We start from the raw sequence: 56,914 nt of genomic DNA, 5'->3' as shown, positions 1-56,914 counted from the left end.
GGGATGGAGCAGCCTGGTAGCTCGTCGGGCTCATAACCCGAAGGTCGTCGGTTCAAATCCGGCTCCCGCAACCAAATAAGCCGACTAATAAAGTCGGTTTTTTTTTATCTGAATTTCGGGCAAACCCGAAGATAGTCGGTTCGTTCTTCACAAAGATCGAGGCTCCCACAACCAACTAAGCCTACTTTAAGTAAGTTTTTTTGTATCTACATTTCGAGCAAACCCGAAGGTCGTCGGTTCGTTCTTCATAAAGATCAGGGCTCCCACAACCAACTACGCCTACTTTAAGTAGGTTTTTTTGTATCTGGAATTCGGGCAAACCCGAAGGTCGTCGGTTCTTTCTTCACAAAGATCAGAGTGCTTAAATTGGCGTAAGGCTTATATTTTCGGGTTAGGTTCGAGTAATTTTAGTTGGTGTTCATCTACCTGGTACTTATCGAGTATGCGCTGAATACTCCCGTCTTCAAATCGCAATTGCCAGGCAGCGGCTAGCTTTGCAAACTGCTCTTCGCTAATGGTTTTTTTGTTAAAACCGAAATACACCGGGTTCTCATAAACTTTTAAAATAGGTTTCAGTTTCTTATCCCGAACCCCCGTATCGTCTCGCCAGGCGGTAAAAGCCATAATATCGTCAAGTACGCCCTCTACCCGGTTGTTTAACAGTAAAGATATCTTGTCTTGATTGCTAACAATGGCGACAAAGATTCTATTGCTATGTTTGGAATTGATGATTTCATCAATTTCCTCGCCGTAATAGCTGCCATTTAAAAAGGCAATCATGCCCGAGCCATTGCTTTTTAACTGTTCCACCCGGGTGATTCCTGCAAAGGCGTAATCAACACCCACTAAGTAAATTTCTTCTAGGTGATGTGGCCCTATAAAATAAAAATGATTGCTACGGTCAGCGCTGTAGGTCATATGAACGAGCACATCCAGTTCACCCCGCTCGACTAACCTTAACGCCCGTAGCCATGGGCTTGGTATAATATCCAATTGGCAGCCGATATCTTCAACCAACATTTGCAAGAGCTCTATGGTAACCCCATGCCAACTATCGTTTTTATAATCAATAAAAGGACGAAAACTTAATTCACTCCCCAAACGAAAGGAACACGCAGCTGCAGGTGTTGCAGCGATTAAAAATGCCATTGCAAAGATTACCAACCTCATGATCTCTCCATTGTCATCAGCAACGCTACGTCGACCGTTTTAAGTTTAGTCTCTCAACGGTAATTTATCCGCTGTTATCAGACTTATTGTATGGCTACAGCGTTTACGTGCTTATTAAATTGGCAGCAATTCTATACCTAACTGCTTCGTGTAATTAAAAATGACCATGTATAATAGCCACTTTTTATTTGAGTACTTCGCAACTATGTGGCTGAACAAAGAACAGATCACCGATATCGCACTGCGCGCTTATCGCCAGCAGCTGTTGCAACACAGGCCGCGCCATGTGGTTATTGATCATTTGTTTAATAGCAGCCAACTGGAACAGGTGCTTAGCCAGTTACAACAAGAAGATTGCTGGCAAACCCAAAAACATACTTACGATAAGCTATATGTTGATGATAAAAAATGGCAAACAACGCCTGAGCCTGAGCGCTTTGTAAAACGTGATCTTTGGCTACGCAGCAACCTAGCATCAGGTAGCAATTTAGCGCAGGCATTTTTAGACTATTTACGCAGTGAAGAATTTCTTAAGCTACTGTCACGGCTTTTTAAAGTCCAGCTTACCGATAAAAACGTGGCCAACCCCGCCGTTAATACCAATTACTTTCGGCTAGGCAGCAGCGATTTTGTACACCAACACGCCGATGACTCACCCGGGCGCGAAGTGTGTATGCTGTTGTATTTAAATAAAGACTGGCAAGCGCATCAAGGTGGCGACTTAGTTTTTCAGGGGCAAGATAACAACACCATTGCCATAGCGCCGCTATTTAACCGCTGTGTACTGTTTGACCCCGCCTCACCCGGCGCTGAGCACTGGGTAAAGGCGGTGAATGCGGTGAATTCAGGGAGTGCTGCAAGCTATCGCTATAATGTAACCAGTTGGTATTGGTCTGAGTAATCAGCAGGTCCAGTAGAGGTGGCTGCTGTTATAAATGACACCTTATTTTAAATACCCGACCAACTTAATCAATGTTCGGAATAACGCCTTTTAACCGTTCGATATCCCCCTCACCCACACCGTTTTGGGCAAAATAGACAGGCCACTCTTTTACCAATTCCTGCACCTGCGAAATTAATTTTTTGGCCTTTATCGTTTTTAAACTAAAACGGATGGCTTGACTAAGTAAATTCTCAATACTGCCAACACGGCCCAGTGCGCCAATACCAAGCCCATGCTGGCGAGAATTATTTATTGGGAGCACATCATAAGCAGGTGCCAAACGCCAATGTTTTTGGTCAAAACTGTAAAGTAAAGCATGATTGCGGCTGTGATCATCGGTATTTCCGAGTAAAACATTAAATACCATGCGTTGATACAACTCTTGCGCATCAGTAGCAATAGCTGAGTGTTTGGCTAAAAACTCTGCCAGAAAGCCATAACTATAATTTGGGTTTAACTGTTCGGGATTCACCGCAGCAATATTAATCAGTGAATTTGCACTGATAAAGTGATGCGTCGGTCGTTGCGCTTCACAATCAAAACGTGCTGCCAGTAATACATCCTCGCCTTCTGCTGACACAACACGGGTATTAGCCACCTGTATCGGCAGCTCAGCCAACATGCGCATACTGGCATGCTCAACTTTCACCTGATTAAAAAGATCATCTGGACGATTAAACTTCGCCAGATAAGTTACCGTGCCTTCAGTAATTAGCGTTTTTGGTCTGGCTCCACCCATACTGGAACCATGCTCAAACGCTTTTTTAGCTTCTGCGGGAATCGCCTCATCCGATAAAATGGCGGCCTTACCCCGCAGCAGCATGGGTAAATCACCTAAGGTATTTTTGTTGTGTTTGGGTTTAGATGACATCCGCGACTTGCTAAATACCAAAGCGCCAACACCCATACCTGAGCCGGCTAATAAAAATTGCAAGGCATTCGCTGGCTTGGTTTTATGTAAAGAAAGAATAACCCGTTGCCCCCAGGCATCGGCTCCAGCATCGCTTAAAACACCGAATAAGCCTTTACCACCGGATGTGGTAAATAGCTCATCTGATAAAGGTAAATTGAGCGGATCCAGCGCAAACGCATCAGGACGGGCCAGATAACTTTTACCATAACGAAATTCACCGTAGCGGCGCAGAGGATCCAGTGTTACAACACCGCAAATCACGGGTGAATCTTCGAGGCCGTCAATAAAGACATAAGCTTGCTCAGAAGTCATTTGATAGCTCCGCTTTTGGCTTCCGGGCTTTGCGTTGCTGCCGATTATCAAGCAAAGCCAACTCAGTACTAACTGGCTCTGCCAACAGATGCAGCAAATTAAGGTTAGCTAACACCGCAAATAACGCCTCCGTGCTAACTGATTTACCATTTTCAATTGCCGAAATGGTATTGCGACTAAGACCCGTGCGCGTAGCAAGCTCGCCCTGCGCCATACGTTGAGCCCGCTGATGCTTTACTAATTTACCCAGTGCTTTCGCAAACTGTATCTGTTCATTCACAACCAACACCTTTTGCACTAAATTTTGTGCAATAACTACTATTGCACTAATTATTGCGCATAAATGAAATATGTCAAAGGTTGCTTTATTACGATCAATACTATTACAGCGATTTCTCGCTAACCCATTGCGGCTTGCTAAAACTAATCTGCTGCTCTTTGTGATGACAACTCTCGCCTTCTTTACGGTAATTTCTGCAGCCCCAAAAGCTGCCGTAGGGGCCGTTGCGTTGCACCATCTCGGCGCCGCACTTAGGGCATAATGGCACCCAGCTATTACACGTATCGTTAAGACACACTTTAAAACGCCCTTGCCGTGTCATTGCTGCGTTGCATTTGCCACAGCCGCACTCTACACGCCCATGCATGATCAGCAGCAAAAAACCTACACGCTTAATCCACTTGGCTTGGTGCAGCGCGGCCATATTAGCTATTTGGTGGCCACCGTAGCCGATTACACTGATATTTTGTTATTTGCCCTGCACCGGTTTGCCGACTTACAGCTAAGTGCGTCTAAGGCCAAAATCCCAGCGGATTTTGTATTAGCCGATTATGTAACCCAGGGCGCTATGCAATTTGGTAGCGGTAAACCCATTATCCTAGAAGCACGGGTAGCACCTTATTTAAGCCGCATTTTAACCGAAGCTCCCATTGCTGCAGATATGACGTTAACGCTCATGCCCGACGGCTGGTATCAGTTAACCGCAACGGTGTTCGATGGCTGGCAGTTGCAATGGTGGATCTTATCGCACTCCCGCGCCATTGAGGTGTTAGCACCTGCTGAATTGCGCCAAGAGATTATTGAGAAGCTAACCGAAGCGGCTGGGTTGTATTCGAAAAGTTAACTAAAAAACAACGTATCTCAAATGAAGCTCTTATTAACGCGTATGAAGAATGGTGACGTTAGCGCCATTAAGAAAGTTTTTGTTATGATATTACCCTTAACACGCCACTTTTACCCCATTATCGCCAAGCGATCTAATCTCTTAGGCAGTAAATCGGCAAGCTACCAACCTACAGGCCAGCAAAAAGTAATAGCCTTTACGAAAAAACAGCACAAAACGATCTAGTTAATTGGCACTGGTTAAGCTAGGATTCAGCCATACTGTTGTCAGGCAACTGGCGTTACATTACCAAGAATCGGAGCAGGCTATGGATGTGTTAACTAGCACCAAAAGGTGTTTGCTATTGTTAGCTGGCATGACACTGCTATCATCGCAAAACGCTCAGGCACAGGTGCCTGTGGCGCCTTATCAAACCTGGACCGACGTAGTGCGCACTAAGCCCTACGCCGAGAGTCAAGGCGTTTACGATAATGTGATGACGGTAAGGCGTTGGATCCTCACCCGCTCGGAACATTGTACTGAACGTAATCGCCATGTGTTATTTGATATGCGTGGTAATTTTCTCGATTTTATTGAAGATGCTAGTGACTCATCGCAAACCCAGCTAAAGCTTAACCAAACCCGCCAGGGCATGGCACAGCAAGGCCGGGTGCACGCCTGGGTAGAGGGTAATGCCAACACTGTAGGTTATCCTTTTGCTATTCGCTGCCATCAACCTTATGTCGATTTATCCCTGGCGGTATCCCGCTATTTAGGTGAGCATCCCGATGGCCGGCTGTCAGGCAATTGGAATGGCATTTCTGTGGGTACCCCGAAGAAGCAGGCCTCGCTGCATGATGTGCTGCAAACTGTGTATAAACGTCGGGTACAACAAAAACGTATTAGTTTACCCAGCAACTTATTACCTGATTTGGCGGGTATGCTAATTATCGAGAGCGGTGGTGTGCGTGAGGCGAAGTCAAAAGCCAATGCCAGGGGTATTTTGCAGCTCACCCCTACTGCGCTAAAAGACTGTGGTGTGCCAGCCAATAAGCATTTACATCGCATAGCGCAGGTAGATTGCGCGCTGTGGTTGTTTGAGCGCAATCATCGCATGTTGCAACCCGTGTTTTTAGCCCGTTTTGGCCACTTGCCAGAAGAAAAACGTGATCAGGTTTATCGATTATTGCTTATTCAAGCCTATCACGGTGGCCCGGGCCGGGTAAGATCCTTAATGGTGGACGAAGAGCTCAATAAACCGGCAGTCTATTTTGCTGATAACCATGAAAAATTTAGCGCCGGCGATATCGCCTTTGGCATGGTGTTTCATAATTTAGGGCGTAATCGACTGGGTTTTGCCTCACTTTATTACACTGCGGATATTCGTATTGCCCAACAATTGCTGGCCGCAAGAAATGACACTAGCTTGTTCGCCATGCGCCAAACCAGTGTTACCGGGCCTTAAGGCTGCTCGTCATTGGATGCGGCAACAAAGTCAATTTCCAGCTCGGCTTTCTCCACAAAGTACTGTGGCAGTTCGGCTTTAATAGCAGGTGCCAGATTTTTAAAATCGGCAACCTGCTTCACCAAGTTACCGCGGCCACTAATTAACTGGTTTTCTGCCGCGCTGTAAGCCTGGCTGGCAGTGTCCAGCCCGCGCTTAATTTTTTCAAAACTACCCAGAAAGCTATTTAACTTTTTAAATACGGTCTCCGCTTTGTCGGCCAGGGCCGCAGTGTGTTTATTCTGATCCTCATAGCGCCATAACTGCCGAACTATGTTTAAACTGGTTAATAAAGTGGTGGGTGTAGCAACCAGAATGTTATTACTGATCGCTTGTTGAAACAGGTTTTCATCCGCTTTTAGTGCTTCAACAAAGGCGGACTCAATCGGGATAAACATAAACACCATGTCAGGAGAATTTAAACCGGGTAATCTAAAATAATCTTTGGCGGATAACTCTTTTATCCGGCTACCTATAGCGTACACGTGCTCTTTTAGGGCTTGTTGACGTTCCAGCTCATGTTCGGCATTAACATAACGGCTATAGGCATTGAGGGATACTTTTGCATCAATAACCAAATGCTTATTTTGTGGTAAGTACACGATGGCATCTGGCCGAAACTTGCCCTCTTCCGTAGTAAAACTAACCTCCCGCTCATAGTCTCTACCTAACTGCAGGCCGGAGCGCTCCAGCACATTCTCCAGTACCAGTTCTCCCCAGTTACCTTGTAATTTCTTTTGTCCACGTAACGCAGTCGATAATTCGTGTGCCTCTTGGGTTATTTGCTGATTTAATAATTTTAGCGATTCCAGCTCTTTTTTCAGCTCACCTTGTGCAGTGGTTTCGCGATGATGAATATCTTGCACTTCTTTTTTAAACGCTTCTATCGACTGTTGAAATGGCGTTATTACTGTGTTTAACGTGGCTTTACTGCTCTCTTGCAAACTCTGGGCTTTTGCTTCAAGGATATCGTTGGATAAGGTTTTAAATTGTTCAACTAAGCTTTGCTTTTGTTTCTCAAAGTTGGCCAATTCCCGTTGATGGCTAGCATCCCGCTCGGCAAGTGAAGTTTTTAACGCGGTATAATGGTTAGTCAGCTTGCTATGCTCCTGTTGCAGTGCTTCAAGCTGGCTTTTTCCTCCCTGGTATTGTTCCAGCAGGCCTTGATACTGTTTTTCCTGCTCGTTTAAGGTGGTTTCATAATGCTGCGCTTTTTTACTTTCTTCTGCCAAAGCCAGATGTAGCTGTTTTAGCTCAGTTTTATAATTAACCACCTCTTCTTGCAATCTGTTGATGTTGCTTTCGCTAAAAGCGTGTTTTTCTTCTAGTTTGCCTGCAGCAAGCCGACTATGTTGCAGCATTTCGTGCTGAGTCGCGAGTTGTTGTTGCGCAGTCAATAGCTCAGTATGAAGACGAGACCACTGTGGTTTTTGCAACAACCTGGCTGCCAAATATCCCAGCAATAAACCAATAACCGTTGCTAAAGCGAATCCGAGTAACACGTTAACATCCAACGTTGTCATACTGTACCTTAATTATTAAAAGCGCATTAAACCAAAGCTAATGATAAGACTATAAAAAAAAATCACCATACTGTATAAAAGACTCTGTCGATTTATCAGGCAGCAGGAACTAAAAATAATGAAAATAACCTCGTTACACGCTCTTCTTTCCATAACACTTGGCTTAACTATAGCCAATAGCGTTGTCGCAGCAACGCCAAAAGTATTCGAGCAAGCTCGCGTTATTGAAAGCGCAGATAACTTTGCCGTTTTAAGCCCTCGTTCCCGTATTACCCCAGAAAATGATATGCTTAATCACAGGCTAACGCATTTACTGCCAGCGCTAATGGCTGAGCAAGATCTTGATATGTGGTTGGTGATTAATCGGGAAAAAGCCGAAGACCCGGTGTATTTTACCTTAGTCCCCCAGCCTACTTTCGCTGCACGACGCACCACCATGCTGGTGTTTCATAAATTACCCGATGGCAATGTTGAAAAGCTCACCGTTAACCGCTATCCACTGGGCACACCTTACACCTCTGCCTGGCAAGGTGGCAGTTTAGCGGAACAATGGCAAGCATTAGCAGAGCTTATTATTAGTAAAGATCCAAAACGCATTGGTATTAATTTCTCTGCCGATTGGCCTGTGGCCGATGGGTTAACCGCGTCCTTACATCAACAATTGACGACAGTGTTACCCAAAGACTGGCATAACCGTTTGGTATCTGCTGAAAAGTTGGTTGTGCGTTGGTTAGAGCAGCGTACCGAACAAGAGTTGGCGGTGTATCCGCATATTGTGGCTATCGCCAGAGGGGTTATTGCTGAAGGTTTTAGCAGCAAAGTTATTACCCCAGGTGTCAGCACAACTGACGATGTCGCCTGGTATATGCGCGAACGCTTTAGCGAGCTGCAGTTGCCTGTTTGGTTTATGCCCTATGTTAGCTTACAACGCCCTGGCACAAGCTGTGAGCAAGATACCGCCTTTTGTGGCGAGAGCGGTGTCATCCAGCGTGGTGATGTTTTGCATACCGATGTGGGGATTTGTTACTTAAAACTGTGCACGGATACGCAAGAAATGGCTTATGTGCTAAAAGCTAATGAAGAGAATGCTCCCAAAGGCTTGCAAGCGGCTTTAGCCACCGGTAATCAATGGCAGGATATTCTAACCACTGAATTTAAAACCGGGCGCAGTGGCAATGAAATTCTGGTGGCTACCCAGCAAAAGACTCGTGCTGCCAAGATCCTCAGTAGCACCTACAGCCACCCGCTCGGCTTTTTTGGTCATGCACCAGGCCCTACTATTGGCATGTGGGATAATCAAGGCCCTACGCCGGTGCAGGGCGATTGGCCATTGTATGCCAATACCGCTTACGCCATAGAGGGGAATATTAAACAACAGGTAGCAGAGTGGCAGAACCAACTCGTACATATCAAACTGGAGCAAAGTGCTTATTTTGACGGCAACAAGGTGATTTATTTAGCCGGACGGCAAACACAATGGCATCTGGTGCGTTAGCAAAGTGCTAGCAAAACTAAAATTGGTTAGTCGCTAATATCACACCCTGCTAATCTTTGCTAAACCGACAACGCGAAGCCGCTGAGGAAAAATATAAACCACAGCGGCTTTTGTTTTATACTGATTGCTCTAACCAATAGTTAACGGCTGAGAGCAGCTCATCGGGATGAAACTTTGCAATAAACTGATCAGCCCCTACTTTTTTGACCATCGCCTCATTGAACACACCGCTTAAAGACGAGTGTAAAATAATATGGATGCCTCTTAAGGCCGGATCGGCTTTAATGGCGGCAGCCAGGGTATAGCCGTCCATGCGAGGCATTTCAATATCAGAGATCAGCAGCGGTACCTGATGCAAGAAATCATCACCCGCCTCGGCAGCTTTATTTTGTAACCATTGCAAGGCTTCTTCACCGTCTTTGGCCAGCGCAGACTTAACATTGACACTGTCTAGGGCACGTTTAACCTGGTTACGTGCTACCGTTGAATCATCGGCAATTAATACCAGAATTTTACTTAAGTCGAGCTTATTACTGCGTTCTTTTACCGTTGCACTGACTTCTTCTTCGACCGGAATAATTTCAGAAAACACTTTTTCAACATCAATAATTTGTACCAGTTGGTTTTCAAGCTCCGTCACTGCCGTTAAATAGTGCCCGCGGCCAGCACCTTGTGGTGGCGGTTTAATCTGCTCCCAGTTCATATTTACAATGCGATCAACACCAGAAACCAAAAAACCCTGTACATGGCGGTTATACTCGGTAACGATAACAAAGGCTTTAGTAATATCGGTGATGGGTTTACCGGTCGTGGCCTGTGACAGATCAACAACGATCACTGACTCTCCGCGCAATTGGGCAATACCCTTAACGCAAGGATGAGAACCTGGCATCTCAGAAAGCTCTGGTGCCTGAATAACCTCCCGCACTTTAAACACATTAATACCAAATAATTGCCGGCCATTTAATCTGAATAACAACAACTCAAAACGATTCTGCCCTGCCAGATTGGTGCGCTGATTAACTGTGCTTAAAAGGTTACTCATTGTTGTTACCTCTAATCATACCCTGCCGCCACTATTGTTATACCTATAGAGTAACGATAGCATAGTTTTAATATTTCCATTTGATCTGGCTTTTAAATATTGCAGTTTGCTTATTTAGGCACAAATACTATCTGTCGTGCTATACCGTCGTTGTCTGGATCGGGTAGCGCGGGCAAAAACTGCCAACGGTGTTGTTGAGTTGCTGCATACAGCAAAACGAAGGCGTCAATAATATCATCAGCTTTAGCTAACTTTTTGGGTGTCTGGCAAAGCGCTTGTTCTAATGCGGGCATATCGGGTTGTGCGAGCCGCGTCAATATCGCTAGCCGCTCGGCTCGTCCCTCGGCGGTTGCTTTAGAAAACTGCATAGGTTGGCCGCTTAATCCGGCGAAAAGTAATTCCGGATGCGACTCATAAAAGTGCAATAAGGGCGAAGATGGTTTTTTCAGCTGCTGTCTCAGGCTAGCAAGTTGACGCATTTTAGGCACTATATTCCATGTTTGAATTGGAAATCCTTTCCCTATCAATTGTTGGTTTATCTGGCAGGCCGTAGCGAAATCCTCGGCATAGACTGCCGCTTTACAAGGTACAGGAAAGACACTGGCGGCTCTGCCCGGTAACCATTGTCGCGCTAATTTATCGCATTGCCGATAGGGTTCGCCAGCCTCTGGAAAGCCCATAGGCATATCAATTAACACCGTTGCAGCTACAGCTTGCTGGGTTAGCAGGCTCGTTAGCTGCTCTAATACCAGAAACTCGATCTTTGCTTGATGCTTAACAAAAGCGAACCAACCCGCTTTGCAGCCATCAATACCGATTTTAACCTGGGTGTTTACGCTGGCGGGCACGAAAGTCATGCAGGTAAATAGGGTTGCAATAAAGTGCGCAAATTTACCCGGGCTTTTAGCCTGGCGGCTAATAAGTATAAACCGCCCATTTTCCGGTGTAGAAAAATGGCATCAGCCGGCGGGCTATGCCAGTAGTTTTGCTGCATACTCAGTGCTGTACCTGCTTCACGTAACCGCAATGCCAAATCACTTTGGCCAAAATCAAAAGCACTGTTTTGCTGTAAAGGTTCACAGGCCAACTGCACTACATTAAGTACTGCCTGCTGTTGCGCTGGTAAAATGGCCTGGCTGAAAAAACCAATAGCGGTCAATGCTGCTACCATCGCCGTTTGATCCTGTTGCAGTGCAGCATAAAATAACTGCCGGTAACCTTGGCTAAAGCTGTCGCTATATTGTCTGCAGGCGCCAAAATCTAATAATACCAACTGTTGGGTGGTGGTATTGTACTGATAATTGGCAAAATTAGGATCGGTTTGCACCAGTTTAAATTCGAAAAGCTCCCGAAACAGCAATTCAAATAATAAGCTCATTACCCTGTCGCGCTCTACCTGACTGCGCTCTGCCAATGCCTCTATCGGTACACCTTCGACATAACTCATTACCAGAATATTGGCAGTGGTTAGATCCATTACGACTTCAGGTATCAAAAAATGCGGATTAGTCACTAAGAATTGACGATATTGCAGCAAGTACGCGGCTTCTTGCAGATAATCAGCTTCGCTTTTTAACTGAAGTTTCGCTTCGGCCAACAGCTGCTGATAATCAACCCCTTTTGGCACCAGGCCACTGATGCGCAATAAGGTTGCTACGTTATCAATATCACTGTCGATACTGTCTTTTACTCCGGGGTACTGAATTTTCACTGCAAGGCGTTTACCATTATCATGATAAGCCTGATGAACCTGGCCAATGGACGCCGCAGCCAGCGGGGCAAAAGTAAAATCGCTGAAGTGCCGTTGCCAATTATCGCCCCATTCGGTTTTTAATACCTGGGCTAACTGTTTAACCGGCATTGGATTAGCGCTTGAGCGCAAGCGCGCTAACATATCAGCTAAGGCGGGCGGCAACATATCGCCAGCATCCATCGATAACAGCTGGCCTACTTTCATTGCTGCGCCACGTAGATGAGCAAGTTGATCAGCAACCCGCTTCGCATTACCGGGGGTAAGTAGCATATCCTTTTTATCGGGAATATTGCCTTTTGCCAGCTGGCGGGCACCTTCTGCCAACATTCCCCCGGCGACACGCCCGGCTAAGGACGCTAAACTTCCAAAACGCGATAAACGATTGGCCGGGACTTTGGAGCTATTGTTAGATTTAACATTGTTATTCGACATAGCCATCCATTAATGCTGTTGTAATAACCTTAATACCCAAGTGACTTCAAGCGTGTATTGCAAGCGCACAACGGCGCTGAAGCCCGCACTTTGCAGTTACATAGTTATATACGCGAAAACATGTTGTTTAGTTTTGCAGTAAAGCGGCCGCAGCGCAGTCGTTTTACAATCTTAAGCTACCGGCTCGTACAGTTTTCCGTTTTACCGCCTCTGATAGCACCTGCCAGTTTGGTACCACTAAGGTTAGCTGCTTGGCGGCCCGGGTTATACCGGTATAAATCAGCTCGCGGCTTAATACCGGATTATCGCGCTCTGGCAGTACCATTACCGTGTGAGCAAATTCGGAGCCCTGTGATTTATGCACTGTCATAGCAAAAACGGTTTCTACCTCGGTAAGGCGACTGGGTAAAATCCAGCGAACTTTGTTATCGCTATCAATAAAAACAGCACGTTTCTGGCCATCACGTGGTGACGTTAGCACCATACCAATATCGCCATTACGTAAATTAAGATTATAATCATTGGCGGTGATCATCACCGGTCGCCCTTCAAACCAGCTATCATGACGATTACTGCTTTCTTTTGCAGCGGGTAAAAAGCTCAGTGTTTTTTGTACCAACGCATTTAAGCCGGCAACGCCAAAGGGCCCCTCTCGCACGGGTGTTAGTAATTGAAAGCTTTGATAGGCGTTAAGCACCATTCTGGCCCAGCTATCTAACTGCTCGGCACTGCAAGTGGCATCTGGCCGCGTTTTTATAGCCTGCCAGTAAGCCGCAAAGCCTTGCTGGCAGAGTTGCTTTAGGGCTTCAAGTAGTGCGTTTTGTTGCTCTGCGTTTTCAGCGTCTTTGCACTGGAGTAAGCGAATATCAGTATAAGGGCTATTCTCAGCCAGCGCTGCGTTTAACGCAGGCAGCTGAGCATCATTGACTGCGCGCGCCAGGGCGCCAATGCCGCTGCTGTCATTAAAGCGACGGCTCACTCTTAGCATCACCACATGCTGTAAATGTGCCGGACCTGCCAGTTGTTGCAACCAGGCCGGCAGCGGTGTCTGGCAAAACTGTTGTAAAAAAGCCAAGGTTTCAGGCCGGTAGCCGCCCTGCTCTGCACCTGCGCAAAGTTGCCCCAGCACTGCACCAGCTTCTACCGAAGCGAGCTGATCTTTATCGCCTAACAGGACTAACCTGGCACCGCGGGGTAAGGCTGCTAATAGCGCTTGCATTAACTCAATATCGACCATACTGGCTTCATCAACGATTAACACATCCAGCGCCAGCGGCTGACCTCTGCGATGTTTAAACTGCCGGCTACCGGCTTGTACCCCCAGCAATTTATGCAAGGTTGAGCTTTCAGCGGTAATGCGGTTTAACGCGGTTGCCCAGCTCTCAGGTAATGCCTTAAGGCTGCTGGCCGCAGCTTGAATCGACTCTTTTAAACGTGCCGCCGCTTTACCAGTGGGCGCAGCTAACTTGATCACTAACGGGGTTGGATGACTGCTCGCGTGCAGACGTTGTAACAATGCCAACAAGCGCACAACCGTATAGGTTTTGCCGGTACCAGGGCCACCGGTGATCACGCTAAACTGGCTGCGCAATGTATTAACACAGGCGAGTTTTTGCCAGTTAATTGCCGTAAGCGAGGCGCTGGTGTCAGTAACGGCTGGATCTGGGGTAAATAACTCATCTAACCAGCTGTTAAGTAGGTGGGTTTCTGGTAAGGCGCTCTCTGTAAAAGCATTAGTGACCGGCTGCATTAACGCTTGTAAATCGGCAGCAATAGATTGCTCATATTGCCAATAACGGTATAAATACAACGCAGTTGCCATCTCTGCTGGCGTATCGCTTGGTGGCTGAGCGGCCAGAACCAGGGGCTCACCCTGATAAAGGTTATGCGTCGTTGAGGCGCTGATGCCCGGCAAGTCGGCAGTAAATACCGGGCTACTTAGCTTCAAAGCCGCTATCAAATCCGTCTGTGTTACGCCATTTAGTAAGGTGGCAAGCCCCGGGATCGCTTCTCCGTTGGCGTTGTAAAAGCTTTCCGGCTTGATATTAAGTAATGCCTCAGGCGCAACAAATAATGGCGCTAATGGCAAACACACGTGCCCACGGCCAACCTGATGTGACAGCAACGCTGCTAACAATAACGTTGTGCTATTAATGTCAGTTGAGGACTCCACTGCCGCTTTATGGCCGTATAAAAAGCGGGCAAAAGCCAGATCCAAGGCCTTAATTAGCCCGGCCTGCTGCCATTGTGATAACAACTCCAGCAGCGCTGTCGGTTGATAAGCGAGCAGGTTTTTAGATGCTAGCATCAGTCGCCTCCCCGGCTTCTTGGCCGCTAGCCAGTAATTGATCCAACTGCTCGATCAATTCCCGCGGTGGCTTATCACTAAAAGCGCCTGCTGTGGCGGCATGCTGACCGCGTAAAAATAGATACAGCACTCCACCGATATGTTTATCGTAACAATACTGCTGCTGTAAGCGGGCTTTTAGCAGTTTATGTAAGGCTAAGGTATAGAGCACATATTGCATATCATAACGGCTGGCCAGAATTTTATCACGCATCGCACCTTGGCTGTAGGCGCTATTATCTGGCCCCAGGTAGTTTGATTTATAATCTGCTACGTAGTAGCGACCTTCGTACTCAAAAAGCAAATCAATAAAGCCTTTTAGCATGCCGTTTAAATAATTTGCTTGCAGACCTGGCCTAGTATAGCCCGGCAGCACCGCCCTAGAAACTAAATCGTCTAGCTGCACGGTGCTCACACCCGACACCGCAAACCAAAATTCCGGCTCTGCTTTATAAAGGTTTAATTCAGCTAACCGCACCGCTTTGCCATCGGCTAACATAAAAGCAGTTTGCAGATAGCTGGCCAGCCAAGCATCCAGCAACTCACGCCGGGCCGCCCAACTACCGTGCCGACAACGCCTAGCCAACAGTGCACCACGCAACTCAGCATCCTTTGCTACTTGTGCAAAACCTGCCTCGGCCGCATCCTGTAACAGATTATGCAAAAAAGTACCTGGGCCAGCGCCGCGAGGTAGCTCATGCAACGAAACAGCCGCAGCCTGCACCGCGACCTCGTCTTCTTGCTCGTCGAGCAAGTTATGCTCTTGCGGGCTATCTGGCTCACGCAAGGCGCCATATTTTAGTGCCGAGTAGCTTGCCACCCACCAGGGGGAAAACCTGTGGCCGGCGGGCATCTGACAGGCACTAAACTGTTGCAGTTCACTCGTTTTCTCTTTGGCTTGATAATGTTGTGTTTCAGCAAAACTTGGCAGCGGCGCCACACTTAGAGGTTGCCCGGCAAATAATGTTGTGGCCCTGGCAAGAAACTGTTTGCCATCTGCCGCAGTGGTAGCATCTAGCAAGTAAGCTAAAGCACTTTTGGGCCAGTCACCCGTGGGCGCTAAACTTAACCAACAGGCATATTTGGCGCGAGTAACTGCTACATAGAGCTTGCGAATATCCTCACCCAGCCGCTCTTGATCCGCTTGCTGCAATATCGTAGGCTCAGCCACAATGCTTTGGCAAGGTAAGCCGTCGCTTGTATGATAATTAAAGACCTTATCTTTAACTGAAACCGGCCGGCACAGACTGATAAAAGGCAAAAACACCAGGGGATATTCTAAACCCTTAGATTTATGAATAGTGACAATCTGAATCAGTTCAGCATCGCTCTCTAGCCTCACAACTTGTTCATCGGCTGGCTGTTGCACATTGTCACGCTGATAAATATGTTCATGTAAAAAACGCAGCAGCGCTTGCGGCCCTTCCAGTTTAGCGGCAGCTTGCTGTAATAATTCTGCCAGATGCAATAAGTCGGTTAAATAACGCTCGCCAGCTACGCTATTGCCGTTCGCATCCGCTGTTTTAGCCAGTAAGCGCTCTGCCACCTTAAATTGCTGCATAATTTGCCGGATCATCGCCAGCACGCCCTGTTGTTGCCAACTGGCAGCAAATTGATAGAACTGCCCTACCCGGTTATCCCATTGCATATCATCATGTTGCAGTGCATCCAGTTCAGGTAGCGATAGGTTTAACAAACGGGTATAAAGTGCATTTAACAAGGCTCTTTTATTGGCCGGCTCGGCACAGGCAGTGAGCAGCAATAGCAGATCCCGGGCAACTTCGGTATCAAATACCGAGTTTCTATCCGACAAGTAAACACTGGCCAAGCCACGTTTGCGTAGCTCGCGCTGCATTAAATGCCCTTCGTTGTGGGTGGCCACTAAAATGGCGATATCTTTGCTTTGCAGCGGGCTTAACGTTTTGCTCGCAGCGGCGGTATGCTGAAAACCAGTTTTGCCTGCAACCGCCTGATTTAGCAATAAGGCGATGTAATCACTAAAGCGGCTTGCCATGCTTTGCCGGTATAAACTTTTGCTAATATCTTTGCTGTCATCGCCGCCGTCAGATAACTGAGCAAAGGTGGCAGTCCAAAGCTGCATTGCAGTCTCAGCAGGCTTACCATTAATTATCAGGTTGCGATCAACACCTTTAGCCGCCACCTCGACAAAGGGTACCTGATTACCTCTCGCATCGTTGAACAAGAACGCCTTAGCAAAGGTGTTTTTCTCTGCCGGGATAAAGATCGCATTGGCGCCTTTTACCATGGCCTCACTTGAACGAAAGTTTGTTGCCAGGGTGAAGTGTCGGCCTTCAGTGTCGCGCCGGGCTTGCAAATAGGTATAAATATCGGCACCGCGAAAGGCGTATATCGCCTGCTTGGGATCGCCGATTAAAAATACCGCTAAATCTTGCCGGTTTGCCGCAATCTGATAAACGGTATTAAAGATATGATACTGATCGGGATCGGTGTCCTGAAATTCGTCGATGAGCGCAACCGGATATTGTTGCCGTAAAATGGCTGAGAGCGCTTCACCTTGCTCAGTCGTTAACGCCCGGCGGGTATGCTGAATAATATCGTTAAAGCCTAGCACAGCATCACGGGCAAGCTGTTGCTCAAAGCGTGCTTTACACCAACTTACCGCATGCGCTAGTAAATCTGGGCGCAAATCGGCTTTTTGTTGTAATAATTGTTGTAGCGCCAGTAAGGCCCCCGGCAGATCTTCGCTTAATGCCGGCCCCGTGTAATGGAGGGTAAATTCTTTACCATAGTTTTTAATTAAGCTGTCTTTTAATACGGGTAAAGACTCGTCAACCGCGGTTTTCGCCCCGGTTGCCAAGGCTAGCCAGTCGCTTAGCGCAGCAAAGTCTTTGCGGGCCTTGCTGCCGTTATGGGTTTTGGGCTTGGTAAACCAACCTTGCTTTTCAGCTTCATCAATTAACGCAAAATAGCGCGGTAGCAATAGTTGCCAACGGTGTTTAGCCTCAGCAAGTTTTTGCTGCTGCCTTTGCTCTGCCGCGTCAATCAACTGCGCCATATGCAGCGGCTGGCAGGCGGGGGGCGCCAAATCCCATAAGCCGTTAATCTCACTTAACAAGGCGTCTGGTGTCGCGACTAACTCCGTTACCCGCTGATAGAGTTGTGCGGGTAATGGATAGAAAAAATTACGCCAATAATCCCGCACGGCTTCCAGTTTATAGGGCGCCAGATCAGTGATCAGTTGTTGGCTAAACAAACTGCCGCTGCTAAAAGCATGCTCGCGCAACACACTTTGGCACCAGCTATGAATCGTTTTAACGCTGGCTTCATCCATCGCCTCACTGGCCATTTGCAGGGCATAAGCGCACTCAGGCCAAAGCTCGGTGGCGAATTCCGCTTTCAGTGCGGTTAGCACGCTATCTTCTAGCGGATCGCTGTCACGAAAGACGGCTGCAGCCTGCACTAAGCGCTTACGGATCCGATCTTTAAGCTCTGCCGTGGCGGCTTTGGTAAAAGTCACTACCAGGATATCCGCCGGTAACAGAGCGGTGTTTCGTGTCGCAGGCGCGGCTAAACGCGGCAAATGCGCCAGAATAAAACGTACATAGAGCGCAGCAATAGTAAAGGTTTTACCAGTGCCAGCACTGGCCTCGATCAGGACACTGCCGGTTAGAGGCAATTGTAACGGGCTATTGAGAATAGTACTGTTTACCGTGCCAGATATGGCGCTCATTTGGTAACTCCATTTACTGCGCCATCTTGGCGAACCGCGGTAACAGCAGCAGCTTTTAATAAGCTAAAAAACGGCAGATAAAGCTGTTGCGCGTAGTCTACAAAGCCATGCTGTAATAAGGTGTCAGCATCTGGATGGTATCGCGCCAAATATGGCAACTTAGTCAGCAGACCGGCGTTAAACTCATCGCCCAGATAGACTTTATTTAAAGCCTCGGCACTGTAGCCATATTCAGCACTCTGCTCAGAGGTAAGCTGTTCAGACTGAGTGTCATCAACCTTGTCTGAGTCAGTGGCTACCTGTTGCTGTTTACCGCGACTTTGATACCAGGCCTCCGCCAGCGGCAGGGCTATAGGTAGGGGCGTTATAAGTGCCTCTGCCAGGCCTTGCAGCAGATTTTCTAACTGGGCGGTGGCTTGCAATTTAGATAGCGAAGCGAGAGTCAGCACTCCATCCTCACCGAGAATAATGGTTTGCACCCGGCTGCCCTCGGCCAGTACCGCACAAGCAAACAGGTGTTTAAGATAACCAGACACCAGGTTGCGCCAGGTGTATGCGACACTGCGCGGCCTTTTCTCTGCGATCTTATTTACCCTAAGTTCAAGTTGCAGATAATCATTGCAGCCTAATTGATACAGTGAGGCCAGCTCATCTTCCAACAGATAAGCGCCTGCTGCTGGCACTCGCGCTGCATCAGCACAGGATAATTGATAACGCTGCGGTTTAACCAACAATGCCGCCGGCGGGCATAGCCGTTGGTAGCATTGATAAATAGCCAAGACGGCCTCTTTACTTTGCGCAAGTACCTCATCGGCGCCATGTTTATAGGGTAAATGCCCACGACGGCGCAATCGCTGCAATTGTCGCTCTAACATTTGGCTGCTTTCATCGGCAGCGCTGTCGGGTTGATTTTGCAGCAACTGCTGCATTAACTCGGCTTTAATCTGCCAGGCGGCTAAACCATCTACACTAAAGGCTTCCGTATCCGTTTGACTGTTGTCGGCCTCGTTCAAAAAAACGCCCAAACGCCGCCTGGCCAATAACTGCGCGGGTTCTTTTAATAAGATTACTAAGTCAGCTAATGAAAAAGTGGCTTCGGCGACAAAAGGCGCTAACTGCGGCAATATTGCGCCAGCCTGCTCACTGGCAGGGGTGACTGCATAAACGGCCAGCCACTCATTGGCGTAACTAAAGTACTCTGGCTGTGCTGCGTTAAAATAACTGGCCGCAAAAGGCTGTAAACGATGGCTAATCGTCAGCGACTCGCTACACTTTGCTCCCCATACGGTATTTAAATGATCTTGGAGCTGCCCAACCAGCACGGATGGCGGTTGTTCGCTATTATCTTGTGCACTCATCCCCACCCAACTGATATAGAGTTGTTGCCGGGCCGAGAGCATGGCTTCTAAAAACAAATAACGATCATCTTCGCGACGAGATCGATCACCGGGGCGGTAATGCTGGGCCATTAAATCAAAATCCGCTTTTTGGCTGGCTCGGGGATAATCATTATCGTTCATGCCCAATAGGCACACCCGTTTAAACGGAATAGCCCGCATCGGCATCAGGGTAGCAAAATTAACACTGCCAGCCATAAAGCGCTGCTGTAAATTAGGCTCATCCACTGCCGCCAGCCACACTTCGAGCACAATGTTATATCGCAGCGCGCTACTAAATTCCGCTTCGCTGGTGCTGTTTAACCACTCATCCAAGGTATCACGTAACCGACTTAACAGTAATTGCTCTGCCTCGTTGCTCGGGACAAATAACTGTTCCAATAAAGCGGCGAGGAGTTGATGCCAGTCTGCCGGGCTTTGGCTAGTGGCTAAGGCTTGCCAATAATGCTGCAACAAGGTGATAAGTTCAGCTAAAGCACCTGCGGCCTGTGCTTCTATACCCGCCACCTCGGCATAAGGTTCTAGCTGCTGCCAGTTGGGATTGTCGAGGTTTTCACTGTTTGCTTGCGCTGCACTCAGATCCCCCACCGCATATCCATAGAGCATACGATTTAGCGCAAATTGCCAGCTATTTTCATCGAAACTATGCTGTAATCCCAGTGCCTGACGATGCTGCTCATTTAATCCCCAACGTGCGCCGGCAGCCGTACTCCATTGCTGTAAGCGTACCACTTGCTCTTGCGTTACACCAAAACGGCGTTGCACTGCCGGTACGTGCAACAAATCAAAAACGTCACTTTGTCCAAAGCGTTGTTGTGGTGCTGTTAATACCAACTCTAACGCTTGTAAAATAGGCGCGCGTTGTCGCAACCCTTGGTCGGCTATGCTGTAGGGAATAAAGCGCGAGTCGGCTGGTGCTATGCGGCCAAACACCGCGTCGATATAAGGGGCATAACTATTTATATCGGGCACCATCACCATAACATCCCGTGGCTGCAAACTGGGATCGGCCGCAAAAGCAGCCAATAAATGATCTTGCAGTACTTCCACTTCACGCTGTGGGCTGTGGCAACGTTGAAACAGTATGGACTGGTCAGTTATCGCAGGCCATATTGCCTGGCTTTCCGTAACTGGTCGCAGATTAAGAATATCGCTTTGTAACCGTGCCAGTAAGGTATTAGCCGGCGCTTCATCAAACAAATCAAAACGTAGCTCACTAAAATTAGCCGCTTTACTACCGGTTTCATCAAACTCATCTAACAAGCGGATATAATCCCGCCCCTGCTTGCCCCAGGATGCAAGTAATGGTTGAGCAAACTGATGTAATTGTGCCTGACTGACCAGACTGGGGTTCGCCTGGTGTTTATGGCTAAAGCGGGGTTTTGCATACTGATTAAGTAGCTCACGGCCATCGACAATATCAGCCCAGTGATATTTGCAGGGATTGTGTACGCAAAGTACGATCTGCGATAAGCCTTTAAGTGCGTGCAACACCTCCAGCGTTTGCCGGGGTAAAGATGAGATGCCAAACACTACGATGCGCGGCGGAATACCTGCTGGTCGCTGACCCGCTGCTGTGAGCTTAGCTGCGTGCGCTAAAAAGCGTTGATGTAACGCCGCTCTATTACTGCATATTTGCTCTGCGCCGATATCCTGTACCAGGGCTTGCCACAAGGCGGGTTGCCAGCGTTGTTCTGCCGCTAAGGGGGTGCTTTTGCCATGTTGTAGTAATACGGCGTCTCCGCGGGTCCAGGCATCCAACCAATCGGCCCGATATACCTGATACTGATCGAATAAGTCTGAGAGTTTATCACTTAGCTGAAACAGCTTACGTTGCTCAGTATCATTGGCAACATAGCTTTTAAGAGCAGTAAAATCGGGGTGCGATGCCATTAAATCAGGGAGTAAACGCATCAAACGCCAGCGTAAGCGGCTCTTATCATAAGGCGATTGCCTGGGAATATCCGCCCCCAGTATCGCCCGGTAAGCACGCCATACCAAACGAGCCGGTAAGGTGACTTCCAGCATTGTAGCAATACCAGTATTGCTGGCTAATGCTTGTTTTAGCCACTGTGCAATACCATTGGATTGCACTAAAATGACCTCTTCTTCCAATGGTGCCAACGGATAGCGTGCTAATAATTGCACGGCAAGATCAGTAAGATCTTCCAGCCTATGACTATGGGCGGCAATAAAACCAGGAGTGAGCATTCTCATCAATCAGTTAAACTTGATTGGCATAGCGCCAACCCGTTGGTAATTGGCACTGTGCCCCTCTACCCATTGGCCATTTTGCAAATAGCGCGATCTCACTTTTAACACCTCTCCACTAAGCTCACTGCTCGACTGCACCTCAGTGATGCCATTGGCATTATTTTCGACTTTTTCACGAGCAATAATCAGCTTGTTTTCACTGTCAAACTCCATAGTGCCATGGGTATAGAAGCCGGCAGTGGTAAAGTAGTAATACGCCAGACTTTGTTTGGCCTCATCCCAAAAAATCATCGATTCACCACCATAAACGCCGTCATTTATCGAGTGCACGGTTTTAATCGCCATACCATTTAATGCCCGGCTCCAGTGTGAGCGATCGAGGGTTTTATCTGTTTTGCCGGGCTGAGTTAAGTCACCCTGCCAATAGGTGTCCAGATAAGGACGAAAGACTTCCAGTTTGGGATGCAATGATGGTGTTGATGCTTGTGCTAAGGCACATAAGCTGAGTAATACCAATGTGCTTATCACTTTACTAAGGGTATTAAACATAGCGACCTCCTTGATCGTTGTTAGTATCAGTATGTTGCTCAATTTTTATTTGTGTTCGAGTTATGTTCAACATTACGTTAAGCGCTGAGGACCAAGCAAGCTCATTAACCTGCTATCATCGCGATAAATAGCGCACCAACATAAAACCTATTGCTGTTAATGCTAACGAACCGAACAGATGTATGAAAGCGGTAGTTATAGCATGGCTAAATTTTTGCTCTAGCAACATTTCAATGATCTCGGCTGAAAACGTTGAAAAGGTGGTTAAGCCACCCAAAAAACCAGTGATAAGTAATAATCGCCACTCGGGGGCCAGGCCAGATTGCTGAGAAAACCAGGGTACCGCCAAACCAACCAGTAACCCTCCTATTAGGTTAGCCAGTAAGGTACCCAGCGGCAGCACGGACCAGACTTGATTAAAATGTGAACCTAAGACCCAGCGCAGCACGGCACCGCAAGAAGCCCCGGCACTAATCGCCAGGATTGAGGTTAACATGAAGACTCCTTTTTCGACCTGGTTTGCGCAGTGGCTATGCGACAACAGTAATAACAACAGCAACAATATTGCCGCAAGCTGCCACTTACGCTAATAACTGTAATTCTGCCAGCTCCCGGTACAGGGGACAACTTTGTAAAAGCTCAATATGGCTGCCACTGGCAATTAACTGACCTTTTTCCAGGACTAAAATACGATCGGCGGTGATTACAGTACTTAACCGATGCGCAATAATCAAGGTGGTTCGGTTTTGCATCGCCAGCTCTAACGCTTGCTTAACTGCATGTTCGCTAGCGGCATCCAGCGCACTGGTCGCTTCGTCTAATAATAAAATAGGTCGGTCGGCCAGAATAGCCCGGGCAATCGCTATACGTTGTTTCTGCCCACCCGATAAGCGGACACCCCGCTCACCCAGTTGGGTATCATAGCCCTGTGCAAATTGGCCAATAAACTCATCAGCCCGTGCCGCAATACAGGCCGCTTTAACCTGTTCCAGGCTGGCCTCGGGCTTACCATAGCGCACATTCTCGGTGACCGAATCGGCGAAGATCACCGCATCTTGTGGTACCAGCGCAAATTGTGCGCGCAGTACCTGAGGTGACAGCTGCGGTAAGGCAATATCATCCAGATAAATCTGACCACGGCTAACATCGTAGAAGCGTTGTAACAATTGAAACAAGGTGCTTTTACCCGCACCGCTCGGACCAACCAAGGCGATACGTTCACCGGCTTTTATTTGTAAGTTTAACCCCGATAGCACAGGTTGCTCAGGTGCCTGTGGATAAGCAAACGCTACTGCGTCAAACCGCAGCGAGCCACTGACTCTGGCAGGTAAATGATGCGGCTTTGCCGGGGCGCTAATGGCAACCGGCATCTGTGATAACTCAATTAACCGCTCAGCGGCTCCAGCGGCACGTTGCACTTCACCAATCACTTCACTAATGGTGGCCACCCCACCTGCCACCATTACCGCGTAGAATAAAAACGCAGTAAGCTGCCCGGGGCTGACGCTGCCTTTAATGACATCCAGCGCGCCGACATAACCCACCAAGGTAATAGCACCAATGCTCAGCAACATCACCGAGCCAATTAACAACGCCCGATAAAAAATCCGGCCGCGCGCCGCGGCAATAACCTGCTCTATTTTATTGCGGAATACCTGCTCGTCTGCCGCTTCATGGCCATAAGATTGCACCGTATGAATTTCATGTAAGCTTTGATCAACATGAGCGCCAATATCGGCCAGCCGATCCTGGCTATCCCGGGCTAAGCGCCGTACTTTTTTGCCCAGAATAAAAATGGGCAGCAGTACCATCGGTACAGCGATAAACACTAAGGCGGTCAGTTTAAAACTGGTAAAGGCCATCATCAGTAAACCGCCAATGGCGGTCACCCCCGAGCGCAGCGCCATCGATAAACTCGAACCCACAACACTCTGTAGCAAGGTGGTATCGGCGGTAAAGCGGGAAATGACCTCGCCAGTACGGGTTTCGCTGTAAAATGCCGGCGAGAGCTTCAGCATATGTTGATAAACTGTATTGCGGATATCAGCGCTTACCCGCTCCCCCAGCCAACTCATAAAATAAAAGCGCAAAAACACGGCGACAGAGGCGATTAAGGTGATGGCTAACACCAACAAGGTCAGCTGATTAAGCCGGGCAGAATTGCCCGTGACAAAACCTTCATCAACCAACAGGCGAACCCCCTGCCCTAAACCTAGCCAGGCTAAGGAGCCAATGAGCAAAAACACGATTGCCGCGGCCACTTTGCCGCTATAGGGCTTTAGGAAGCCGGCAATCCAGGGTAATACCGCTATGCTTGCGGCAGTGGGAGTGGTTTTAGACAAAGGAAGCTCTTCTGATAAATAACTTTACCCTGCTTTATTGTGCTGCCATGGCGTTAAAACAAGCGGTCGCAAAGAATTTTTCAAATTTAGCCAATTTCAATAAAAGTGTTTTGGAATTATTAGCTTAGTGAAAGTATTGGCATCGCAGTAATAACGGCGCTAAATCTGGCAGCGGAACAGCCGATATAGAGGAATGTTAATCATAAGGAGCCATTGCAATGACTAGCAAGCACCATGATGCCGTCACCCCGGAGTTAACTGCTGAGCTGCGTTATTTACATCGCATAATGCAGGCCATTGATATTCTTGCCGAACATCCGGAGTTAACCGTGCTGGCATATGGCAAAGTGTGGCGTTTTTCGGATATGCTGCGCACCTCAATGCGCTACGCCTACTTAGCGCAATTACATGGCTTTGACGTTGAACCTTTTCGCCGTTGGTATAACCGAGAGGCAGACACCTTCAGCCGCTATGGTATTAGTTGGCAATACTAACTACCTGCTTTTTTGATAGCTCCTAATTGATAAAAGCTATTAGGACATTCAATTTTAATCACTGTATAAACCGTCACTTAGGGTCTATAGTCTATAGCATTATCTTTAACGGTTTAGCCGTAAAAAGTTTTTGCAACGACCTAACAGGAGTGACCAATGGACAACAACAATAACTCAGCAGGTAAATGCCCGGTAATGCATGGTGGTAATACCGCGAGCAGCAAGAGCGTCATGAGCTGGTGGCCTAACGCCCTCAATTTAGACATCCTGCATCAACATGATAAGAAAACCAACCCGCTGGGCGATGATTTTAACTACGCTGACGCCTTTAAATCACTGGACCTTAACGCCGTTAAAACTGACTTAAAAGCCCTGATGACACAAAGTCAGGACTGGTGGCCAGCGGACTGGGGGCACTACGGTGGTTTATTTATCCGCATGGCGTGGCACAGTGCTGGCAGCTATCGAATTGCTGATGGTCGTGGCGGTGCCGGTACCGGTAATCAACGCTTTGCGCCATTAAATAGCTGGCCAGATAACGGCAACCTGGATAAGGCCCGTCGCTTGCTGTGGCCAATCAAAAAGAAATACGGTAACAAATTGTCATGGGCAGACTTAATGATCTTAGCCGGCAATATGGCCTATGAATCGATGGGGTTTAAAACCTTTGGTTTTGCCGGTGGTCGCGAAGATATTTGGCATCCGGAGAAAGACACCTACTGGGGCTCTGAGAAAGAATGGTTGGCTCCCTCTGGTAGCGAAGGCACTCGCTACTCTGGTCAGCGCGACCTGGAAAACCCACTAGCCGCAGTAATGATGGGCTTAATTTATGTTAATCCAGAAGGGGTTGACGGCAAGCCTGATCCACTAAAAACCGCCCACGATATCCGTATTACCTTTGCCCGCATGGCAATGAATGACGAAGAAACCGTTGCCTTAACCGCCGGTGGTCACACCGTAGGTAAAGCCCATGGTAACGGCAAGGCCGAAAATTTAGGGCCAGAGCCAGAAGCTGCAGATATAGATGAACAAGGCTTGGGCTGGAATAACCATAAAACCCGCGGCATTGGTCGTGATACGGTAACCAGTGGTATTGAAGGCGCCTGGACCAGCGAGCCCACTAAATGGGATAACGGCTATTTCAAAATGTTGTTAGAACATGATTGGGAATTGACGAAGAGTCCGGCCGGTGCCTGGCAGTGGCAGCCGATCAATATTGAAGATGCTAATAAACCGGTAGATGTGGAAGATGCCGCTATCCGCTGTATGCCTATGATGACAGATGCGGATATGGCAATGAAAATGGACCCGGAATACCGCAAAATCTCTGAGCGATTTTACCGCGATCAAGCTTACTTTGAAGACGTATTTGCCCGCGCCTGGTTTAAGCTGACTCACCGCGATTTAGGCCCGAAAAGTCGCTATTTAGGACCAGATGTGCCAGCAGAAGAGCTAATTTGGCAAGATCCGGTTCCTGCCGGTAACGCGACACTGGCCGATAGCGATATTAGTGAGCTAAAAGCCAAAATACTGGCCAGTGGTTTAACCGTAGGCGAGCTGGTAGCAACCGCCTGGGACAGTGCCCGTACTTTCCGAGGTTCTGATTATCGTGGTGGTGCTAATGGCGCCCGTATTCGCCTGGCACCGCAAAAAGATTGGGAAGGTAACGAACCGGCTCGTTTGCAAAAAGTGTTAACGGTTCTGCAGGGTATTCAAAGCGGTTTTGCTAAAACCGTCAGCCTGGCTGATCTTATTGTGCTTGGTGGCTCTGCCGCAGTAGAGCACGCCGCTAAAGCTGCCGGTGTAAATATCAGTGTGCCTTTTGCACCGGGCCGTGGCGATGCGACACAACAGCAAACCGATGTGGAATCCTTTGAAGTATTGGAACCTATCCATGATGCTTATCGCAATTTCCTGAAAAAGGACTATGTGGTACAGCCGGAAGAGTTAATGTTGGATAAAAGCCAGTTACTGGGTTTAACCGCCCCGGAAATGACAGCATTAATCGGCGGTATGCGGGTACTGGGTACCAACTTTGCTGGCTCGGCGCATGGCGTTTTTACCGATAAGGTTGGCGTATTAACTAACGATTTCTTCGTTAACCTGACCGATATGGCATACCACTGGAAACCCACTGGTCGTAATTCTTATCAACTGGTTGAACGTAACACCGGCGAGGTAAAATGGACCGCTACCCGGGTAGACTTGGTATTTGGCTCTAATTCGGTACTGCGTTCCTACGCCGAAGTCTACGCGCAAGACGATAACAAAGAGAAGTTTGTCAAAGACTTTGTTAAAGCCTTTGTTAAAGTGATGAATGCCGATCGTTTTGACTTAAGCTAATCGTTAAAACAGGGCGGTGTTAACCCTGACCGTAAGAGAGGGCCCCATATTGGGCCCTCTCTTAGGTAAACCTTTAGCTGCCTCATACACGCCTAATAACGTTCTTTCTAGCTGGCTTGTCAGCCTAATCAAAGACATAAAAAAGCCCTATCATTGGTACACCAGCGTTTTGTGCTACACTTAGCCACCTGTACTACTTTTTACTAATGCAGGCGACTTTTATGCTGAAACAATCCTTTCTCGCCCTCTTTGTTTCTACTGCCCTTACACCAGCCTTTGCCGCTACAGAGCCTGATGAACAACAAGAGCTACGCGCTCAACTTGATTTACTAAAAGCACAAATTGCTCAGTTAGAGGCCCGTTTGGCAGCCCAGGAGCAACGTAATGTCGCAGCAGATACGACAACCAGCGTCGAGCCTGCTACTGTAGCCATAACAGCTGATGCTGCGCCAGCAACAGATCTGGCATCAGCGCAGCCAGACGGTATTCGCGTAGGGGGAGCAATTCGCACCAACTATAGCCATACCTCCTACAGCGATGGTAATAAAAACCGTGGCGGGGATTTTGACTTTGATATTTTCCGTTTAAATCTAAGCGGCAGTGTTGGCGATGTGACCTTAGATGCCGAAATCCGCTTTTTTGATTATATGACCACAGTGAAATATGCCTATGTTGGTTATCAACTCGCCGAGCATTGGCAAGTGCAAACGGGTATAACGCAGGTTCCCTTTGGTAACTGGCCTTATAATTCTCACAATTATTTTTTTAGCACCAATTACTATATTGGCCTGGAAGATGACCACGATCTCGGTATTTTGTTTAAACGCCGTCTGGCCAACAACTGGCAATTGGATTTGGGTTTCTTTAAAAACGATGAGCTGGGCGGTGTTGATGGCTATGTTAGCAACCGTGCCGATCGTTATTCTTATGATATCGTTGCGGCTAGATTGCCTGGCGAAGGGATCTATGATGATCCTAACGCAGCGCTAGGCGAATACAATACCCTTAGTGGCCGCTTTGCCTACCACACTGAATTCAATAGTGTCAAAACCGAGGTGGGTGTGTCAGCACTCAGTGGCGGCTTGCATGATGGCATTCGCCGGGCCGGTGATTATTATGCTTGGGGTTTGCACCTAAACAGTCATTACGGCAACTGGAATTTGCAATTACAGCATACTCAATACGCTTATAATGTTAATGATATCAAACAGATGGTGGTTGGCTCCTATGGCTTTTACGACAGTATCGCCGCTGAAGCAAAATCAGGTACCTTCAATTTGGCTTATAGCCTGCCATTGCAATGGGGCCCGGTAACAGGTGTACAATTTTACAACAACTACGGCTTGGTTTACGACAAATCGGACGCTAGCGCCAATACTATGATGAATGTCACCGGCTTCTCACTTGCAGCCGGTGGACTCTTTACTTACTTTGATTTAGTCCATGCCCGCAATCAGCCCTTTGTTGGCGGCAGTGCTGTGGGTAACAGCAAAGAAACTGAGCGCCGCTTTAACATCAATATTGGGTATTACTTCTAATAATTACCTCTGCACGATCTCCTTAATTTTGAGGGGATCCTTAGTTCTGGATAAACCTTTTTACTGCTAAAACATGGAACTGACTGATGACAACAAATAAAGATCCGATGATCCCGGATGGAGAAGTCAATCCGATCGATACTGATTACCAGATTGGCCAGGATAATATCGTCGTAAAGGTAGGTCCTTTTGGCTTAGATATTCATAACAGAGTGTTTTTAATCTCCGGTCTCGGCATTATTGCTTTTGTGGTGTTAACACTATTATTTAGCAGTCAGGCAGGCCCGGCTTTTACCTCGCTGCGAAATAGCTTAACCTCAAATCTTGATTGGTTCTTTATCTCGGCAGCTAACATTTTTGTGTTGCTGTGTTTAGTGCTCATTGTGAGTCCACTGGGTAAAGTGCGCTTAGGCGGCACCGAAGCAACCCCCGACTTCAGCTATCTGGGTTGGTTTTCTATGTTATTTGCTGCAGGTATGGGCATTGGCTTGATGTTCTATGGCGTTTCAGAGCCGCTAACCCATTTTAGTACTGCCTTTGCGGGCCTAGAGTATGAAGAAGGTGCGCGAGTTGATTGGGCACCGTTGGCGGGTGCAGCTGGTAATAATGCCGCCGCCGCTGAGCTGGCAATGGCCGCAACCATCTTTCATTGGGCATTACACCCTTGGGCTATTTATGCCATCTTAGCACTTGGACTTGCGCTGTTTAGCTTTAACAAAGGCTTACCGCTAACTATACGCTCGGTGTTTTACCCTATCTTAGGCGAACGGGTCTGGGGCTGGCCCGGGCATATCATCGATATTCTGGCTGTCTTTGCCACGCTATTTGGTCTTGCCACCTCTTTAGGTATTGGTGCTTCTCAAGCCAGCGCCGGCCTTAATTATTTATTTGGTTTGCCTGGCGGCACAGCCACGGAAGTGATCTTAGTTATTGCCATTACCGCTCTGGCATTAATCTCAGTTGTGGCCGGTTTAGAGGCTGGGGTAAAGCGCCTGTCTGAAATCAATATGTTGCTGGCTGCGCTACTGTTGCTGTTTGTAATTATTGTTGGCCCTACACTGGCTATCTTTACTGGCTTTGCAAACAACCTTGCAAGTTACTTGCAGCATTTGCCGGCATTATCTAATCCTATTGGCCGGGAAGATACTAATTATTCACAAGGCTGGACCACCTTTTACTGGGCCTGGTGGATCAGCTGGTCACCTTTTGTCGGTATGTTTATCGCCCGGGTATCACGAGGTCGCAGCGTGCGCGAGTTTTTAATATCCGTTTTGCTCATTCCTTCATTGGCTTGCATATTTTGGATGACGGTTTTTGGTAGCACCGCTATTAGTCAGGTGGTACAAGAAGGTTATCAGGCAGCCGCTGAGGCGGCCTTACCCTTGCAATTATTTGCCATGTTAGATGGTTTACCGTTGGCACAGCTCAGCTCTTTTATTGCTATCGTGCTGGTTATTGTATTTTTTATTACCTCATCAGATTCCGGCTCCCTGGTCATTGATACTATTGCTGCCGGCGGTAAAGTCAATGCACCAACCGTGCAACGGGTGTTTTGGTGCACCTTTGAAGGGCTGGTAGCCATTGCCTTACTGATAGGTGGGGGACTCACGGCTCTACAGGCTATGGCGGTTTCAACCGGCTTGCCCTTCACCTTGGTGTTATTGGCTGCCTGTGTCGCTATTGTTAAAGGCTTAATGTCTGAGCCCAGAGTAAAATAAACTATATATGAGCGAAAATGAGCTGGAAATAGAACAATTAGAGATTTTAAGCTTCCTAAAGCGACATTCGCCTTTTCAGGAGCTGTCTGCAGCAGAGCAGCTTAACCTAGCACAGCAAATTGATGTCGGCTATTTTCGGGCTGGCAGCGATATCTTGGCTTACAACGCACCACTGGATGCGTTGTATCTTATTCGCAGCGGTGTGGTCGAAACCTTTCGCCGCAATGGTGATCTCTATAATCGTTTATCAGAGGGAGGCATTTTTGGTGAGCAAGGATTGCTCAGAGGAAAAAAAGTCCGTTTCCCAGCCAAGGCGTTACAGGATACCCTTATTTATCTGATCCCTGCTGCAGCCTTTGAACAGCTGTTTGATCAAAATGAGTTTTTTGCAGACTACGTCGAGGTGGGCGATGCAGAGCGCCGTGCTGAACCGCGTATTGAAAAAGCTGCTAACCACCAGTTGATGAGTGCTAAAGTCAGCGAATTATTAAGCCGTCCGCCTTTACTGCTAACAGCCGCAGCCAGTATCCAGCAAGCCGCTATTAGCATGCGTGAGGCTGGCGAATCTTGTTTATTGCTAACCAACCCCGCCCAGCCTGAGCAGATCATCGGACTGATTACCGATCGGGATTTACGTAATCGGGTGGTGGCTGAAGCCTTAAACACGGCTAACCCGGTGGCGGAAATTATGACCGAACAGCTGGTAACAGTGCAGGCAAGCCAATTTGTGTTTGAGGCCATGTTGTTGATGTTAAGACACAATTTGCATCATCTTCCGGTCTTAGCACAGCAAAGGCCGGTCGGTATTATCGCTATTGCTGATATTATCCGACATGAATCCAATAATAGTCTATTTATTGTCAGCAGCATTTATCAACAGCAATCCGTGAGTGACTTAGCACAGTTAAAAAGCGCAGTGCAGGCCTGTTTTGTGCGCATGGTAAACGAAGATGCTAATTCGCAAATGATTGGCAGTGCGATGGCCACCATTGGCCGCAGTTTTAAACAGCGACTGCTGGAACTCGCAGAACAGACCCTTGGTCCACCGCCGATCCCCTACTGTTTTTTAGCTTTAGGCTCGATGGCGCGTGATGAACAATTAATCGTGACGGACCAGGATAACGCCTTAGTACTGGATAACAGCTACGATCCAGAGCTACATGATGCTTACTTTGCAAAATTGGCGAGCTTTGTCTGTGATGGTTTAGCTGAGTGTGGTTATCCACTTTGTAGCGGCGACATTATGGCAACCAACCCACGCTGGCGCCAGCCACTGCATGTATGGCAGGGGTACTTTCAGGATTGGCTTAGCAAACCTACTGCAGAAAAACTGTTACACAGCAATATCTTCTTCGATTTAGATGGCGTTTGGGGTAATACTGACTGGGCCAAGCAACTCAACCAACAAATTACCCAAAGTGCGCCGGGTAGCAAAACCTTTTTAGCCTCGATGACCCGTAATGCGCTGCGCCGCACGCCGCCGCTGGGCTTTTTCCAGGACTTTGTTATGGAAGAGGATGGCCGGCAAAACAACTCGCTTAATATCAAACGTCGCGGTACCGCTCCGTTCGCCGATTTATTGCGCATCTACGCGTTATCAATGGGCAGTCAGGCTCGCAGCTCTTATCAGCGGCTAGCTGTGCTTAGCGAGCGTAACCTTTTACCCAAAGGCCGCGCCGAAGATTTACGTGACGCTTACGAAGTAATTGCGATGACCAGGATCCGTCATCAGGCAGCAGCTCTGCAACAACAGCAAACACCGGATAATAATGTCGAACCTGGACAACTTTCTGAATTTGAGCGCAAACATTTAAAGGCTGCTTTTTTGGTACTGGCCAACGCTCAGAAGTTTCTTAAATTTCATTTTCAAGCTTAAGCATGTTATACCTCGGTTCGCAATTACCTAAAGCCGCCCCGGTGGATTGGCAGCAACGCTTTGCTAAATTGGCTCAGCAAAGTAAGCAGCCGTTGCTGCAACAGTATTATGCTGCAGGAATGGTCGATGGCAGAACAGCGATTGCAAATACGCCCCTGCTGGCCTTGGACTTAGAAACCACCGGCTTAGATCCACGTTGCCATGGTATTGTCAGTATTGGTCTGGTACCGCTAACCAGTCAGCGAGTTCAAAGCTCGCAAGCCCAGCAATGGCTGGTAAAGCCGCGCTTTGCGCTAACCAGCAGCTCAGTGAAAATCCACCGTATTACCGACAGTGCTTTGGCCAACGCGCCAGATTTGTTGGATATTTTGCCGGAGTTTTTAGCCGCCATTGCCGGTAAGGTGTTATTGGTGCATTGCGCCGATATAGAGAGGCAGTTTTTAGCGGCGGCGCTAAACGTCCGCCTGCGAGAAACACTGCAATTCCCAGTAATTGATACCATGGCACTGGAGGGGCGGCTCTATCGGGCCAAACCTTTAACGCTGTGGCAAAAGCTACGTAAACAACAACAACCGTCAATTCGCTTGGCCGCCAGTAGATCTCGCTATGGCTTACCGCCCTACTTACCTCACCACGCGGTAACGGATGCCTTAGCCTGTGCTGAGCTATTTTTAGCACAATTGACGCATCGTTTTCCGATCACTACCGCGGTGAACGAGCTTTGGGATTAATGCCGCTAGTCAGATAACGCTAAGTTGCCGACTTAAAACATTGGCACTAACTGCGGTAAAATAACGCGTTGCGGGGAGTTAGTCGCCGTAACACTCAGTGCAATGCTAGGGATATCCGTTTCACTTAGTAAATCTTTATGCCAGACCCGCAGAGTATAATCGCCCTCGGGAATGTTGCTAAGGTTAACCATCCCGGCCGCATCACTGCTGGCATAATAAGGTGTGTCTAATACCACAACCCAAGCAATCATCTCATCATGAATATTACAGCCTAATACTGCCACACCACTTTGTTCAAACACTACCGGCTCAGTTGGTGTACCAACATAAAGCTTTATTTCAAATTGTTTAACCGGGGAAAACGAATAAACATGGTGGCGAACAGTGTCTTCATTTGGAAAGCTTACCGCAGTGCCTCGCGGCACAATAGTGATCTCGGGTATAAAGGATTTGTCGCGCTGCACAATTTTCACCGGAGCGGCGGCCTGCAAAGCGGCACTGGCCGCTGTTGATTCAAGAAAGACCACTGCAGCTGAAACAGGCTTACCATCACCATCGACCACACTAACCGTTACCGTATTGGCATAAAGCGTGGTGCTGTAACAGTAAAGTAAGCCCAGCAGCCAGCTTGAGGAAAGTTTAAGGCTCAATAGCAATCCCCGCTAAGGCGCTACCCTCTGCTAAAACACCTACTTTGTGTGCTTTACCAGTGGCTAAATCCACCTGATATAAGGTTGTAGCGGTGTCTGTTTTAGTGCTCACCGCAATCAGTCCGATATTATTAAGGTCGGATATATCGAATGAGACTTGCTGTAAATCAGTAATACCCAAAGCGCCTACCGTAAAAAGTTGCCCGGTATTAGGAGACACCGCTGGCTCAGTGCCTTCAACACTGCCTTGTGTTACCAGGGTTCCCATTGCCATATCGATAGCGTAGTTAGTGGTTAGTTTAGCATCTTGTTGGTTGTAGGTATAAGCCGCGGCAACAATAGCAGGTTCTTTGCCAGCATGGCGGTCAGTGGCGGCATAATGCAAAGCGGGATCAGTCGACGCTAAAGCACCCGTTTCAGGATGCAACCGTAAATTCTGGCCGAGGGCGTTCACTACGCGGATCCGATCAGCTGCCGGATTAAAATCAAAACCATACTGTGCAGTTTGCAGCGTGCCTGCAGTTAACGGTTCCCCAACCGCCGATACGGTACCAGTAGCAGTGTTAATCGTATAGAGTTGGCCTTTGTTTGAAAGGGCAAAAAGTACACCATAAGCAACACGGTAATCTATACCCTGTATTTGCTCATTGTCTGCCAAACCCGTTAAGGTTTTTTGCTCTAGTATTTGCATCGGTGATTTGGCATTCACTTTCATCAATTGTTGGCTTTGCGTCACTAACCATAACGACTCATTGCCTTTTAGTTCCGGCAGCGTATTTGCTGCCACTGGATTTGCCAAGCCCAAGCCGACAACAAAACTAGCTACTAACGCAGAACGCGCAAAATTCATAACGGTATCCTTTTACACTATGACTATCAGTCTTATACAGTAACGGTTTTCATACAGTTCAGCAAATAACAAAATATCGAGCACCAGTAGTTAAGCTCAGAGAGGTAAAAACGCTGCTAGTAAACCTAATAAGGCGCCAAACACACCACCCCATACCACCAGCCAGCCTAGGTGCTCACGTATCATTTGTTGAATCATTTCTTTAACCAGCCCAGGGGTAAGTTCATCCAAGCGTTGCTGTACGATATGTTCTACCTGAGCGGATAACTGCTGTATTTGTCCGGCGTCGGCCAATTGTGTCTGCACCAAGTGATGAAAATCTTCTGTCTGCGTTATTTCCACAAGTGATAATTTAAGTTTGGCAATAAAAGGCTCTTGCAGCGGCAACAGTACCGAAGTTCCTCCGAACATTGCTAACATGCCTCCGAAAGACGATTGTTCAACCACTTTTAATAAACTGCTAAAGGCCGGTGACAAGTCCGTTTGCTCGATAATTGGACCAAAGTCAAAGGCTTGCTGAGTATTTTTATCTGCTAAAAACCGCTCTATATTATGCTGATTAAAAAACTGGTTCATCACTAAATGTTGGATCCCTGCTTTAAACTCATTAAAGCGCAATGGGATCACCCCTGAGCCGTAAAGCAAGGGTACCTTTTCAAACAACATGTGAATTGCTAAGGTATTAGTAACAGCGCCGGCTAATGCAAATAACCCTACATTCAATAAGATAGGTTGTTGCAAGCCTCCGCCTAGGAGTACCAATGCTAACGCCATAAGATTAGTCGTCACGTTTTTATTCATACACTAATTATTCCTTAACACAGTAAGCAGAAACTTGCCGCGATTGTATGCTTGCCATAGTAAAACAGCAATTATACTTACATTACTCATGGTAACAGCGGTAGTTTTTAAGATAAAAAACAGCTTATACTCAACCTATTAGAAATACGGTAAAGGCAATAAACTGAATGGCTGTTTTGCAAAAAATTTCTCTCCTCAAAGCAAATCTGCGATCGGCAGAGCAAGCTCTGGCTGATTATGTGTTGGCTAACCCGCAACACATCCGCCAATTATCCTCACAAGAGCTCGCATCAGCTGTCGGCGTTAGCCAGGCAACGGTTGTTCGTTTTACCCAAAAGCTCGGCTATAAAGGTTATCCCGATTTTAAATTCGCTATTACCGATAGCCTACATATTTTAAATGATGAACAACCGGTAAAATTACATGGTGATATTTCCTTAGCTGACTCCTATGCGACCATGGCCAATAAGTTATTAGCCGGTAAGATAGAGGTGTTAACCAATACCTTGGGCGCTAACGATCAGCAAACGATGGAACAGTTTTGCCATAAGCTATTGCAAGCACGCCGCATTATGCTTACTGGCAAAGGGGCGTCCTTTTTGGTTGCACAAGATTTTTGCTTAAAACTACGGAAACTCGGTATGAGTGCTATGGCTGAAAGTGATAATCATACCCAATTGGCAGACCTAGCCCATTACAGCACTAAAGATGTTCTTTTTGTGATTAGTGAGTCTGGTGAAACCTCCGAGATGGTCGCCATAGCACAATACGCTCGCCAACAAAAAATTACGCTGTTGAGTTTAACCGGCTTTGCGCCCAATACGGTGGCAAAGTTATCAGAACTCAATCTGAAAACGGTTGCCAATGAGAGTGCGGCTCGCTTATCTTCAATTTTGTCGCGCAACGCTCAAGAGCTGGTCATTGATTTACTTTTTATCTTACTGACTCAATCTTCAGTAAAAGGGCGTAAAATGTTAGCGGCGTCCAACCAGGCTGTTGCCGACTATCGTAATAAAACGCGTTAAGCCGATGTCGTATCCGACTCAATTCATTATTGCCTAAAGCGAGTGTTTTATGAACCTGCCTGAGTTTGTGCATACCTATCGTCAATTGCCAGCTAGCTGTTTTGAGGATTGTCTCCCTACTACTGTAGCGGCCCCGCAATATTTAGCTTTTAACCAGCCACTTGCTGCAGAACTTAATTTGCCTGAAACACTTCGGGGCACTGAACAAGGCTTAGCTTTGTTTAGTGGTAATAAATTACCTGAATGGGCTGCTCCGCTGGCACAAGCCTACGCAGGTCACCAATTTGCTAATTACGTGCCACGACTTGGTGATGGCAGAGCTATCTTGCTCGCTGAGCTACGCACCCAAGATGCTAAGCTCGTTGACCTGCAACTAAAAGGTGCTGGACGTACGCCATATTCTCGCCGTGGTGACGGTCGTTCAGCTATTGGGCCAGTTATTCGTGAGTACCTGGTCAGTGAAGCCATGTATGCACTGGGTGTGCCCACTACCCGCGCCCTGGCGGCAGTTGCTACCGGCGAGCAGGTTTTTCGCGATGAAGCCTTACCCGGTGCTATTTTAACCCGGGTAGCGAGTAGCCATATTCGGGTGGGTACCATGCAGTATGCTGCAAGCCAGCAAGATCCCACAGTTATTAAAAAGCTCGCTGATTATGTGATAGATCGTCACTATCCTGGTTGCTTGCAAACGGAAAACCGGTATTTGGCATTATTAAGTCAGGTGATTGAACGCCAGGCAGCGCTTGTCGCTCACTGGATGAGCTTAGGCTTTATTCATGGTGTGATGAATACAGATAACATGACAGTCAGCGGCGAAACGATTGATTATGGTCCCTGTGCTTTTATGGAAGCTTACAATCCTGCGCAGGTATTTAGTTATATTGACCAGCAAGGCCGCTACGCTTATAAAAATCAACCGGCGGCGGCGCAGTGGAATCTCGCTCGCCTGGCTGAAACACTATTAACCCTGATTCATCCTGAGCAAGACAAGGCCATTGAACTAGCTGTTAGTGCCTTGGAAAAGTTTCCTGAGATTTATCAACAGCAATGGCTAGATCGCTTTGCGGCAAAACTAGGGTTAACTAACGCTTCGCTGACAGATAAGCCTTTGATTGATGACTTTTTACAATTGCTCGCCGATAGCACAAGCGACTTTACCCTTGCCTTTCGCGATCTTAGCATTACAAACCAACCGTACTTAAGGCGCCAGGTTAATATAGAGCATCTACAACACTGGTTAGAACGCTGGCAGGCGCGTCTTGCCGAACAATCAGCGGTTGCAGGAGATCCAAGCGCTATTATGGCTGGCGCTAACCCGGTATTAATCCCCAGAAATCATCTTATTCAGCGCGTTATTGATGAAGTCACGACAACTGGAGATCTTAGCTTGTTTAATCAATTGCATCGACTATGGCAAAATCCATTTCTTGATACTGAGGAAAACAAAGCGTTTCAGGCCGCAGCTGCACCGCAAGAACGAGTATGTCAAACGTTCTGCGGTACCTGATACGCTAATTTAGCCGGTAATCCAGTTTTGATAAAGTGGAATACCAATAAGTATATTAAACGGAAAGCTGATCCCAAGCGCGGCTAATAATGCTAAGCCAACGTCAGCTTGCGGAATGGCGGCTCTTATTGCCGCAGGTGCTGCAATGTAAGAGGCACTGGCCATCAAGGTTGCCAGAATTAAGGTACTCCCTTCTGGCAGGCCCAACAGGCTCGCTAAGCCGATACCTAACAGTGCCAAGATGGGCGGTAAACAAAATGCAAATAGCATTAAGCGCCAATAACGCCACGGCAATGGATTACACACCCGTGCCGTACACAGCCCCATTTCCAGCAGAAAGAGAGCCAATAATGTTTTAAAACCACCCAGCAACACTGGGGTAAGCTGAGCTAAACCATCAGCACCGTAGAGTGCACCGATTAGCATACCACCAACCAGTAGTAAAACGCCCCGACTGGTCAAAGCCTCATGTAAAATCGCAAAGCCACTGGCTTTACTGCCATTTAGGTAGCGGTATAACCATAACATCACCACTATCGCAGGTAGCTCTAACAATACCAGATAGAGGGTTGTTTGCGGTGACATTACTAAATTGTTGGCTGCTGCCACTGCGAGTACGACCGCAAAGGTCCCGGCACTGACCGAGCCGTAGTGAGCCGCAATACTGGCGGCATTAGCGCTGTCTAGTTTTACAACCTTTCTTAACAGTGGGTACAACAATAAAGGGAGTAAGGCCCCCGCCAACACTATAGCGCCTAACTCAGGCAGCAAAGGCAAAATAGGTACACCATGGAGTGCCATACCGCCTTTCAGACCAATAGTTAGCATCAATAAAATAGATAAGGTTTCGTAGATAGGCACTGGCACTTTTAAATCTGACTTTACTAAACCCGCGATCAGGCCTAAAGCGAAAAACATAATGACTACATCAGGCATTGATAATCTCCTTTAATTTGCCGATGATCTTGCCTGCTACCGGCCCTTTATGCTAATTAATATTAAAACAATTCACTATAGATAATTATAAATGGACCAACGGCATTTAAGTTTTCGGTTACTGCAGGTTTTTCGGCAAGTCGTGCAAAGCGGCAGTATTACAGGCGCATCACGCCTGTTACATCTAACCCAGCCCACCGTCTCTTTACAATTAAAAAAGCTAAGCGAGGTTATCGGTGAGCCACTGTTTTATTATCAACAGCATAAATTACAACTTACTGCTGCCGGCGAGCTGTTATACCAGACAGCACAAGATATTGACGAGCGACTAACCGAGCTGAGTCAGCAACTAAAACAACAACGCACTGGCAACAGCGGGACTATTTCGCTGGCCGTCGTAAACACTGCGCAGTATTTACTACCACAAATATTAGCAGCGTTTGACCACGCTTACCCGGCAGTACAGGTGACCTTGCATATTGGCAATCGCGCACGCATTTTAGAAAGATTTGAGCAACAACAAGATCATCTTTACCTATTTAGCCATCCGCCACGGGGAGACAATGTACATGCCAGATCCGTGGTGCCTAACCCGCTCTATATCGTAGCGCCGCGGGAACATTGGGCAGCCAAAGCAGACTCCCTGCGCTTTGAACAGTTAACACACGAGCGCTTCTTATTACGCGAACCAGGTTCTGCCACTCGTATGACCTTCGATGCCTGGCTAAGTAGTCAAGCGACAGAGCTACACCACAGTATGCAAATGGAAACGAATGAGGCTATTCGGCTAAGCGTGATAGCAGGCCTGGGGTTGGCGGTGTTGTCTGCGCACACCTTACCGCCAGCGACGTTGTTACGCCAACAGTTAGCGGTGCTTAAGGTCGCGGGTTTTCCGTTAAGTAGTCACTGGTACCTGGTGCAGCATGCTAATAAACGGCTACCGCAAGCGGCATTAAAACTACAACATTTTATTGAGCAGCATCTGAGTGATTGGCAGGATCCGTTGCAGCAGTAAAATAGTGTGCTTTTTCCACGGCAAAGTCATTTAGCCAATTGCTAAAGGCCTCTGCTGCTAACGGTTTTGAAAAATAGTAACCCTGTACCTGCTGACAACCCGCGGCAAGAACCCGGCTTAATCCCGCCTGATTTTCCAAGCCTTCCGCGGTAACTCTAAGGCCAAGACCCGCAGCTAATTTAGCTGTAGCCTGCACAATAAGTTCATCTTGCTCATTGTGTTCAATATCTTTGATAAATGCACGGTCAATCTTAACCTCATGCACAGGTAAGCTTTTTAAATAAGCTAATGAAGATTGGCCAGTACCAAAGTCATCAATCGCTAATTTAATACCGGTATTCTTTAATTGTTGTAAGTTATTAATGGCTTTTGCGGTATCTTGCATCACAGCGCTTTCAGTTACCTCCAAACTCAAAGCAGAAACAGGCACTTGCTGCGCCGCTAACCAGCTCGTTATTCTGATAGGTAATTGTTCGTCCAGCAGATCATCTGCTGACAGATTTACCGCCACACAAAGCTCAGGATGCATAGGTAACCAGCTAGCCAATTGGCTAATGACTTTTTGTAACATCCAATTAGAAATTAAACTGATATTACCGGAGCGCTCAGCGAGCAAGATAAACTCGACCGGCGAAATAAAACCTAATTGCGGATGCTGCCAGCGAATTAACGCCTCGGCACTGATGGCTTGTTGCGCCACAATATCAACCTTGGGTTGATAGGCAATAAACATTTGACCGCTGCTCAGGGCAAAAGGTAAATCTCGGATGATCGTTAATTCACGTTGATGGCTTTCATCCTGACCGCTTTGGTATATTGCCAACGGCAGTCCTTGCTGCTTAGCGGAATTCAGGGCAATATCAAGGCGCCGCAGCACCTTGTTAACATCAGTTTCGCCTTGCGGGTAAAAATAACAACCGCAGATCAAAGGTAAGGTGATGACTGAGCCGGCCAAATCGAAAGGCTGGCTTAGCTGTTGTACTAAGCCGCTGCGTTCTTGCTCGGTACTCGACGCATCTAACGCCAAGAGAAACTCATCAGCCCCTAAACGGGCACAAAATCTTACCTGCTTATTTTCTAATAACCGTTTTGCTAATTGTTGTAGCAATAAGTCACCATTACCAAAGCCAAAGCTATCATTGACATGCTTGAACTTCGCAATATTCAGTTGCAGTAATTGTCCCGGCGCTTTACTAAATAATCTGGGTAAGTGTTTATCTACCGCTAATCGATTTCCCAATCCGGTTAAGGTATCGCGTTCTGCTTGTTGTTTAAGCTCGGACTCCCGCTGAAAAATGGCATTGCGCATCAAGGATAAGGTATTAGCCAATAAGGCTATTTCTGCCAACTTAACCGACGGCGGCGCAATATTCGCTCCCTTGCCAATTGCTGCTGCAAATTCAACGAGTTTATCTAAAGGTCGGGTAACACTGCGGGTGTAAATAAAGGCCGTCACTAATGCCAAGGCTAAACCTAAACTAAAAATTTGCAGTAACTGACTACGAAGATGCTGATAATTTGTTAACCAACGTTCGTTAGGTAAATGTAAAAAAGCCCAAAGCTGTCGTTGCTGATCTAAAGAAAAAGCCTGCGCAATATAATTAAGCGGTAGATCAGATTCGATTTGTTCTTCAGTTAAATGCAAATCGTTTAACTGCTGCATTACCGCATTTTGTAATGTTTCATTTAGGGTGGAGCTTAAAACACGCCGCTCAGTAATGGTAATCTGGCTAAAACTAACATCTAAGCCGGTAATCGCTTGAATTTGTAGTGCTAACTGCTCATCTACTGTAAAACCCATACCGACCCAAGCCACAACCTGGGGGGCGCGTACCGGCACCAACACTATTTGATATGCATGCTGTTCTATACTCACAATATCGGTAAAAGCGCCTTGTTGCGCTCGAGCCTGCAGAAAGCTTTGCTGCAACGTGGCGCTATCTGGCAAAGGTAAGGTGGAAGCTAACAATCGGCCGTCAGGAGAAAAAAGTAGTGCCAAATTAGCGTTAATCCTGGCGCCATGATTTTCTAAAACGCTTTGAATTGTTGCTTGCTCAGCTGTGGCGACTGCCTGTCGAAAACCAAAATCTGCTGCCAACAACCGCACACTGTCGGTAAGCTGATCGCTTCGAACTTGCAGCGTCTGTCTAAAGACATTAGTGGCAACTTTTAAGATTTGCCGTGCTTGCTGCTCGCTATCACGGTGCATAGTATTGAGTGTTGCGTACCCTGTCACTAGCGCTAACAGCACCAGTAAAGCAACCAGTAATAGTGTTAATTGACTACGCAGCGAACTAAACATCTTGATACCTTGCTTTAACCACTATCGCTATACCGCTACATACAGCAAGATACTGATAAGTAGCGGCTTTATAAGGTAAATCCAGTAAAACTTAAGCTAAGATGCCTCGCTTTACCAAAAGGATCAATAGCTTTATCGCAATTAACGTTTAAAACGATGTACCAAGTCAGTAAGATTATCCGATACCGTTTTTAGCTGATTCAGCGTAGCAGCAGCTTCATTGGCTGCGATAGTGCTATGTTCTGCCAGAGTAGAAATACTTACTACCTGACGATTAATATCATCTGCCACATGAGCCTGCTGCTCAACGGCTGCCGCCATTTGAGTAGACATATTAGCAATATCGTTTACCGCAGCATTGATACCACTTAACATCTCACCACTTTCCAACACTTTTTGTAAACCGGCATCAGCGTCATTCGCGCCCTGCTCAGCCACTAAGACAGCATTATCCGCTCGGGCAGTAAGCTCTGCGACAATGCCATAAATATCTTTAGTTGATTGCTGCGTGCGCTGTGCCAGGTTACGTACTTCTTCAGCAACCACGGCAAAACCACGGCCTTGCTCTCCCGCCCGGGCAGCTTCAATGGCGGCATTTAGCGCTAGTAAATTAGTTTGATCCGCAATCTGTTCAATTAATTGAGCTGCTTTGGCTATTTTCCCAGTTTGTTCTGATACCTCGGTAACCGAACGACCAATACTGGCCACCGTATCACGTAATTTCTCAATAGAGCTACGGGTAACTTCCGCTATTTGATTGCCATGACCAGCGAGTTTATTCGCTTTGTCCGCCTGAGCAGCGGTATCTGTAACATGATGTGCCACTTCAGCAATAGTAGTACTCATTTGGTTCATCGCCGTAGCCACTTGCATCGTTTCCGCTTGCTGCCGATCAATTTCCGTATTAGCCCCTTGCATCAGCACTAAGCCGCGTTCTGAATAATCGGCAACTGAGGTGGCCGCCCCCTCGATCCGGGTGAGCATAGCAGCCAAATGAGCGCGCTCACTTAAAATACTTACTTTCAAGGCGCCCGACACGGAATGATCATCGGTATAGCTCTGCACTGCCAAGCTATCTTTAAAAGCACCAGGCAACAACACATCTAGCTCACTGAAAAGTTTATGGCGACGAAGCTGATAAAAAGTAACTAACATAAGCAGGCCGGTTATCGCTAGCCACTTTGCCAACGCTAATCCTGAGACAAACCAAGCTGCAAAAAACAATATCAGCGTTAATACTGTCAGAACTACTGCAACATCTGGCAATTTCAGGGTTTTACCGCCCTGGTTGAGTTGTTGGTATAGTTTTTCTGCGCGAGCTACGTCTTGCTCCTTTGGGCAAGTTCGCACTGATTCGTAACCAATAGTTTGGCCTTTTTCAGTAATCGGCATGACATAGGCATCAACCCAATAAAAATCACCATTTTTACAACGATTCTTAACCAAACCCATCCAAGGCTTACCTTGTTTCAAATAGGACCACATGTTGGCGTAGGCCGCTGGCGGCATATCAGGATGCCGCACTATGTTATGTGGTTGCCCCAGCAGTTCCTCTTTACTAAAACCACTAATAGCGACAAAGGCATCGTTACAATCGGTGATAATGCCTTTGGTATCAGTTACGGAAATAAGGCGTTGCTCTGGGTTAAAGGTTTTTCGCTGCGTGGTGACGGGTAAATTTTTTCTCATGTTGTTCTATCAACCTATAAACGGTAACCGGCCAAATGGCACCTTAAACCGCTAATTAATATCATGTTCACCAGTTGATGAGTTCTCATTAAGTGTAAAGCGGACGAAGAGGTTCGCTTCGACACTTTACTGGTGACATCTCAAACGCTATTAAAGTAATTTCGAATATAACAGCATAGCAGAAATCGCTTAGATGTACCTGTAATTATAGTGGTTTATCCGTTATCAAGCTGTGCGATAGGTTGAAAACTACGATATCATTAAGCCAAGTACGTTAGATAAAACAATGCTGCGCCTAATTCGACAAGGTTAGCCATGAACACTATACCATCCTTATATTTCTACGATTTTGAAACTTGGGGGGCGGATCCAAAACGTGATCGTCCCGCTCAATTTGCGGGTATCCGTACTGATCTGGACCTCAATATTATTGCCGAACCTGATATGTGGTATTGCCAGTTGGCAAATGATTATTTACCGCATCCACAAGCTGCATTAATTACGGGGTTGACACCACAGCTATGTAATAAAAAAGGTCTACCTGAAACTGAATTTATGCAGCGTATCTTGGCACAATTTAGTCAGCCTAATACTTGTGTACTAGGTTACAACAGTTTGCGCTTTGATGATGAAGTAACGCGTTACAGTTTATATCGTAATCTTTACGAACCTTATGGCCGAGAATGGCAACAAGGTAATAGCCGTTGGGATTTGATTGATGTGATCCGAGCATGTTATGCCTTAAGACCCACCGGCATAAACTGGCCTCTGAAAGAAGATGGCAGCCCAAGCTTTAAACTCGAAGATCTTACTAAGGCAAACCAATTAGCCCACGCTAATGCGCACGATGCGCTAGCTGATGTACACGCCACTATAGGCATAGCACGGCTAATTAAAACGCAACAACCTAAGTTATTTAGTTATTTATTTGAGCTTCGCCAAAAACAAAAGGTTAGCGAACTGATTGATATTGCGGCGTTAACACCGCTGGTACATGTATCATCAAAATTTCCGGCAGTACAAGGCTGTGTTAGCTGGATTGTGCCACTCGCCTTTCATCCAACAAATAAAAACGCGGTGATTTGCTATAATTTGCAGCTTGATCCAAGACCACTCTTAGATGACGATTTAGCTTCCCTACAAGAAAAACTATACAAAAAAACGGCTGATTTAGCGGAGGGTGAACAGCGTCTTGGTTTGAAGCTGGTACATCTGAATAAATGCCCGGTTCTGGCTAATGCAAAAACCCTCACCGTTGAACGTGCTACCGAACTGGGTATAGATAGAGCGACTTGTTTGGCAAATTTAGAATGGTTTAAACAACACCGACACATTCAACAAAAAGTTGTGGAGCTTTATCAGCAACCTAACGAATATCCTGCAGAGACTAACCCAGACTATCAGTTATACGCTGGTTTTATCAGTAATGCCGATAAACAAAAAATGTTAGCGCTACATCAACAAGATCCCATGACTCTGGCCACAGCGCCGCCGCTGTTTGAAGATGAACGACTCAACCGGCTGTTATTTTTATACCGCGCCCGTAACTACCCATTGACCTTAACTGATAGTGAACTGCAAAAATGGCAACGCTATCGTACAGATAAACTAATGCAAGGTGACGATAATCCAAACCTTACTCTGGAACAATTCAGCCTGGTTTTAGAAAATCTGGCGCATGAACATAGCAGTGATGAAAAAAAGCTAGCGATTCTAAAAGCCCTTTATCAATATGTGGCGAGTTTGTAAGTGTTTGAACTACATTAAAAATACTCTGCCAATAGATCCAAATCCGCCGCGCAGCGTAATTGTGTTAACCTGTTACGGCTTTAGAAACTAAAACAAGAGGATTTATCTATGTCAGCCAAAAAGCTTACATCTTTTGCTACAGTAACCTTATTACTCGCTTCGTTAAGTGCGTTAGCAGCACCTTTCACCCAAGCCCCGCTGCCTTATGCTAAAGATGCATTGGAACCGGTGATTGATACTAAAACTATGGATATACACTTTGGCCGCCATCATCTTGCTTACATAAACAATCTTAATGCCCAAGTCGAAAGCACCCCTGAGCTTGCTAGCTTGAGTTTAGAGCAAATGATGCAGCAAATGTCTAAATTTAATGCTGCTGTGCGTAATAATGGGGGTGGTCACTACAATCACCAGTTATTTTGGGAGCTCATGGCACCTGTGGGTAAAGGTGGCGAGCCATCAGCAGCGCTAAAAGCGGCGATTGAACGCGATTTTGGCTCACTCACTGCGATGCAAACTGCCTTTAACCAAGCTGCAGCAACACGTTTCGGCTCAGGTTGGGCTTGGTTAATTGTTAATCATGACGGTAAGCTGCAAGTTACCTCAACACCCAATCAGGATAATCCGCTGATGGATTTAGCCGAGGTGCAAGGACAACCTATCCTCGCATTGGATGTGTGGGAGCATGCGTACTATCTGGCCTATCAAAACCGCCGCGGTGATTACAGTCAAGCCTGGTGGCAGTTGGTAAATTGGCAGAAGGTGAATGAGTTATTTACAGCAGCAAGCCAATAACCTTTTAGTCTGGGGTTAGAAGCCGCGGTGGCGCTATGTTACACTGCGGTTTTTATTTGTTGGAATGAGTTATGGCACTCAAAGCCACTGTGTTTAAAGTTCAGTTACAAATCGCCGATATGGATCGGCATTATTATGCGGATCACAGCTTAACGTTAGCACAGCACCCTTCTGAAAATGATGAGCGCATGATGGTGCGGCTTTTGGCATTTGCGATAAATGCCAACGATTCACTGCAGTTTACTAAGGGGCTGAGTAGCGAAAGCGAGCAAGCAGAGCTTTGGGATCTGGCATTAGACGGTACCATCAATCTATGGATCGAGTTTGGTCAGGCAGATGAAAAATGGCTGCGTAAAGCTTGTAATAAAGCACTGCAGGTACAGCTATTTTGTTATGGCGGTCGAGTAGTGCCAATTTGGTGGAAAAATAACAGTGCCGCCCTAGCCCGCTATCAAAACTTAACGATTCTGGATATACCTGAAAATGCCGTTACTGCCATGGCGGCGTTGGTAAATCGTAATATGAGTCTGCAGTGTAATATTAGCGAAGGCCAGATTTGGCTATCTGACGCTAACCAAAGTGTTTTAATTGAGCCTATAAAGCTTAAATAACAAGGTGACTAAAAATTCACCTAAGCTATATTGCTCTATACGCTTTAACATCTGATACAACCTGCTACCTAAAGGCTGCAGGTTGTTAAAATTAAAGACGAGCTGCTTAACTTAAACGCGGATCGGTTTCCGCAATCGCCAGATGGTGCTGATTAGCTTTAACGAAAGCCAGTAATGCCGGGTATTCATCCAACTCCAGTAACTCCCGAAATAACACCCAATCTAACAAGCTGTATAGCGCCATAGCGATATAATTCCATGCAGTAAATTCCTGATTAGCTGCCTGTTGCTCCAACACAAAAAGTGACGCCACTATCCGCTCTTTCTGGACATTAAAAAACAGTCGTTCTTCATTCGTGTCTAAGCCGCTACGTTGGCATAAAAAAAGTGACACGAGCGAATCATTAACGGCATTTATTACCGTGAGTTGATTCTCCTGGTACCAACTAAGTGCCGGTAACTGAGACTGTGCGGCTAAAAAGCGATAAATCACGCCTGAATCAAAAATCACCTTGCCATCACGCTCCAACATGGGAATTTTTAATGTCGGGTTTAGCGCCAGCAAAGCTTGTCGATCTTGCTCTGCAAATATCTGCATATTGACAAATTGATAAGGCTGATTGGCTAAAAGCAACCGGATCCGCCGGACGTAAGGTGAGGTTTGCGAGCCATAAAGTTTCATATAATTCCTTAATTGCGGATTGCCCAGGCCAGTTAACAGACAAGCAAGGTACTTAACGCAAAAATAGTTACCGATATTGCCACACTGATATTGCCAAGCTATGCAGCTTTATTGCATAATCATTATGCTTCATTTTTGCTTTATAAGCTTTTTCTGCCCACGTTCTACGTGGGCTTTTTATTTTAAGGTCAAGCAACAACGACTCAACGCTGTTTGTCATCCTGACCAATCCGACTGGCTACAGCGCCAGTTTGCTCTTTGTATTTCGCATCGGTTCTTTTGTTGTAGGGCCTATCAGCAGGTCCGGTCATCAATTCAAAGTTTAAAGCACCAATTTTCATATGCGGACGCAGTGCCAGCGGTAATTTACCGCTATTGTAAAACTCCAACACAATATTACCCGACCAGCCCGGATCAATACGGTGCGCTGTGACATGCACCATTAAGCCTAACCTAGCCAATGACGAACGACCATCTAACCATCCCACTATATCTGCCGGTAAGGTCACCGACTCTAAGGTAACGCCCAACGCCAGTTCGGCAGGATGGAGAATAAAAACACCATCTTCTGCCAACACTATCTCATTGCTCATTACCGAGTTTAATGCGGCATCCACCTCTGCGCGTGGCCCGCTTAAATCAATAAAGGGGGCGGCGTGGGCCTGAAACACCCGAAACTTATTGCCAAGCCGAATGTCGACACTGACGCCACTAATCATGTCAGCATCGGGTAAAGGGGTAATACGAATTTTATCTTCAGCTAAATAGCGTTCAATATCGCGGTCACATAATCTCATTTGTTAGTCATCCGTTATTATAATTGCTACCGAAGCTTGCTCCGGTAATTCACCGCTTAGGCGCTGCAAAAGCGCCAGGCTAATCGTTTGGTATAAAGCGCCAAGCTGGCTATCACCAGCCGTGATAGCTGTGCCGCTATCTGCCTGTATGCGGATTGCGCCTTGTAAAGGTAATTGGCCCAACACAGGTACCTGATAGCGCTCAGCTAGCTTGAGCCCTCCTGCTGTACCGAAAATATCATCCTGGCTACCGCAGCGTGGGCAGAGATAAAAGCTCATATTCTCTACCAAACCCAATAATGGTATCTTCACCTGTCGAAACATCGCTATCGCTTTTTGTGCATCAGCCACGGCGAGATCTTGCGGCGTTGTTATTACAACAGCACCACTAACTGGCAGCTTTTGCGATAAAGTAAGCTGGATATCCCCCGTTCCTGGTGGCATATCAATCAGCAAGATATCCAGCTCCGGCCAAAGTGTTTCGTTTAACAATTGCAGTAAAGCCTGGCTGGCCATTGGGCCACGCCAAACTGAAGCCTGATCAGGGTCGACCAGAAAGCCTATTGATTGCAGAACTACACCATGTTTACTGAGCGGTTGCATTAACTTATTGTCAGGTGAGGTGACTTTCTCGCCGTGTAAACCAAAAATAGTGGGCACTGACGGCCCATAGATATCTGCATCTAGCAAACCAGTGCGCACCCCAGCGGCGGCCAATGCCATAGCAAGGTTAGCGGCAGTGGTCGATTTACCTACACCACCTTTACCCGACGCTACCATAACAAGGGTCTGAATTTGCTTAAATACTGGCGCTCTTTGCCGGATGTTAGCAATACTAGCGGCCCACTCGTCTTGAACTTGCACATTTATTGCGGCATCCTGCGTTTTGCCTGCAGTAACCGTTGCTGATTTTTTCAGCCAATTAAACATTCTCACTCCGAACCTAAGAAAAATAGGCATTTTTCCCGGCAATAGTACTTTGCCGGATGCGATTTTACGGTGGCTATAGTATCATTACATCACATATTTTCAGTTATTTATGCAAGAGCAATCATCAATGTCAATACGGAAAATCCTGATCACCAGCGCCCTACCTTATGCCAACGGTCCTATTCATCTTGGCCACTTACTGGAATATATCCAAACCGACATTTGGTCACGTTTTCAAAAAGCCCGTGGTCATGAATGTTACTACGTTTGCGCTGATGATGCGCACGGCACCCCTATTATGCTGAAAGCCCAGCAACAGGGCATTAGCCCAGAGCAGATGATTGCCCAAACTAAAATCGAGCATATGGCCGATTTTGCTGACTTTGCTATTGCCTTTGATAATTACCACTCAACGCACAGTGAAGAAAACCGCTTTTTTGCCGAGCAAATCTATCAGCGCTTAAATGCCGCTGGCCATATTAAGCGTAAAATCATTAGCCAATTATACGATCCGCAAAAAGAGATGTTCTTGCCCGATCGTTTCGTCAAAGGCGATTGCCCGAAGTGCGGTGCTTTAGATCAAAATGGCGATAGCTGTGATGTCTGTGGCGCCACCTACAGCCCAACTGAAGTGAAAAACCCGCGCTCTGTGGTCTCAGGTGCCACACCGGTTTTAAAAGACAGTGAGCATTACTTTTTTGATTTACCGGCATTTTCGCAAATGTTACAAGATTGGACCCGCAGTGGTGCCTTGCAAGATGAAATGGCCAACAAACTGCAAGAATGGTTTAAAGATGGCTTACAAATGTGGGACATTAGCCGGGATGCACCCTATTTTGGCTTTGAAATCCCCGGTGCGCCAGGTAAGTTTTTCTACGTTTGGTTAGATGCTCCTATTGGCTATTTAGCCAGTTTTAAAAACCTGTGTAAAAAAACCGGAATTGATTTTGACAGCTTCTGGGCTGTGGATTCCACAGCAGAGGTTTATCACTTTATTGGTAAAGATATTATTTATTTCCACAGTTTATTCTGGCCGGCTATGCTGGAAGGCGCTGGCTACAGAAAACCTAATGCGATTTTTGCCCATGGTTTTGTCACCGTCAATGGTGCCAAGATGTCAAAATCGCGCGGTACCTTTATTAAAGCACGCACCTACTTGGATAACTTAGATCCTGAATATCTACGTTATTATTTTGCATCTAAACTTAGTAGCAGCATTACCGATCTCGATCTCAATCTTGAAGACTTTACCCAAAAGGTGAATGCTGATTTAGTCGGTAAAGTAGTCAATATCGCCAGCCGTTGTGCCGGCTTTATCAGTAAGCGTTTTGACGGCAAGCTCTCTGCCAGCCTAGCCGAGCCCGAGCTGTTTAATGATTTTATTTATGCCGGTGATAGCATTGCGCAAAGTTACGAGCAACGTGAATTTGCCAAAGCCATTCGCGATATTATGGCGCTGGCCGATAAAGCCAACCAATATATCGATGCCAAAGCGCCTTGGGTTCTGGTTAAAGATGAAACCAAGCAACAAGAAGCTCACGCAGTTTGCTCGATGGGCCTGAACTTATTCCGCGTGCTGATGCACTACTTAAAACCGGTATTACCGAAAATGGCCGCCGATAGCGAAGCCTTTTTAAATACAGAGTTACAATGGAGCAATTATCAGGCACCGTTGCTTGATCATGCCATTAACCCGTTTAAGGCCTTAATGCAACGAGTTGATCCGGTAAAAGTGCAGGCGATGGTTACCGCTTCACAAGAAAATTTACAACCGACAGCCACTGCTACAACCACGGACAAGGCAGTCAGTACAGCAACAGACAAAACCCCTGTGCCTGCAGCGCGAGAGCCAATCAGCGACACCATCAGTATTGATGATTTTGTGAAAATTGACTTACGCGTTGCCCTTATTGTGGCGGCCAGTGCGGTAGAAGGCGCTGACAAGTTAGTACAATTGACCTTGGACATTGGCGCAGGTGAAACCAGACAAGTGTTCGCTGGCATTAAGGCCGCTTATAGCCCGCAGAGCTTAGTTGGCCGACAAACTGTCATGGTAGCCAATTTAGCGCCGCGTAAAATGCGTTTTGGTCTTTCTGAAGGCATGGTGCTGGCAGCAGGCCCCGGTGGCAGTGATATTTTCCTGTTAAGCCCGGATGACGGCGCAACCCCAGGGATGCGGGTTAAATAGTAAGCCAATGTAATACATTGAACGTTCATGCTATTAGTTTTAATAGCCAAGAGGTAACAGGATGTCATCACCGTTTCGCAGTTTCTCGTCGCTGTTCTCTACCACCTTAATCATGGTGCTGGGTGCAGGTCTACTCACCACCTATCTGGCATTGTCGCTGGCACGGGATGGTGTAGAGCAACTGTGGATCGGTGGCATGATGTCAGCCTATTACTTCGGGTTAGTCGTCGGTTCTAAGGTGGGTCACCGCCTTATTGCCCGGGTAGGTCATATCCGTACCTTTGTAGCCAGTGCCGGTATTGTTACTGCATCGGCACTGGGACATGCCTTAACCGATGTGTTAGAGATCTGGCTAATACTCCGCTTAATTGTCGGTACCGGCATGATGTGCCAATATATGGTGCTGGAAAGCTGGCTTAACGAACAAGCTGAAAGTAATCAACGCGGTACTGTATTCGCCGGTTATATGATTGTTTCCTACCTCGGCATGGTTGGCGGCCAGACGGTTTTATCACTCTTTCCAGAGTTGGGGCTAGAACCTTTGCTGCTGGTAGGTATTTGTTATGCCCTTTGTATCGTCCCTATTGCCCTTACCCGGCGCATCCACCCGCAGCCGCTGCACCCCGCGCCGCTAAAAATCCTGACGTTTTGGCGTAAGGTACCACAATCACTGACCACCATCTTAATCGCCGGTGGTATTTCCGGTTCATTTTATGGTCTGGCGCCGGCTTTTGCGGCGGGCACCGGCTTAAGCAATGCCGAAGTTGCCACCTTTATGTCTGCCACTATATTGGCAGGATTACTCGCCCAGTGGCCTATGGGTAAACTTTCAGATCGTATTCCACGTAGTCGGCTACTGAGGGTAAATAGCGCCTTATTGGGAGTATTAGTCTTAACTATTTCTTTGGTTCCCATTTCAGGCTGGTTATTGCTGTTAGCAACTTTTTTCTTTGGTATTTTGGCATTTACGCTATATCCGTTAGCTACAGCACTTGCCAATCAAAATATTGAACAAACCGAACGGGTTGCCCTTTCGGCCACTATTTTGCTTACTTTTGGTATTGGCGCGACTCTCGGGCCGCTGGTCGCGTCCTTTTTAATGCAATTATTAGGCAATAGCATGTTGTATCTATATATGGCTGTCTGCTGCTTTATCTTGTTTTTACGTTTAACCAGGGTTAACTACAACCAGAAAACAGCTAAAAAATTATTGGCGCAACAACAATCCTCTGACTATCAGCTCGCTTCAGGCGATCTGGTATCTTCTCCTCTGGGGGCGGCATTAGATCCTCGGGTAGATGAAGAGCTAGTGCAGCAACAAATGCGCGATGAGCCTCTTGCCGAGCAACAAACAACATCAACAATAGTGGATGACAAAGGTGATATAGAGTCTCCTGCAGTGTCCACATCCACAGACTTAAATGCAAGTGATACTGCAGATGATACTGTACCATTGCAGCCCAAAGATAATTAGAGCTCATTGACTGGATTTATCTATGTAGCACAAAGTGCGATGTGAGTATGAGAGCCGATTAACTAAGCTTACTCAATCCATTTAGAGCAAGCTTATTAACTCTCAATTAATTGCAGGTTAATGGTTAGTTTTGCACCATAGCGGCCTTGTTCCAGAGATTTTGGTTTTTTTGATTGAGAAAATACTCATCTGGATGCCAACAACGTGGCAATAACGGTGAAGCCATCCTATCTTCAAAGTTGTAAACCAATTTACGCATGATCTCGAGCAAGCGCTCTTCTGGTACTATTTCTAATTTACGCCTGGCTTGTGGGAAGTACAGGTTATTCTCGATACTAAGCACACAACCTCTGGCAGATGCTTGATAAGTTAAACTGTAAGTAACAATACGGCAAATAGGCTTCCTAAAATCAGTAGGATAAAGGCCCGTTACAATAGCATATTCATAACGTTCCATATCATTACCATCCGAGTCTTTAGGGATATATGGAACCCCATAGCCTTGTGGGAACATCCCTACAATTCGTAAAAACGCCGCAACATAATTCCGATTGAGCTTACCTAATTCTGCACTTTTCTCCAAAGCGAGAGCGGCTTTAGGTAAGTCTTCATAATTGTATACATGCTTGGTTGAGAGCACCATGGCCGTATAAATCTGTGGGATCTTTAGTACATTACCTATACCGTTAGCCGGGCGAGCGGCTTGTTTTAACAAAAATAAGATCAGCTCGCGTTTCTCAAGTTCAGTTTGTAAAAAGCGATCACGTTCATCTTTATCACGCCCCATATATCGGCCTGTGCCAAGGGCTTCCTGCACAAAATTCAAGCTTGCGCTGTAGTTTACTTGTAGATAGGTAATACGCTCTTCGGCATCCAGCTCACGAAACTCATCGTAGGTACCATCAGGCCCCTTTAAGATAGCTTGGCAGCTTGGATGGCAGCGGCCGATATCTTGTAGGATAGCCGCCATTAATATAGGGACATGCACATCGTCCCGATAAGGATGGTATTCTGTTTCATCATGGTATCGAATATCTTTACCTTGCTGAAAACGTTCCTCAATAAAGGGGTGCTCTATCAAACCATCCATCACTAGCCGGTCAAGTAAGCGAATGCTTAAGATCGCTTTATATAAATGACGGGCCTTCTGATTTTCTTTTGGGATATTTTTACCACGTGTTGGACAAATAAGCTGAATGGTGCCAAGCATTTTGGCAGAGTAACTATTGGTTTCACTAAAAGAATCACTCTGACACAACGATAAAATATCCCTACATAATTGTTGCAGCTCAAAATAACGCTGATAATTACTCTCTTCTATTTCTTCCTGTAACGTCTTTTGTTTTAACTCAGCTTTTTGTAAATTACGGGTAATAGCTGCTTGATTGCCCTTATTTGCTTGTTGCAGGCGGTTTTCAAATAAATACAACTCCTGCTCTGCTGTTGCTAACTCTCGTTGACGCTGTTCTTGCCCTGCAAACCATATTACAGCTTGTTCATATAATGAATCTTGCAAAGGACTGGTATGGTAAATACGCTCAATCAACCTTTGAATTACTTTTGCATAGGCGGCTTTACCGAAACTTAATGCCATGCTATCTGTCGTCCTTATACCAATTATTTTTAATGCGAAAAAATGAGTACTAACTTACCAATGGTTTGATTAGTGCTGAGTAAAGTATGCGCTGCCTCAATATCGTTTGCCGCAAACACTTGTTGAATCACTGGCATTATATTAGCAGCGGCTAACGCCGTTGCAAAATCTTGCTGGAAATCGGCCGTTAAGCGCGCTTTATATTGCGCATCTCTATTACGCAATGTGGAACAAATGAGTTGGCCACGTTTACGAAATAAAAGTGCTAAATCTAATTCTGCCAATTTACGGCCGCCCATCATGGCATAGACCACAATTTTACCGTCTTGAGCTAATAGTTGAATATCATCAGCAATATAGCTACCAGCAACCGGATCGAGTATAAGATTTATCCCCTCCGGCCAGACGAGCTTTAGTTCATCCAAAAAATGTTGTTGCCGATAGTTAATAGCCAGATCGGCTCCCAACATTAAACAGGCCGCAACCTTATCTGCTGAACCTACTGTCACGGCAACTTGCAAACCTTTAGCTTTAGCCAACTGTATGGCTGAAGTCCCTACTCCACTGGCTCCAGCATGAATCAGAACCCGTTGACCTGCGGATGCCTGACCAATAGTAAAAAGCAACTGATAAGCCGTTAAAAACGTCTCTGCTGTCGCAGCCGCCTGCGCCATAGACCAACCTTGAGGCACCTGCATAGCTTGTGTTGCTGGTAGTAGTACGTATTCAGCGTAGCCACCGCCATTCACTAAACCAAAGCAGCGTTGTCCCAAATAACTGTCTAAACTTTCGTCACCTACCGCTACAACAGTACCAGCGGCTTCTAAACCTAAAATTTCACTGTCTCCTGCCGGAGCCGGGTACAATCCCTGACGTTGCATAAGGTCGGCGCGGTTAATGCCGCAGGCATGAACCTTTAACAGTAACTCGCCAGCAGCCGGCGTTGGAACCTGTACTGAGCGCCAATCTAAACGACTGTGCTTACCCGGATCTTGTACCTGTATTACTTGCATTTGTTCTGGGGTAACATACTTCATAAAGCTCCACACCGACTTTATAACGAATTTACTTTAGCTTTGTCGATCTCTTCTCTAGAATGCGAACTTTAGTCTAGCACAGCGTATTTCAGAACATGAATAAAACCGTAAACTTGCCCGCCATAATTTTACAAGAAGGGCGGGAAAAAGCACTTAATCGTCGTCATCCTTGGCTATTTTCAAACGCTATCGACAAGGTATTAAATACGCCAAATCGCGGCGATACCGTTGAGGTGTTGAGCAGCAAAGGACAATGGCTGGCTAGCGCTGCTTATTCTCCAAGCTCGCAAATCCGTGCTCGCATTTGGACTTTTGCAGAAGCTGAGGCGATTGACCTGGATTTTTTTATCCGCAAACTTACCCGGGCCTGGCAATTAAGACAAAGCCTGTTTAGCCACACGGATACCGATGGGTTACGTGTTGTAGCTGCAGAATCTGATGACTTACCCGGCATTACTATCGATAAATATCAGGATATTTTAGTGGTACAGTTGCTAGCTGCCGGAGCTGATGCCAAACGCCCTCTTATTGTCAAAGCCTTACAACACGTGTTTCCACAGCATAGTATTTATGAGCGTTCAGATGTGGATGTTCGAAAGAAAGAAGGTTTAAAGCCGGTGACCGGTTGGCTGCACTTACCTAAAGAAAACGGTGAGGTATTGATTAAAGAACATGGTATGCGTTTAGTGGTCGATGTTATTCAAGGCCATAAAACCGGCTTCTACCTAGATCAACGCGCTAGCCGCGCCGCAGTGCGCCGTTTTTCAAAAGATGCCGAGGTATTAAATTGCTTTAGTTACACCGGTACTTTTGCGGTAGCAGCTCTGG

44 protein-coding genes and 1 tRNA gene are annotated in these 56,914 nt (G+C 46.8%); 20 read left to right on the top strand and 25 right to left on the bottom strand.

Features of this window, described 5'->3' with window-relative positions; translation table 11 throughout:
• Window positions 1-74, top strand: a tRNA-Met gene (locus IE163_RS16820).
• Window positions 75-378: 304 nt separating this feature from the next.
• On the opposite strand, the gene IE163_RS16815 is transcribed toward IE163_RS16820, so the two are convergent.
• Entirely contained in the window at window positions 379-1,170 is a 792-nt protein-coding gene (locus tag IE163_RS16815) for a substrate-binding periplasmic protein (RefSeq protein ID WP_189434161.1), read from the bottom strand.
• Between the two features lie 160 nt (window positions 1,171-1,330).
• Between IE163_RS16815 and IE163_RS16810 the strand changes: the two genes are divergently transcribed.
• Complete coding sequence (locus IE163_RS16810) at window positions 1,331-2,071, top strand: 2OG-Fe(II) oxygenase (protein ID WP_229833630.1); 741 nt, start codon at window positions 1,331-1,333, stop codon at window positions 2,069-2,071.
• Window positions 2,072-2,135: 64 nt separating this feature from the next.
• Here IE163_RS16810 and IE163_RS16805 read toward each other — a convergent pair whose 3' ends face one another.
• The 3 genes from IE163_RS16805 to IE163_RS16795 all read right to left on the bottom strand — a co-directional run bounded on the left by IE163_RS16805 (window position 2,136) and on the right by IE163_RS16795 (window position 3,940).
• Entirely contained in the window at window positions 2,136-3,338 is a 1,203-nt protein-coding gene (locus IE163_RS16805) for a type II toxin-antitoxin system HipA family toxin (protein WP_189434160.1), read from the bottom strand.
• Complete coding sequence (locus IE163_RS16800) at window positions 3,328-3,618, bottom strand: helix-turn-helix domain-containing protein (RefSeq protein ID WP_189434159.1); 291 nt, start codon at window positions 3,616-3,618, stop codon at window positions 3,328-3,330. Before IE163_RS16800 ends, IE163_RS16805 begins: the two co-directional genes overlap by 11 nt.
• 103 nt (window positions 3,619-3,721) lie before the next feature.
• Window positions 3,722-3,940 (bottom strand): topoisomerase DNA-binding C4 zinc finger domain-containing protein, encoded by a 219-nt coding sequence (locus IE163_RS16795; RefSeq protein WP_229833629.1) that lies wholly within the window; start codon window positions 3,938-3,940, stop codon window positions 3,722-3,724.
• 39 nt (window positions 3,941-3,979) lie between these two features.
• Between IE163_RS16795 and IE163_RS16790 the strand changes: the two genes are divergently transcribed.
• Both IE163_RS16790 and IE163_RS16785 read left to right on the top strand, forming a co-directional pair.
• On the top strand, window positions 3,980-4,462 hold the full coding sequence (locus IE163_RS16790) for a helix-turn-helix transcriptional regulator (protein WP_189434157.1): 483 nt from the start codon (window positions 3,980-3,982) through the stop codon (window positions 4,460-4,462).
• A gap of 307 nt (window positions 4,463-4,769) precedes the next feature.
• Entirely contained in the window at window positions 4,770-5,906 is a 1,137-nt protein-coding gene (locus tag IE163_RS16785; protein ID WP_229833628.1) for a transglycosylase SLT domain-containing protein, read from the top strand.
• Here the strand turns inward: IE163_RS16785 and IE163_RS16780 are convergent.
• Window positions 5,903-7,468, bottom strand: coding sequence for a DNA recombination protein RmuC (locus IE163_RS16780; protein WP_189434156.1), 1,566 nt, complete (start codon window positions 7,466-7,468; stop codon window positions 5,903-5,905). The two genes, IE163_RS16785 and IE163_RS16780, sit on opposite strands and share 4 nt — an antisense overlap.
• Window positions 7,469-7,586: 118 nt before the next feature.
• Here IE163_RS16780 and IE163_RS16775 point away from each other — a divergent pair, with 118 nt between their 5' ends.
• The gene (locus IE163_RS16775) at window positions 7,587-8,963 is read left to right on the top strand and encodes a M24 family metallopeptidase (protein ID WP_189434155.1); all 1,377 of its coding nucleotides are present in this window, start codon (window positions 7,587-7,589) and stop codon (window positions 8,961-8,963) included.
• Window positions 8,964-9,078: 115 nt separating this feature from the next.
• Here IE163_RS16775 and IE163_RS16770 read toward each other — a convergent pair whose 3' ends face one another.
• The 9 genes from IE163_RS16770 to IE163_RS16730 form a co-directional block, all read right to left on the bottom strand.
• On the bottom strand, window positions 9,079-10,008 hold the full coding sequence (locus IE163_RS16770; protein ID WP_189434154.1) for a chemotaxis protein CheV: 930 nt from the start codon (window positions 10,006-10,008) through the stop codon (window positions 9,079-9,081).
• 110 nt (window positions 10,009-10,118) lie between these two features.
• Window positions 10,119-10,856: a DUF429 domain-containing protein gene (locus IE163_RS16765; protein ID WP_189434153.1), complete on the bottom strand. Its 738-nt coding sequence runs from the start codon at window positions 10,854-10,856 to the stop codon at window positions 10,119-10,121.
• Between the two features lie 5 nt (window positions 10,857-10,861).
• The gene (locus tag IE163_RS16760; RefSeq protein ID WP_229833627.1) at window positions 10,862-12,193 is read right to left on the bottom strand and encodes an ABC1 kinase family protein; all 1,332 of its coding nucleotides are present in this window, start codon (window positions 12,191-12,193) and stop codon (window positions 10,862-10,864) included.
• Window positions 12,194-12,356: 163 nt separating this feature from the next.
• Window positions 12,357-14,501 (bottom strand): exodeoxyribonuclease V subunit alpha, encoded by a 2,145-nt coding sequence (gene recD / locus IE163_RS16755; protein ID WP_189434152.1) that lies wholly within the window; start codon window positions 14,499-14,501, stop codon window positions 12,357-12,359.
• Window positions 14,488-18,252, bottom strand: a complete 3,765-nt coding sequence (gene recB, locus IE163_RS16750; RefSeq protein ID WP_189434151.1) for an exodeoxyribonuclease V subunit beta — start codon at window positions 18,250-18,252, stop codon at window positions 14,488-14,490. The genes recD and recB overlap by 14 nt, the downstream gene beginning before the upstream one ends.
• Complete coding sequence (gene recC, locus IE163_RS16745; RefSeq protein ID WP_229833626.1) at window positions 18,249-21,866, bottom strand: exodeoxyribonuclease V subunit gamma; 3,618 nt, start codon at window positions 21,864-21,866, stop codon at window positions 18,249-18,251. Before recC ends, recB begins: the two co-directional genes overlap by 4 nt.
• 3 nt (window positions 21,867-21,869) lie before the next feature.
• Window positions 21,870-22,412, bottom strand: coding sequence for a hypothetical protein (locus IE163_RS16740; RefSeq protein ID WP_189434150.1), 543 nt, complete (start codon window positions 22,410-22,412; stop codon window positions 21,870-21,872).
• 115 nt (window positions 22,413-22,527) lie between these two features.
• Complete coding sequence (crcB, locus tag IE163_RS16735) at window positions 22,528-22,908, bottom strand: fluoride efflux transporter CrcB (RefSeq protein WP_189434149.1); 381 nt, start codon at window positions 22,906-22,908, stop codon at window positions 22,528-22,530.
• Between the two features lie 85 nt (window positions 22,909-22,993).
• Window positions 22,994-24,754, bottom strand: a complete 1,761-nt coding sequence (locus IE163_RS16730; RefSeq protein WP_189434148.1) for an ABC transporter transmembrane domain-containing protein — start codon at window positions 24,752-24,754, stop codon at window positions 22,994-22,996.
• A gap of 218 nt (window positions 24,755-24,972) precedes the next feature.
• On the opposite strand from IE163_RS16730, the gene IE163_RS16725 reads away from it, so the two are divergent.
• From IE163_RS16725 to IE163_RS16700, 6 genes are all read left to right on the top strand, one after another.
• Window positions 24,973-25,248, top strand: a complete 276-nt coding sequence (locus IE163_RS16725; protein WP_189434147.1) for a hypothetical protein — start codon at window positions 24,973-24,975, stop codon at window positions 25,246-25,248.
• Between the two features lie 156 nt (window positions 25,249-25,404).
• Window positions 25,405-27,591, top strand: a complete 2,187-nt coding sequence (gene katG, locus IE163_RS16720) for a catalase/peroxidase HPI (RefSeq protein ID WP_189434146.1) — start codon at window positions 25,405-25,407, stop codon at window positions 27,589-27,591.
• A gap of 221 nt (window positions 27,592-27,812) precedes the next feature.
• On the top strand, window positions 27,813-29,129 hold the full coding sequence (locus tag IE163_RS16715) for a carbohydrate porin (RefSeq protein ID WP_189434145.1): 1,317 nt from the start codon (window positions 27,813-27,815) through the stop codon (window positions 29,127-29,129).
• A gap of 86 nt (window positions 29,130-29,215) precedes the next feature.
• Window positions 29,216-30,847: a BCCT family transporter gene (locus tag IE163_RS16710; RefSeq protein ID WP_189434144.1), complete on the top strand. Its 1,632-nt coding sequence runs from the start codon at window positions 29,216-29,218 to the stop codon at window positions 30,845-30,847.
• Window positions 30,848-30,854: 7 nt separating this feature from the next.
• Entirely contained in the window at window positions 30,855-32,723 is a 1,869-nt protein-coding gene (locus IE163_RS16705) for a DUF294 nucleotidyltransferase-like domain-containing protein (RefSeq protein ID WP_229833625.1), read from the top strand.
• 2 nt (window positions 32,724-32,725) lie between these two features.
• A complete protein-coding gene (locus tag IE163_RS16700) occupies window positions 32,726-33,454 on the top strand; it encodes a 3'-5' exonuclease (protein WP_189434143.1) in 729 nt (242 codons plus the stop codon).
• Between the two features lie 32 nt (window positions 33,455-33,486).
• On the opposite strand, the gene IE163_RS16695 is transcribed toward IE163_RS16700, so the two are convergent.
• The 3 genes from IE163_RS16695 to IE163_RS16685 all read right to left on the bottom strand — a co-directional run bounded on the left by IE163_RS16695 (window position 33,487) and on the right by IE163_RS16685 (window position 35,755).
• A complete protein-coding gene (locus IE163_RS16695; RefSeq protein ID WP_189434142.1) occupies window positions 33,487-34,104 on the bottom strand; it encodes a methylamine utilization protein in 618 nt (205 codons plus the stop codon).
• Entirely contained in the window at window positions 34,094-34,954 is an 861-nt protein-coding gene (locus IE163_RS16690; RefSeq protein WP_189434141.1) for a DUF4394 domain-containing protein, read from the bottom strand. Before IE163_RS16690 ends, IE163_RS16695 begins: the two co-directional genes overlap by 11 nt.
• 96 nt (window positions 34,955-35,050) lie before the next feature.
• On the bottom strand, window positions 35,051-35,755 hold the full coding sequence (locus IE163_RS16685) for a DUF445 domain-containing protein (protein ID WP_189434140.1): 705 nt from the start codon (window positions 35,753-35,755) through the stop codon (window positions 35,051-35,053).
• Window positions 35,756-35,922: 167 nt separating this feature from the next.
• Between IE163_RS16685 and IE163_RS16680 the strand changes: the two genes are divergently transcribed.
• Together IE163_RS16680 and IE163_RS16675 are read left to right on the top strand one after the other, a co-directional pair.
• Window positions 35,923-36,780, top strand: coding sequence for a MurR/RpiR family transcriptional regulator (locus tag IE163_RS16680; protein ID WP_189434139.1), 858 nt, complete (start codon window positions 35,923-35,925; stop codon window positions 36,778-36,780).
• A 49-nt stretch (window positions 36,781-36,829) separates the two neighbouring features.
• Window positions 36,830-38,287 carry a protein adenylyltransferase SelO gene (locus tag IE163_RS16675; protein WP_189434138.1) on the top strand — a complete coding sequence of 486 codons (1,458 nt, stop codon included), beginning with the start codon at window positions 36,830-36,832 and terminating at the stop codon, window positions 38,285-38,287.
• A 9-nt stretch (window positions 38,288-38,296) separates the two neighbouring features.
• On the opposite strand, the gene IE163_RS16670 is transcribed toward IE163_RS16675, so the two are convergent.
• Window positions 38,297-39,223, bottom strand: a complete 927-nt coding sequence (locus IE163_RS16670) for a sodium-dependent bicarbonate transport family permease (RefSeq protein WP_189434137.1) — start codon at window positions 39,221-39,223, stop codon at window positions 38,297-38,299.
• A 91-nt stretch (window positions 39,224-39,314) separates the two neighbouring features.
• Between IE163_RS16670 and IE163_RS16665 the strand changes: the two genes are divergently transcribed.
• Window positions 39,315-40,238: a LysR family transcriptional regulator gene (locus IE163_RS16665; protein ID WP_189434136.1), complete on the top strand. Its 924-nt coding sequence runs from the start codon at window positions 39,315-39,317 to the stop codon at window positions 40,236-40,238.
• Here the strand turns inward: IE163_RS16665 and IE163_RS16660 are convergent.
• Both IE163_RS16660 and IE163_RS16655 read right to left on the bottom strand, forming a co-directional pair.
• Window positions 40,192-42,540 (bottom strand): putative bifunctional diguanylate cyclase/phosphodiesterase, encoded by a 2,349-nt coding sequence (locus IE163_RS16660; protein ID WP_189434135.1) that lies wholly within the window; start codon window positions 42,538-42,540, stop codon window positions 40,192-40,194. The two genes, IE163_RS16665 and IE163_RS16660, sit on opposite strands and share 47 nt — an antisense overlap.
• A 141-nt stretch (window positions 42,541-42,681) precedes the next feature.
• Entirely contained in the window at window positions 42,682-44,229 is a 1,548-nt protein-coding gene (locus IE163_RS16655) for a methyl-accepting chemotaxis protein (RefSeq protein ID WP_189434134.1), read from the bottom strand.
• 315 nt (window positions 44,230-44,544) lie between these two features.
• On the opposite strand from IE163_RS16655, the gene sbcB reads away from it, so the two are divergent.
• The 3 genes from sbcB (at window position 44,545) to IE163_RS16640 (ending at window position 47,384) form a co-directional block, all read left to right on the top strand.
• The gene (gene sbcB / locus IE163_RS16650) at window positions 44,545-45,978 is read left to right on the top strand and encodes an exodeoxyribonuclease I (RefSeq protein WP_189434133.1); all 1,434 of its coding nucleotides are present in this window, start codon (window positions 44,545-44,547) and stop codon (window positions 45,976-45,978) included.
• 108 nt (window positions 45,979-46,086) lie between these two features.
• A complete protein-coding gene (locus IE163_RS16645; protein WP_189434132.1) occupies window positions 46,087-46,773 on the top strand; it encodes a superoxide dismutase in 687 nt (228 codons plus the stop codon).
• A 71-nt stretch (window positions 46,774-46,844) separates the two neighbouring features.
• Complete coding sequence (locus IE163_RS16640) at window positions 46,845-47,384, top strand: YaeQ family protein (RefSeq protein WP_189434131.1); 540 nt, start codon at window positions 46,845-46,847, stop codon at window positions 47,382-47,384.
• Between the two features lie 106 nt (window positions 47,385-47,490).
• Here the strand turns inward: IE163_RS16640 and IE163_RS16635 are convergent, their stop codons facing one another.
• The 3 genes from IE163_RS16635 to apbC form a co-directional block, all read right to left on the bottom strand.
• Entirely contained in the window at window positions 47,491-48,066 is a 576-nt protein-coding gene (locus IE163_RS16635; protein WP_189434130.1) for a glutathione S-transferase family protein, read from the bottom strand.
• A 203-nt stretch (window positions 48,067-48,269) separates the two neighbouring features.
• The gene (gene dcd, locus IE163_RS16630) at window positions 48,270-48,863 is read right to left on the bottom strand and encodes a dCTP deaminase (protein ID WP_189434129.1); all 594 of its coding nucleotides are present in this window, start codon (window positions 48,861-48,863) and stop codon (window positions 48,270-48,272) included.
• Window positions 48,864-48,866: 3 nt separating this feature from the next.
• Window positions 48,867-49,793 carry an iron-sulfur cluster carrier protein ApbC gene (apbC, locus tag IE163_RS16625; protein WP_189434128.1) on the bottom strand — a complete coding sequence of 309 codons (927 nt, stop codon included), beginning with the start codon at window positions 49,791-49,793 and terminating at the stop codon, window positions 48,867-48,869.
• A gap of 127 nt (window positions 49,794-49,920) precedes the next feature.
• Here apbC and metG point away from each other — a divergent pair, with 127 nt between their 5' ends.
• Both metG and IE163_RS16615 read left to right on the top strand, forming a co-directional pair.
• Window positions 49,921-51,981 carry a methionine--tRNA ligase gene (metG, locus tag IE163_RS16620; protein WP_189434127.1) on the top strand — a complete coding sequence of 687 codons (2,061 nt, stop codon included), beginning with the start codon at window positions 49,921-49,923 and terminating at the stop codon, window positions 51,979-51,981.
• Window positions 51,982-52,042: 61 nt separating this feature from the next.
• A complete protein-coding gene (locus IE163_RS16615) occupies window positions 52,043-53,455 on the top strand; it encodes an MFS transporter (protein ID WP_189434126.1) in 1,413 nt (470 codons plus the stop codon).
• Window positions 53,456-53,579: 124 nt separating this feature from the next.
• Here the strand turns inward: IE163_RS16615 and IE163_RS16610 are convergent, their stop codons facing one another.
• Both IE163_RS16610 and IE163_RS16605 read right to left on the bottom strand, forming a co-directional pair.
• Window positions 53,580-55,049 (bottom strand): hypothetical protein, encoded by a 1,470-nt coding sequence (locus IE163_RS16610; protein ID WP_189434125.1) that lies wholly within the window; start codon window positions 55,047-55,049, stop codon window positions 53,580-53,582.
• Between the two features lie 29 nt (window positions 55,050-55,078).
• The gene (locus tag IE163_RS16605) at window positions 55,079-56,086 is read right to left on the bottom strand and encodes an NAD(P)H-quinone oxidoreductase (RefSeq protein WP_189434124.1); all 1,008 of its coding nucleotides are present in this window, start codon (window positions 56,084-56,086) and stop codon (window positions 55,079-55,081) included.
• A 95-nt stretch (window positions 56,087-56,181) separates the two neighbouring features.
• Between IE163_RS16605 and IE163_RS17890 the strand changes: the two genes are divergently transcribed.
• Window positions 56,182-56,914, top strand: a 733-nt coding sequence (locus tag IE163_RS17890) for a class I SAM-dependent rRNA methyltransferase (RefSeq protein ID WP_229833624.1), incomplete at its 3' end; no start/stop codon positions are given.

This window comes from Alishewanella longhuensis (assembly GCF_014653435.1).
In the GTDB taxonomy this organism is placed as follows: Bacteria; Pseudomonadota; Gammaproteobacteria; order Enterobacterales; family Alteromonadaceae; genus Alishewanella; species Alishewanella longhuensis.
The sequence above is the reverse complement of the archived record's forward strand: the minus strand, read 5'-3'. Positions and strand labels throughout refer to the sequence as shown.

Bases quoted from the DNA above. Each gene is read 5' to 3' on its own strand.
- IE163_RS16815 (WP_189434161.1), bottom strand. From the start codon at position 1,170: ATGAGGTTGGTAATCTTTGCAATGGCATTTTTAATCGCTGCAACACCT.
- IE163_RS16810 (WP_229833630.1), top strand. From the start codon at position 1,331: ATGACCATGTATAATAGCCACTTTTTATTTGAGTACTTCGCAACTATG.
- IE163_RS16805 (WP_189434160.1), bottom strand. From the start codon at position 3,338: ATGACTTCTGAGCAAGCTTATGTCTTTATTGACGGCCTCGAAGATTCA.
- IE163_RS16795 (WP_229833629.1), bottom strand. From the start codon at position 3,940: ATGACACGGCAAGGGCGTTTTAAAGTGTGTCTTAACGATACGTGTAAT.
- IE163_RS16790 (WP_189434157.1), top strand. From the start codon at position 3,980: ATGCATGATCAGCAGCAAAAAACCTACACGCTTAATCCACTTGGCTTG.
- IE163_RS16785 (WP_229833628.1), top strand. From the start codon at position 4,770: ATGGATGTGTTAACTAGCACCAAAAGGTGTTTGCTATTGTTAGCTGGC.
- IE163_RS16780 (WP_189434156.1), bottom strand. From the start codon at position 7,468: ATGACAACGTTGGATGTTAACGTGTTACTCGGATTCGCTTTAGCAACG.
- IE163_RS16775 (WP_189434155.1), top strand. From the start codon at position 7,587: ATGAAAATAACCTCGTTACACGCTCTTCTTTCCATAACACTTGGCTTA.
- IE163_RS16770 (WP_189434154.1), bottom strand. From the start codon at position 10,008: ATGAGTAACCTTTTAAGCACAGTTAATCAGCGCACCAATCTGGCAGGG.
- IE163_RS16760 (WP_229833627.1), bottom strand. From the start codon at position 12,193: ATGTCGAATAACAATGTTAAATCTAACAATAGCTCCAAAGTCCCGGCC.
- recD (WP_189434152.1), bottom strand. From the start codon at position 14,501: ATGCTAGCATCTAAAAACCTGCTCGCTTATCAACCGACAGCGCTGCTG.
- recB (WP_189434151.1), bottom strand. From the start codon at position 18,252: ATGAGCGCCATATCTGGCACGGTAAACAGTACTATTCTCAATAGCCCG.
- recC (WP_229833626.1), bottom strand. From the start codon at position 21,866: ATGAGAATGCTCACTCCTGGTTTTATTGCCGCCCATAGTCATAGGCTG.
- IE163_RS16740 (WP_189434150.1), bottom strand. From the start codon at position 22,412: ATGTTTAATACCCTTAGTAAAGTGATAAGCACATTGGTATTACTCAGC.
- crcB (WP_189434149.1), bottom strand. From the start codon at position 22,908: ATGTTAACCTCAATCCTGGCGATTAGTGCCGGGGCTTCTTGCGGTGCC.
- IE163_RS16725 (WP_189434147.1), top strand. From the start codon at position 24,973: ATGACTAGCAAGCACCATGATGCCGTCACCCCGGAGTTAACTGCTGAG.
- katG (WP_189434146.1), top strand. From the start codon at position 25,405: ATGGACAACAACAATAACTCAGCAGGTAAATGCCCGGTAATGCATGGT.
- IE163_RS16715 (WP_189434145.1), top strand. From the start codon at position 27,813: ATGCTGAAACAATCCTTTCTCGCCCTCTTTGTTTCTACTGCCCTTACA.
- IE163_RS16710 (WP_189434144.1), top strand. From the start codon at position 29,216: ATGACAACAAATAAAGATCCGATGATCCCGGATGGAGAAGTCAATCCG.
- IE163_RS16705 (WP_229833625.1), top strand. From the start codon at position 30,855: ATGAGCGAAAATGAGCTGGAAATAGAACAATTAGAGATTTTAAGCTTC.
- IE163_RS16700 (WP_189434143.1), top strand. From the start codon at position 32,726: ATGTTATACCTCGGTTCGCAATTACCTAAAGCCGCCCCGGTGGATTGG.
- IE163_RS16690 (WP_189434141.1), bottom strand. From the start codon at position 34,954: ATGAATTTTGCGCGTTCTGCGTTAGTAGCTAGTTTTGTTGTCGGCTTG.
- IE163_RS16685 (WP_189434140.1), bottom strand. From the start codon at position 35,755: ATGAATAAAAACGTGACGACTAATCTTATGGCGTTAGCATTGGTACTC.
- IE163_RS16680 (WP_189434139.1), top strand. From the start codon at position 35,923: ATGGCTGTTTTGCAAAAAATTTCTCTCCTCAAAGCAAATCTGCGATCG.
- IE163_RS16675 (WP_189434138.1), top strand. From the start codon at position 36,830: ATGAACCTGCCTGAGTTTGTGCATACCTATCGTCAATTGCCAGCTAGC.
- IE163_RS16670 (WP_189434137.1), bottom strand. From the start codon at position 39,223: ATGCCTGATGTAGTCATTATGTTTTTCGCTTTAGGCCTGATCGCGGGT.
- IE163_RS16665 (WP_189434136.1), top strand. From the start codon at position 39,315: ATGGACCAACGGCATTTAAGTTTTCGGTTACTGCAGGTTTTTCGGCAA.
- IE163_RS16660 (WP_189434135.1), bottom strand. From the start codon at position 42,540: ATGTTTAGTTCGCTGCGTAGTCAATTAACACTATTACTGGTTGCTTTA.
- IE163_RS16655 (WP_189434134.1), bottom strand. From the start codon at position 44,229: ATGAGAAAAAATTTACCCGTCACCACGCAGCGAAAAACCTTTAACCCA.
- sbcB (WP_189434133.1), top strand. From the start codon at position 44,545: ATGAACACTATACCATCCTTATATTTCTACGATTTTGAAACTTGGGGG.
- IE163_RS16645 (WP_189434132.1), top strand. From the start codon at position 46,087: ATGTCAGCCAAAAAGCTTACATCTTTTGCTACAGTAACCTTATTACTC.
- IE163_RS16640 (WP_189434131.1), top strand. From the start codon at position 46,845: ATGGCACTCAAAGCCACTGTGTTTAAAGTTCAGTTACAAATCGCCGAT.
- IE163_RS16635 (WP_189434130.1), bottom strand. From the start codon at position 48,066: ATGAAACTTTATGGCTCGCAAACCTCACCTTACGTCCGGCGGATCCGG.
- dcd (WP_189434129.1), bottom strand. From the start codon at position 48,863: ATGAGATTATGTGACCGCGATATTGAACGCTATTTAGCTGAAGATAAA.
- apbC (WP_189434128.1), bottom strand. From the start codon at position 49,793: ATGTTTAATTGGCTGAAAAAATCAGCAACGGTTACTGCAGGCAAAACG.
- metG (WP_189434127.1), top strand. From the start codon at position 49,921: ATGTCAATACGGAAAATCCTGATCACCAGCGCCCTACCTTATGCCAAC.
- IE163_RS16615 (WP_189434126.1), top strand. From the start codon at position 52,043: ATGTCATCACCGTTTCGCAGTTTCTCGTCGCTGTTCTCTACCACCTTA.
- IE163_RS16610 (WP_189434125.1), bottom strand. From the start codon at position 55,049: ATGGCATTAAGTTTCGGTAAAGCCGCCTATGCAAAAGTAATTCAAAGG.
- IE163_RS16605 (WP_189434124.1), bottom strand. From the start codon at position 56,086: ATGAAGTATGTTACCCCAGAACAAATGCAAGTAATACAGGTACAAGAT.